The 57,671-nt window shown below is 37.0% G+C and carries 49 protein-coding genes and 3 pseudogenes (1 of these 52 running past the window's edge); 42 read left to right on the forward strand and 10 right to left on the reverse strand.

Annotated features, from left to right (window positions below):
- The 10 genes and pseudogenes from QUF86_RS26780 to QUF86_RS26825 all read left to right on the forward strand — a co-directional run.
- A partial coding sequence (locus QUF86_RS26780; RefSeq protein ID WP_289336309.1) for a hypothetical protein occupies positions 1-470 on the forward strand: 470 nt, incomplete at its 5' end.
- A gap of 1,830 nt (positions 471-2,300) precedes the next feature.
- Complete coding sequence (locus tag QUF86_RS26785; RefSeq protein ID WP_289336310.1) at positions 2,301-2,690, forward strand: hypothetical protein; 390 nt, start codon at positions 2,301-2,303, stop codon at positions 2,688-2,690.
- 579 nt (positions 2,691-3,269) lie between these two features.
- Positions 3,270-3,479, forward strand: a complete 210-nt coding sequence (locus QUF86_RS26790) for a hypothetical protein (RefSeq protein WP_289336311.1) — start codon at positions 3,270-3,272, stop codon at positions 3,477-3,479.
- 693 nt (positions 3,480-4,172) lie between these two features.
- Positions 4,173-4,325 carry a hypothetical protein gene (locus QUF86_RS26795; protein ID WP_289318838.1) on the forward strand — a complete coding sequence of 51 codons (153 nt, stop codon included), beginning with the start codon at positions 4,173-4,175 and terminating at the stop codon, positions 4,323-4,325.
- A 95-nt stretch (positions 4,326-4,420) separates the two neighbouring features.
- Positions 4,421-4,615: a hypothetical protein gene (locus tag QUF86_RS26800; RefSeq protein WP_289336312.1), complete on the forward strand. Its 195-nt coding sequence runs from the start codon at positions 4,421-4,423 to the stop codon at positions 4,613-4,615.
- Between the two features lie 107 nt (positions 4,616-4,722).
- A complete protein-coding gene (locus QUF86_RS26805; RefSeq protein ID WP_289318840.1) occupies positions 4,723-4,920 on the forward strand; it encodes a hypothetical protein in 198 nt (65 codons plus the stop codon).
- Between the two features lie 726 nt (positions 4,921-5,646).
- Positions 5,647-7,041 carry a sugar phosphate nucleotidyltransferase gene (locus QUF86_RS26810; RefSeq protein ID WP_289318841.1) on the forward strand — a complete coding sequence of 465 codons (1,395 nt, stop codon included), beginning with the start codon at positions 5,647-5,649 and terminating at the stop codon, positions 7,039-7,041.
- 1,708 nt (positions 7,042-8,749) lie between these two features.
- Positions 8,750-8,830 (forward strand): WecB/TagA/CpsF family glycosyltransferase, encoded by an 81-nt coding sequence (locus QUF86_RS26815; protein WP_421157290.1) that lies wholly within the window; start codon positions 8,750-8,752, stop codon positions 8,828-8,830.
- Positions 8,831-9,033: 203 nt separating this feature from the next.
- Positions 9,034-9,795: pseudogene (locus QUF86_RS26820) on the forward strand (GDP-mannose 4,6-dehydratase).
- A 72-nt stretch (positions 9,796-9,867) separates the two neighbouring features.
- A complete protein-coding gene (locus tag QUF86_RS26825) occupies positions 9,868-9,999 on the forward strand; it encodes a hypothetical protein (RefSeq protein ID WP_421157212.1) in 132 nt (43 codons plus the stop codon).
- Between the two features lie 235 nt (positions 10,000-10,234).
- Here the strand turns inward: QUF86_RS26825 and QUF86_RS26830 are convergent, their stop codons facing one another.
- Both QUF86_RS26830 and QUF86_RS26835 read right to left on the reverse strand, forming a co-directional pair.
- Positions 10,235-10,675: a hypothetical protein gene (locus QUF86_RS26830; RefSeq protein ID WP_289318843.1), complete on the reverse strand. Its 441-nt coding sequence runs from the start codon at positions 10,673-10,675 to the stop codon at positions 10,235-10,237.
- Positions 10,676-10,720: 45 nt separating this feature from the next.
- Positions 10,721-11,140, reverse strand: coding sequence for an alpha-helical endospore appendage domain-containing protein (locus QUF86_RS26835; protein WP_289318844.1), 420 nt, complete (start codon positions 11,138-11,140; stop codon positions 10,721-10,723).
- 1,805 nt (positions 11,141-12,945) lie between these two features.
- On the opposite strand from QUF86_RS26835, the gene QUF86_RS26840 reads away from it, so the two are divergent.
- From QUF86_RS26840 to QUF86_RS26875, 8 genes are all read left to right on the forward strand, one after another.
- The gene (locus tag QUF86_RS26840) at positions 12,946-14,187 is read left to right on the forward strand and encodes a glycosyltransferase family 2 protein (RefSeq protein WP_289336313.1); all 1,242 of its coding nucleotides are present in this window, start codon (positions 12,946-12,948) and stop codon (positions 14,185-14,187) included.
- 87 nt (positions 14,188-14,274) lie between these two features.
- Positions 14,275-14,790 (forward strand): hypothetical protein, encoded by a 516-nt coding sequence (locus QUF86_RS26845; protein WP_289336314.1) that lies wholly within the window; start codon positions 14,275-14,277, stop codon positions 14,788-14,790.
- A gap of 505 nt (positions 14,791-15,295) precedes the next feature.
- Positions 15,296-15,895 carry a class I SAM-dependent methyltransferase gene (locus QUF86_RS26850; RefSeq protein WP_289336315.1) on the forward strand — a complete coding sequence of 200 codons (600 nt, stop codon included), beginning with the start codon at positions 15,296-15,298 and terminating at the stop codon, positions 15,893-15,895.
- A 47-nt stretch (positions 15,896-15,942) separates the two neighbouring features.
- Positions 15,943-17,070 (forward strand): glycosyltransferase family 4 protein, encoded by a 1,128-nt coding sequence (locus QUF86_RS26855; protein ID WP_289318851.1) that lies wholly within the window; start codon positions 15,943-15,945, stop codon positions 17,068-17,070.
- A gap of 175 nt (positions 17,071-17,245) precedes the next feature.
- On the forward strand, positions 17,246-18,208 hold the full coding sequence (gene gmd, locus QUF86_RS26860; protein ID WP_289336316.1) for a GDP-mannose 4,6-dehydratase: 963 nt from the start codon (positions 17,246-17,248) through the stop codon (positions 18,206-18,208).
- Positions 18,209-19,126: a GDP-mannose 4,6-dehydratase gene (locus QUF86_RS26865; protein ID WP_289318853.1), complete on the forward strand. Its 918-nt coding sequence runs from the start codon at positions 18,209-18,211 to the stop codon at positions 19,124-19,126.
- A gap of 153 nt (positions 19,127-19,279) precedes the next feature.
- On the forward strand, positions 19,280-19,930 hold the full coding sequence (locus tag QUF86_RS26870; protein WP_289336317.1) for an FkbM family methyltransferase: 651 nt from the start codon (positions 19,280-19,282) through the stop codon (positions 19,928-19,930).
- A gap of 227 nt (positions 19,931-20,157) precedes the next feature.
- Positions 20,158-21,123, forward strand: coding sequence for a GDP-L-fucose synthase family protein (locus QUF86_RS26875; RefSeq protein WP_289318855.1), 966 nt, complete (start codon positions 20,158-20,160; stop codon positions 21,121-21,123).
- Positions 21,124-21,254: 131 nt separating this feature from the next.
- On the opposite strand, the gene QUF86_RS26880 is transcribed toward QUF86_RS26875, so the two are convergent.
- The 3 genes from QUF86_RS26880 to QUF86_RS28785 form a co-directional block, all read right to left on the reverse strand.
- The gene (locus QUF86_RS26880) at positions 21,255-21,581 is read right to left on the reverse strand and encodes an alpha-helical endospore appendage domain-containing protein (protein WP_289318856.1); all 327 of its coding nucleotides are present in this window, start codon (positions 21,579-21,581) and stop codon (positions 21,255-21,257) included.
- A gap of 548 nt (positions 21,582-22,129) precedes the next feature.
- Entirely contained in the window at positions 22,130-23,326 is a 1,197-nt protein-coding gene (locus QUF86_RS26885) for a TPR domain-containing glycosyltransferase (RefSeq protein ID WP_289318858.1), read from the reverse strand.
- Positions 23,327-23,587: 261 nt separating this feature from the next.
- A complete protein-coding gene (locus tag QUF86_RS28785) occupies positions 23,588-24,226 on the reverse strand; it encodes an alpha-helical endospore appendage domain-containing protein (RefSeq protein WP_353957711.1) in 639 nt (212 codons plus the stop codon).
- Positions 24,227-25,290: 1,064 nt separating this feature from the next.
- Here QUF86_RS28785 and QUF86_RS26895 point away from each other — a divergent pair.
- The 12 genes from QUF86_RS26895 (at position 25,291) to QUF86_RS26950 (ending at position 39,360) form a co-directional block, all read left to right on the forward strand.
- Positions 25,291-26,700 (forward strand): glycosyltransferase, encoded by a 1,410-nt coding sequence (locus QUF86_RS26895; protein ID WP_289336318.1) that lies wholly within the window; start codon positions 25,291-25,293, stop codon positions 26,698-26,700.
- 304 nt (positions 26,701-27,004) lie between these two features.
- A complete protein-coding gene (locus tag QUF86_RS26900) occupies positions 27,005-27,325 on the forward strand; it encodes an alpha-helical endospore appendage domain-containing protein (protein WP_289336319.1) in 321 nt (106 codons plus the stop codon).
- Positions 27,325-27,981 carry a hypothetical protein gene (locus QUF86_RS26905; RefSeq protein WP_289336320.1) on the forward strand — a complete coding sequence of 219 codons (657 nt, stop codon included), beginning with the start codon at positions 27,325-27,327 and terminating at the stop codon, positions 27,979-27,981. The genes QUF86_RS26900 and QUF86_RS26905 overlap by 1 nt, the downstream gene beginning before the upstream one ends.
- Positions 27,982-28,499: 518 nt before the next feature.
- Positions 28,500-28,583: an alpha-helical endospore appendage domain-containing protein gene (locus QUF86_RS29015; protein WP_483313968.1), complete on the forward strand. Its 84-nt coding sequence runs from the start codon at positions 28,500-28,502 to the stop codon at positions 28,581-28,583.
- Between the two features lie 1,001 nt (positions 28,584-29,584).
- Positions 29,585-29,932 carry a glycosyltransferase gene (locus tag QUF86_RS26915; protein WP_289336321.1) on the forward strand — a complete coding sequence of 116 codons (348 nt, stop codon included), beginning with the start codon at positions 29,585-29,587 and terminating at the stop codon, positions 29,930-29,932.
- A gap of 373 nt (positions 29,933-30,305) precedes the next feature.
- A complete protein-coding gene (locus QUF86_RS26920; RefSeq protein WP_289336322.1) occupies positions 30,306-31,127 on the forward strand; it encodes a class I SAM-dependent methyltransferase in 822 nt (273 codons plus the stop codon).
- A gap of 673 nt (positions 31,128-31,800) precedes the next feature.
- Positions 31,801-32,067, forward strand: coding sequence for a hypothetical protein (locus QUF86_RS26925; RefSeq protein WP_289336323.1), 267 nt, complete (start codon positions 31,801-31,803; stop codon positions 32,065-32,067).
- A gap of 208 nt (positions 32,068-32,275) precedes the next feature.
- Positions 32,276-33,178: a UTP--glucose-1-phosphate uridylyltransferase GalU gene (galU, locus tag QUF86_RS26930; RefSeq protein WP_289318862.1), complete on the forward strand. Its 903-nt coding sequence runs from the start codon at positions 32,276-32,278 to the stop codon at positions 33,176-33,178.
- A 1-nt stretch (position 33,179) separates the two neighbouring features.
- Positions 33,180-34,499 (forward strand): UDP-glucose dehydrogenase family protein, encoded by a 1,320-nt coding sequence (locus tag QUF86_RS26935; RefSeq protein WP_289336324.1) that lies wholly within the window; start codon positions 33,180-33,182, stop codon positions 34,497-34,499.
- 415 nt (positions 34,500-34,914) lie between these two features.
- Positions 34,915-36,357, forward strand: a complete 1,443-nt coding sequence (locus QUF86_RS26940; protein WP_289318864.1) for a glycosyltransferase — start codon at positions 34,915-34,917, stop codon at positions 36,355-36,357.
- Entirely contained in the window at positions 36,344-37,531 is a 1,188-nt protein-coding gene (locus tag QUF86_RS26945) for a hypothetical protein (RefSeq protein WP_289336325.1), read from the forward strand. The genes QUF86_RS26940 and QUF86_RS26945 overlap by 14 nt, the downstream gene beginning before the upstream one ends.
- A gap of 815 nt (positions 37,532-38,346) precedes the next feature.
- Complete coding sequence (locus tag QUF86_RS26950) at positions 38,347-39,360, forward strand: NAD-dependent epimerase (protein WP_289319010.1); 1,014 nt, start codon at positions 38,347-38,349, stop codon at positions 39,358-39,360.
- A 438-nt stretch (positions 39,361-39,798) separates the two neighbouring features.
- Here the strand turns inward: QUF86_RS26950 and QUF86_RS28790 are convergent, their stop codons facing one another.
- A complete protein-coding gene (locus QUF86_RS28790; protein ID WP_353957712.1) occupies positions 39,799-40,044 on the reverse strand; it encodes a helix-turn-helix domain-containing protein in 246 nt (81 codons plus the stop codon).
- Positions 40,045-40,137: 93 nt separating this feature from the next.
- On the opposite strand from QUF86_RS28790, the pseudogene QUF86_RS26955 reads away from it, so the two are divergent.
- Positions 40,138-40,368, forward strand: a pseudogene (locus QUF86_RS26955) (transposase); the annotation flags it as partial.
- Between the two features lie 235 nt (positions 40,369-40,603).
- Here QUF86_RS26955 and QUF86_RS26960 read toward each other — a convergent pair.
- Positions 40,604-40,849: a hypothetical protein gene (locus tag QUF86_RS26960; RefSeq protein WP_289336326.1), complete on the reverse strand. Its 246-nt coding sequence runs from the start codon at positions 40,847-40,849 to the stop codon at positions 40,604-40,606.
- Between the two features lie 1,302 nt (positions 40,850-42,151).
- Here QUF86_RS26960 and QUF86_RS26965 point away from each other — a divergent pair.
- The 5 genes and pseudogenes from QUF86_RS26965 to QUF86_RS26985 all read left to right on the forward strand — a co-directional run bounded on the left by QUF86_RS26965 (position 42,152) and on the right by QUF86_RS26985 (position 50,077).
- A complete protein-coding gene (locus tag QUF86_RS26965; RefSeq protein ID WP_289336327.1) occupies positions 42,152-43,138 on the forward strand; it encodes a phosphotransferase in 987 nt (328 codons plus the stop codon).
- Complete coding sequence (locus QUF86_RS26970) at positions 43,135-44,391, forward strand: glycosyltransferase (RefSeq protein WP_289336328.1); 1,257 nt, start codon at positions 43,135-43,137, stop codon at positions 44,389-44,391. Before QUF86_RS26965 ends, QUF86_RS26970 begins: the two co-directional genes overlap by 4 nt.
- Before the next feature lie 93 nt (positions 44,392-44,484).
- A pseudogene (locus QUF86_RS26975) lies at positions 44,485-44,999 on the forward strand (NUDIX hydrolase).
- A gap of 667 nt (positions 45,000-45,666) precedes the next feature.
- Positions 45,667-47,397, forward strand: coding sequence for a phospho-sugar mutase (locus tag QUF86_RS26980; RefSeq protein WP_289336329.1), 1,731 nt, complete (start codon positions 45,667-45,669; stop codon positions 47,395-47,397).
- A gap of 1,399 nt (positions 47,398-48,796) precedes the next feature.
- Complete coding sequence (locus tag QUF86_RS26985; protein ID WP_289336330.1) at positions 48,797-50,077, forward strand: M20 family metallopeptidase; 1,281 nt, start codon at positions 48,797-48,799, stop codon at positions 50,075-50,077.
- A gap of 376 nt (positions 50,078-50,453) precedes the next feature.
- Here QUF86_RS26985 and QUF86_RS26990 read toward each other — a convergent pair whose 3' ends face one another.
- Positions 50,454-51,365, reverse strand: coding sequence for a DMT family transporter (locus tag QUF86_RS26990; protein WP_289336331.1), 912 nt, complete (start codon positions 51,363-51,365; stop codon positions 50,454-50,456).
- A 252-nt stretch (positions 51,366-51,617) separates the two neighbouring features.
- Here QUF86_RS26990 and QUF86_RS26995 point away from each other — a divergent pair, with 252 nt between their 5' ends.
- On the forward strand, positions 51,618-52,109 hold the full coding sequence (locus tag QUF86_RS26995) for an Lrp/AsnC family transcriptional regulator (protein ID WP_289318871.1): 492 nt from the start codon (positions 51,618-51,620) through the stop codon (positions 52,107-52,109).
- 227 nt (positions 52,110-52,336) lie between these two features.
- The gene (locus tag QUF86_RS27000) at positions 52,337-52,906 is read left to right on the forward strand and encodes a recombinase family protein (protein WP_289336332.1); all 570 of its coding nucleotides are present in this window, start codon (positions 52,337-52,339) and stop codon (positions 52,904-52,906) included.
- 84 nt (positions 52,907-52,990) lie between these two features.
- On the opposite strand, the gene QUF86_RS27005 is transcribed toward QUF86_RS27000, so the two are convergent.
- Positions 52,991-53,158 (reverse strand): hypothetical protein, encoded by a 168-nt coding sequence (locus QUF86_RS27005; protein ID WP_289336333.1) that lies wholly within the window; start codon positions 53,156-53,158, stop codon positions 52,991-52,993.
- Between the two features lie 385 nt (positions 53,159-53,543).
- On the opposite strand from QUF86_RS27005, the gene QUF86_RS27010 reads away from it, so the two are divergent.
- Complete coding sequence (locus tag QUF86_RS27010) at positions 53,544-53,921, forward strand: hypothetical protein (protein WP_289336334.1); 378 nt, start codon at positions 53,544-53,546, stop codon at positions 53,919-53,921.
- Between the two features lie 175 nt (positions 53,922-54,096).
- Here QUF86_RS27010 and QUF86_RS27015 read toward each other — a convergent pair whose 3' ends face one another.
- Positions 54,097-55,332, reverse strand: a complete 1,236-nt coding sequence (locus tag QUF86_RS27015) for an IS110 family RNA-guided transposase (protein WP_289336335.1) — start codon at positions 55,330-55,332, stop codon at positions 54,097-54,099.
- Between the two features lie 336 nt (positions 55,333-55,668).
- On the opposite strand from QUF86_RS27015, the gene QUF86_RS27020 reads away from it, so the two are divergent.
- The 3 genes from QUF86_RS27020 to QUF86_RS27030 all read left to right on the forward strand — a co-directional run.
- On the forward strand, positions 55,669-56,370 hold the full coding sequence (locus QUF86_RS27020; protein ID WP_289336336.1) for a class I SAM-dependent methyltransferase: 702 nt from the start codon (positions 55,669-55,671) through the stop codon (positions 56,368-56,370).
- Positions 56,371-56,525: 155 nt separating this feature from the next.
- Positions 56,526-57,038: a hypothetical protein gene (locus QUF86_RS27025; RefSeq protein ID WP_289336337.1), complete on the forward strand. Its 513-nt coding sequence runs from the start codon at positions 56,526-56,528 to the stop codon at positions 57,036-57,038.
- Positions 57,039-57,310: 272 nt separating this feature from the next.
- Positions 57,311-57,671, forward strand: the 5' portion of a protein-coding gene (locus QUF86_RS27030) for a helix-turn-helix domain-containing protein (RefSeq protein WP_289318908.1). It continues 140 nt past the right edge of the window; only the first 361 of its 501 coding nucleotides appear in the window; it begins with the start codon at positions 57,311-57,313; its stop codon lies beyond the right edge, outside the window.

A 57,671-nucleotide genomic window follows, 5' to 3' on the forward strand; every position in this document is an offset into this window, starting at 1 on the left:
CTATTGTTAACTGTCAAACAACACTTTGTGATTGTGAAGTAACGAATATGGCAGGAAATGACTTTTCTATTAACCGAGGACAGGGCAATGCAGGAACAACTGTTACATTTAACGGAGTCGAACAAGATCCGCCTGGAGGAGTTAACTATAATGGTCTCTTCTGTTCGGACTGCACACCAACTAACAACTTCTTTACGTTTGAGTACGGTGGATCAATTGTTGTCCCTGCATTTACTTTCACGGCAACTACCTTTACCGTTCCTAGTTGTCCGGGTAGCACTGTGTCAATAACGGGTCAAGGAACTACCGACAACCCTGGTTTGTTTGGTGCTACTCCTGCGTACACCCTCAATGTGGACAATACAATGAATAACAAGAGCATTACTGTAATAATAACCGGAAACGGTAACACATTCATGTCGACAACAACACTTGGAAATGGTGAAATAGCTATCTCCGATTGCCCTTAAACTGGTTCTGGAACGAAAGTGATTTTCTAGAAATATAAAAGGTGCTCATGTTCATTTGTTTTCTTTTCAGACATACACCATTCGGGATTGTCATTGACAGTCTCGTTTTTTTGTTTGAAGAAAATTTAAAAAGAATTTGAGGAATGGTATACTGGGGCAAAAAAACTCCATAAAAATAGTTTACTAAGATACACTCAGTCTAAGGAGAAGGAACAGAATGAGTACGCGATACATGTGAGGTTGACATAACTAATCTTTTGGTAACTAAAAAAGTCCACGGGTGCGTTAGTTCTTTAAAGACTGTGCGATCAGCTCTTTTTCATATGCAACCAACAGGTGAGAAAGTTAAATAACTGACATATGAATCTTTTAGGTTTCACCGAACCTCTCTTAAATAAACATGTCCATTTCCAATCCCAATGATTTACATTCCTTAATCTTTTCGTTACGCGTAAACCCTGCTAAGACCGTGCATTGTTCATCTAAATAAAGTTTGTTAGGTTTAGACAGCAACTTTCATGTTTAAGGAATATATATATGGAGTCTCTTCTTAACAAATTAATCGCCTTTGTATCAGCCTAAAAAGTTAGTCAGAGGTTATTTGTGTTTATTAAATGCACATTCCTAATTGGTTGAATATTATATAGCAAACTTCCCCATCGCATAGGCTTCCAACTTCATAAACTGTCCCCAAGGGTACAGTTCCCTTCAGTACCCGCCGGATTTTTTTAGATTCTATGTTGGATATACAACCGTGTTTTAGGGAATGCTATTTACAAGTTATTTCCTTTTCCTCCAAAAATACAATTGATTGCCCTTGTATCACCCTGAATTTCCAAAGGTGGGTGCTGGGGCTCTTTTAGTTTTCATTACCCAAAAGTCATCAACGTAGCGTTTTTCTTACAATAATCATGGTGATGGTCATTATCGCATTTGTGGCTGTACACCCAATCAAAAAACACCCCCCTCAATTTTTGGGCTCTCTCGCCGGTATGCGGGTCAAAAGATGAACTTTTGACACACCAAGAGGGTTTTGGTGCTGAACCCATTAATGTCCCTTACGGTCTACTTACCGTTGACAGCCGCCATACGGGGCTTTCTTGTCTTTGTGAGAAGTCGTCGCCTCTTCGAGCTTGAAACGGAAGATTGAATTTGTGAGGTTTTTTTATTTGGCGAGTTAGTCTTTTAAAAAAGGGTGTTATATATATAGTATTCACACTAGACCGGGGATGCTTCATCAATCATAAAAAAGGGCTCTTTTAAACAAAAAATCCACTTATACCTAAGGACAAGTACACAATCTATCAAACTATTATTGAATAAAATATAGAAAACAATAGCTCGAAAAGCCTTTGTTCATTGTGTTTCTTTTAACAAAATTAGAAAGAGGGTGACTTATATCGATTTACCCAAATATTACCAATATTACACTGTTCATTTCTATTACTACTGAGCAAACTCTAATGGGACTCGCGCCTACGTAGCAAATAGCGGTATTGGTTTGGGTCGTTACACGGTATCAGTAACTCTTAAATTCCGGACTATAGGAAATAGATCGCTCGGAAGCACTAATGATATTCGGATTCTTTTCAAGTTCTTTAATCTGAAATTCAGTATATATATTTTTACTAATAGAAACCCTCCGTCCATACTCAATTACATCTATGGAAACATAAAAAAACCCGGATAAGGGACACTTTTTTTTGGTATCTGTTATCCGGGATATAGTTCAGTATGGTATCAAAGCACTTTCCATTTAACAAACTACCAATTACCCCAAAAGTTATTATCTCAGCGTTTCTTCTTACAACAATGATGGTGATGGTCCTTATGGCAGCACTTCTTCTTGCAACAATGATGGTGATGGTCCTTATGGCAGCACTTCTTCTTGCAACAATGATGGTGATGGTCCTTATGGCAGCACTTCTTCTTACAACAATGATGGTGATGGTCCTCATGGCAGCACTTCTTCTTACAACAATGATGGTGATGGTCCTCATTGCAACACTTCTTTTTACAACAATGATGGTGATGGTCCTCATGGCAGCACTTCTTTTTACAACAATGATGGTGATGGTCCTCATGGCAGCACTTCTTCTTACAACAATGATGGTGATGGTCGCCAACGCAGCATTTTCTTTTACAACAATCAGCTTGAGAAGACATAGAAATATTACTCCTTTCTATTCCATTTGCTATCAATATATGAAAAGCAAATAAAAAGGAAAGTATACTTGTCCATATTGATAAAAAAAGTTATTCATTATTAGTTAACATAATGTCAATTTAAAAGAAGTTATCATAATTTTATACATCCCTGATTTTTTAGGTAGCCTGAAAGACACTAAAGCTTTTCAACACGTTGTTCGTCTCTTCTTCTGTAATCCCAAAATAGCGTAAGATAACTGAAGGGTGCAAATGAAGCAGGAATCCTTGTAGCATGGCAATATCCATAGTGACCTTGTAAAACCAATAGCCAAGCGTTTTTCGTAAGGTATGGTTCCCGACATGTTCCACCCCAGCGAAGTCTGCCGCTTTATTTAACTGCCGGTAGGCCTGAGAAGGGGTAAATAGGGCCGCCTCCCTTGCGAGATGGGAATAAATAGGACTCAGACCTCCTGGACGAAATTCGCGATATACATATCGTGGATTTTTTGCGTTTTGCCTTCTTTAACCCGGAGAATCTTGTTTGTTTTCCCTTTGAGTTTCAGGATTAACTGCATATTCAACCGAAGAAGATCCCCGACGGAGCCCACCACCGCTATAAACGGCCCTTTCTTTTTGGAGAATATCCAAATAATGAAAACACATTGGTTCTTGCCCAACAAAATGCGCACTAAAGTCAAAGTAACTTCAAGGGAGGGTGATTTCAGAACCATTGAAAAACTAATATGGTGGACAAAAATTATGAGTGAAAAAAACCATAAACATAACTGTAAGGAAGATAAAAATTATGATGATTGTAAGTTTAAACAAGATGAATGTAAGCGTATTCCAACTCCAGTGTGAAAAGGCTGAAAAAAAAGGAAGTAGTAGCCGACTACTCCCTCATTTCTAAGTAAATTTATTAGGTTGTTACGTGCCATCGTTTTCACCTCCTAATCTTTATTGATTAGGATTCTGATTCATTTATATCTGTAATTTATGTAAAGTAATAAAAATATTGTTATTAAGAAAATAACGGCAGAGAGGGTATATCGTAATTGAATGAAGCAACGAGCAAGGATCGCTGGTGGAAGTGATATTGGTGACTAAGTTGCCTTGCTCTTAATATTATATTCTTCAAACCGCCTTATGTTACACATAAGACACAATGTGCGATATGAAAATTAGGGGGAATTAATGATGGAAAAGGAATTTAAAATTTTCACATTCGGCCATAGCGAGGGAGCAGAAATTATAGCATCAAATTCTTGAAAGAAGCAGTGATGTAATCTTCACTGAGTACAATGACTATTTAAACATTGATGATATGGGTATCTAGTGGCATCAGAATTACTGAGTAAAATGGCGATCAAATAACAAAGAAGCATTCAAACTTCAATTGTTTTTATCCCCATATCAAGGATTAGTGAAAGACACTAAAATTTTTAATATGTTGTTGGCATAGTCATAGACCTCTTAGAATCAATTCGCGATATACATGTCGCGGAATTGGCCGCCTCGTATTTGGCCGATGAAGACAGGGAGGTTTTCCTCATCATGATGCTCAATACCAAGAACCAAGTGGTCGGGCTTCATCGGGCATGTGGAAAGTCTGAATGCAAGAGTCGTCCATCCGGCGACCCGGCCCCAAACCGGGAAGACATAGACTTGACAAAGCGATTGGCCGAACGGGCGAATACTAGGCATTGAACTCTTTGACTATGTGATTGTCAGCCCTCTTTTAAACCATGTTAGTTTGAAGGGAGGGCAAAGGGGATTCTCCTTTGTCTGAAAGGAGAAATTGAATGAACAGGATTGAATGGATTAGTAACACAATAGTGATGAATTCGGCAGCGGGTTACTATGTAGGGAAAGATGTGACGGATGAAAAGGGAATGGGGCCCTATGATAGATTTAGTGGGTATATCCGGGAGGATGCAGAGCAGTCGCTGAAGGACTTTAACAAAATAAGAAAGGCTACATCATCAGATAAAGAGTGAATTGGTTCCTTTATTCTTTAGGAATTAAAATCACACTTAGTAACTTCCCAATATGGATATTTGATACAACAGAGCAACCTCGTTTTCCAACGTTCGGATTCCATTTTGTGAAAGATGAAGTTAACATAGATGCGGTTATTCCAACACCGATCCATCTTTTCAAAAATATATTTAAAACGATGATTCAAGCCCATGATTTACGACATATGAACGAAGAAACGATTGAACGCACAATTCAAATTCCGACTGGTCACATCAACGCCACTGATTTTAAACTTAATGAGGATGAAATCGTCTTTCTCTAAAAATCGGGCTATACCTCTACAAAGGAATTTTTGTCGAAGTGGGATTTGGAACAATATAAGGTCAAGCGAATAACAAAGAGGAAAGAATAGATAGAGAAAAAAACGCTATCGCTTCAAAACGGATGCATTTTAAAAAATCTTGGACGCTGTTCAAGGTTTTTTTGGTTTTTCTTGTATTATTGTAACGCTCCCGATAAGTATTTGTTTCCTAGAAGAAACAAATAGAAGGTTCAAGAGAAAAATATTCAGAGCAATAGAAGTAATCGAGAAAAGAGAATTAAACCAATTTATTACAATGAAAGAATTAGAAAACTTTGTATTAAAATTGCAAACTCTAGTCACTTAAAACGGATCTAGAGGAGGAATTAATAAAAGCTTAAATTATAGGTCTTCGTATGATTTAGAGCTTAAATTATGATGTGTTTTAAACGAAATTAATATACCAAGAGTACAAAAGTAGTCTGTCTACAGTAGACAAGGTGGCTTTTAGATTATGAGTAGCAACTTCATAAAAACAAATGGAAAACAAAAAAACCGGAGAAACTCACCTTCCCGTTCTGACCACATATTATACACTAGTCCCTTCTCAAAACGTATTCGAATATTTTGTACACAAGGCAGAGAAAATCTTCTTTCTTCCTTTCCAGAGCGTTTTTGAGAGGAAGTTAAGTATGTCGAAGAAAAGGTGAATCCAATTTAAACTGAAAATATATAGGAGTGATAAATTTGCGTCTTATTTTATTATCTGGTGGTTCAGGAAAGCGCCTCTGGCCTTTATCAAATAATTCCCGTTCAAAACAGTTTTTAAAGTTATTGCCGGCTGGGCAAGAACCGTATAAGCATATCTCTATGATTCAACGCGTTTGGCAACAACTCCATAAAGCTAATCTTGCTGAACGTACCATTGTATCTACAAGTAAATCTCAGGTTGATATGATAAATAGCCAGTTGGGTTCTGATATACCTTTAATTATTGAACCGAGCCGACGCGATACCTATCCAGCCATTGCATTAGCCTCTATATATTTATATTCTGTAGAGGGTATTGATCCCGATGAAGTGGTGGCAGTTGTGCCAGTTGACCCATATGCAGGAGAGGAGTTTTTCCACCATGTGAATGCTTTAGAAAATGTTGTGAATCATTCAAATGCTGATCTTGCATTAGTTGGGATTCAGCCAACATTTCCATCAGAAAAATATGGATATATAGTACCCGATAGTTCGCAAATGATAAACCATGACGAAGGTTATCAAAATGTTAGCTATTTTACAGAAAAACCAAATCAAGAAAATGCTAGGCGATTACTTACTGAAGGAGCATTGTGGAATGGTGGAGTATTTGCATTTAAACTTGGATTTTTACTAAATCATATAAAATCACAAGGGCTGCCACTAAGATATGACGAAATGATAAAACAGTTTACTCATTTACCCAAAAATAGTTTCGATTATGAAGTAGTTGAAAAAACAAAGAGTATTGTTGTTGTACCTTATAAAGGGGAATGGAAAGACCTTGGTACATGGAATACACTCACAGAAGAAATGGATACACCCCTAATTGGCAAAGGAAGTATTAGTTCGGATTGTCAGAATGTGCATGTTATTAATGAACTAGATATTCCTGTATCAGTATTAGGTTTATCTAATCTTGTAGTTGTGGTGAGCCCTGATGGTATTCTTGTGACAGATAAAGAGGCTAGTCCGCGAGTCAAGGAGATCGCAAATCAGTTTGAGGAGCGTCCTATGTATGAAGAACGTCGCTGGGGTTGGTATCGCGTATTGGATTATATTAAATTTAATGATGGAAATGAAGTGCTAACTAAACGAATTGGTGTAACGGCCAGCAAAAATCTCAGTTATCAGAAACATTTCCATCGTAGCGAGGTTTGGACCATTATTAGTGGAACAGGTTTGTTTGTACTTAATGATAAGATCATGGAAGTAAAGCCGGGTGACGTACTACAAATTCCAGTAGGAGCCAAACACGGTATTAAAGCCATAACAGATTTAGAAATTATCGAGGTACAGACCGGCACAGAACTCATTGAGGAAGACATCGTCCGTATTTTTATGACATGGGAAGAAGTCGAAGCCAATTGTACGCGTGTAGCAAGAGAATAATATTGTGTCAGAAAACACGCCTTCATCTATATATCCTCTATTATTTGGTGGGTTGGAGCCTTTAGGACTTCCTGAACTAATTCACCAACTCCAGTGACAGGAAAATTTCTTGTTTATTTTAAATTTTATTTGTACTGCTATTTTTGTGAAGCTTGGTTAGTAATGGGCCGGACAGCTATCGTACTGCATGCATTTCGCCTCGGTCCAGGTTACCATAAGTCAAACACGTACTGGTGTAGAATTTAGCTTAGTACGCGGGAGATTGCGTTCTAGTTCCCATTTATTGTATTCCGATTGATGTTCCAGATTCGTCTTGTTTTGACGTTCACCAAAAAGCGTAATTTGCGTAGTTCAGTTGAACTAAGATTTACTTAGGAATAGGAACCCAGATTTAAAATATAGTTGCGGCATTTTTCGATCTACTCAACTAAGGCGTGCCCCGAAAGGAGGAAACAAACGTGGTCGCGGGTATTATCCATTACTAAGATGCAGCTGTTTTGGACGATAAACAGGATTGTAGAAGAAATCAACCTTGAATTTCACATAAATAATCCGCTAGTCATAATATAAGTGAAAATGGAAGGATGCCGATTTAATAAAATGAAACCTACCGAGTTTGTAACCATTTTCCATTCTTGCTAGGGAGAAACTCATGTTTGCCTTTGTTCCTTAACTTAATTGAAAACCAAACTTATCCAGCTTCTCACATCAAGATCTATATACGTACAAACAACAATCGAGATCAAACAGCAGTATTGCTTATGCAGTCGATAGAAAAAGTAAAGGATAAGTATTCGGAGATCTACTTCGATTCGAGCGATGTTGAGGAACCCGTCCGTAGAATGGGCAAAAGCAAGAGGGACTCACTATTTTGTGGTTGATTACGATAACTTTATTGTGCCTGACACACTTGAAACGCATCTTGAGACCAGGTTGTCAGTTATTGGACCATTGCTACGATTGAGTGATAAAACCTAATTCCAACTATCACTACGTTACTGATGAAAATGGTTAATACAAACATTCAAACTTATATTTTGGGATATTAAACCCACGATTTAGGGACTGATTGAGGTGAAAATGATTCACTGCACCTACTTGGTTCGGAATGAAGTTTTGGATCAGGTCAGTTATTTGGACGGCATTGTTGATTGGTATGATTATGATAATATTTAGTGATATTTTGAGAAAATTAGATATAACACAGTATATCGACAATCGTCTTATTTATGGAAAAACTTACTTTTACTGATACGGAGGAATAATTTAAATCAATGAATATCACGATTTAACCTAATTTTTTCGGAGCGGGCAAATGAATGAAGTGCTCGAGGTTGAATTTCATATTAATACAACTAAAAATACATGTTGGTTCATTGGAAAATTCCTAATTGCTCACCCATTGTATTATTAACTACTTAACTACCCCCTCACCAAATCCATGTATAAGTACCCGAAAACACTTATTTTCTGCTGATTTTAAAATTTTAGGTAATAAATCTGCACCAGTTACTCTTATAAAGATTTTATCTTTTACGATGTGTTATTCCACTAAATGATGAAATGATAAAAATTCCTATTTAATGCGTAATTTTAATTCTCATATTTTACTTTTTCCTTAGGTTCACCCATGGGAATCTATGAATGGCCAATAACTTAAGGAACTTAATGTCTAGTATCCATTTCTGTAAGTGTAGCTTTAGATTTTTTGCTTGCACAAAAAAGAGTACCTGTATGGATGCAAAAATTTGGTCTTGAATGGCTTTATAGATTTTTGCAAGAACCGTAAAGAATGTTTAGTTGATATTTTATTAGAGATAGCAATTTTTGATTTAAGAAATTAGATAGATTTTAAATAAGCATAATAAATGATCGGTAGGAGATAGAAATGAAAAGAGCGTTAATTACTGGTATTACAGGACAAGATGGAGCATATTTAGCACAATAGAATTCCTAGGGAATGAAAATCGGGTAGATTTAATTGAAGGAGATATGACTGACTCTTCGTCTTTAATTAGAGCGCTAAAAATTTCTGAAGCAAATGAAGTTTATAATTTAGCGGCTCAAAGTTTTGTAGGAACATCATGGGATCAACCTATACTTACAGCTGAAGTAACAGGAGTTGGAGTAGTCAATTTATTGGAAGCGATAAGATTGAACAATCCTTCCGTTAAATTTAACCAAGCGTCAACGAGTGAAATGTTTGGTTTAATTCAAGATGAAAAGCAATCGGAATCAACACTATTTTTATCCTAGAAGTCCTTATGGAGTAGCGAAATTGTACGGTTATTGGATCACTATCGCGAAAGTTTTAATATACATGCTTTATGTGGCATCTTATTTAACCATGAATCACCTTTAAGAGGGATTGAATTTGTTACTCGAAAAGTTACAGATGCTGTAGCTAGAATTAAATTAGGATTACAAGAGGAGTTACAATTAGGAAATATAGATGCAAAGCGAAATTGGGGTTTTGCTGGTGACTACGTAGAAGCAATGTGGTTAATGCTTCAGCAGGAAAATGCAGACGATTATGTAATTGCCACTGGAGAAACTACAACAGTTAGAGATATGTGTAAAATCGCTTTTGAATATGTTGGTCTAAAATATGAAGAGTATGTTGTCATTGATCCAAAATTCTATAGACCTGCAGAAGTTGAGGTGCTACTGGGAAATCCTGCTAAGGCACAAGAGGAATTGAGCTGGAAGGCAACAACCTCTTTAAAGCAATTAGAAAAAAGAAATAGCAACTAAACGATAGTATGAAGGTGATGATTCGTGGCAGCCTATCAATCTTACCTATATTAGGAGGAATGGATTACTGACTTGGCTGTTTTTCAATTTTCAGAATCAGGTATGGAATTGATCGAATTGCAGAATAGCGTTACAGTTGTTGAAGTGAAAAGCAAAACAGAGGCTGACTTTACTGTCAGCTCCTCTTTCGAAATTAAGGGGTAAGTAAAAAAATAAATGCTTGAACTGTCCAAGCAATGAGACCCATGTAAAACACCATTACTAGGCTACCTTTGTTTCGTAAACGAGCGGACTGAGGTAGCCTAATTTCGTTTGTATTCTTTCTAAGTTATACTTTTTGATAATTATTTCTTCCTTTCATTACTTACCCTCATATATTTTCGTGACAACTACTTCAATGAAGCTGATTTCCTTTTGCTTTTTGCTAAATATGGTTGTTTCATCTTGATATGGATTGGAATTCGTCCATCATTTTTTTTTGACGATTATATAATTGAAAGAATTGATTGACTTCCTCTGAAATCCGCTTTCTTTTCCAAGCAGTACAAAAACATTTGTCTGATAAATCTTGTAGTTGCCTTACACATTGAGGAAAATGCTCGTCATTTAATGGTTTGTACTCCAGATATATAAAATAGATTTCCGCTTCTGTGAATATTTGGGAAAACATCTCAATTCTCTGATTAATGAACTTTTGCAGTTCATTAACATTCTTCATTAATCTGTATACAGTATCTGCAATGGTTTGGTCGTCACCTATTTTGAACTCAGCCTCTAACATAGTAAGAAAAGCCTTTAAATAGTTTGTAAGTGACGATTGATAGTAGTAAACCGATCTTAATGAATGCAATGCACTTTCCTCATTATACAGGCGATTCAATATAGATCACCTCTTTAGTTTATTTATAACTGCAATCTCGTGGCCTTAGCAGTCGCAATCGCAATCGCAGTCGCAATCGCAATTATCTTTATCTTTATTTTTGTCTTTATTTTTATTTTTGTCTTTATTTTTATCTTTATTTTTATGTTTTTTATGACGATCAAATTTATGAGAATCATCGAAGAAATCCAACACATTCTCTAATTTATTTAGTAAAAGCCACTCTTTCATTACAATGGTTTCAAGCAGCTGATTGACCCCTTTATTAAACTTAATGATTTCTTCATTTTTCGGGCAGGTAGGAAAGTCTAAACATTTCCCTACAAATGCTTGGATTTTCTCTGCTTCCGCGTTCATAATATGGGACAAAGCGATTTCCTCTAACGCAATCGATTCCAGTAAATCAATCGTCACTTCTTTTTTATTAGGGCGATGGGGCTCTTGTGGGATTGTAGGCATACTCATATTACAGGCTCCTCCTTTATTTATCTGTACCCTTTTAAACTATGACCCATTTTGTTGATTGGAACCTAATTGCCAAGCACTTTATCTACGAAAGAAGCCCATTTAATTCGAGTTGTTGTGATATAGGTTGAAAACGTAATTTTATTTATCATTCAGCAGTTTATTCCTAAGGAGTAAAAAATTCTTTTTAATTTGTTTATTAAAAAAGGGTTTTCTAAGGAACTCACCCAGAAAAAACCAAGAGAACATGAAAGTAGTTATATCCGCAAAAAAGCTGACTCTTGGTATCAAATTTCTCCAGATGACATTTTTTATCCTCTGATATGATGTGATTTTATTTTGCGCATTATTATCTATGAGGATTTTTTTATTCTTTTTCACGGTTTGGGAATAGATTTAACAACCTATCTGAGAAAGAGTTAGCTTGGTTCGGCTATGGAGATAATTAAATTCGAAACCAATTATTGGATGTTGCTTATATTTCGACAAGTAAAAAACATATGGATATCATTCAAAACAGTCAATTAGGAGCCCAAGTACCGCTAATCTTAGAACCGGAGGGAAGAGATACCTTTCCGGCAATTGTTTTAGCTGCAACATATTTGTAATTCAATTATTGGTAAATCTAAATGAAGTAATCACTGTAATGCCTGTTGACCGTTTGTGGAAGATCAGTTTTTTGATAAAGTCAAAGATTTAGAGGAGGTTATCGGGCAATCAGGTATGAATTGCTTAATGGGTGTAAATCCTTCCTATGCTTAAACGAAATATGGTTATATTATTTCGGCGCAGTATGATGAGATTATTCATCACATGAAAGGCTACCGAAAAAAAGCTTTAGTTAAGAAATAATCGAATAGACTGAACAGATTGCAGTTATTCCGTAGGAAGGACTTGGGGACCTGGAACACTTAAACCAAGGATATGCAAACGCCAGTCATCGGCAGGGGGGACGTGAGTGATGACTGTAGCAACATGCATTTGATCAATGAATTAGACAGCCCTATCATGGTATTAGGTGCTTCGAATATGGTCTTAGCAACATGCCACGATGGCATTTTGGTTTCAGATAAATGAAAAGCACCAAATCAAAGAGAATGGTAAAGGATGCAATCAAAGGCATGTATGAAGAACGCCACTTGGATGGTAAAGATCCACCGACAGAACGAAAGCACTTACAAAACGGCAATGTGTGGTGGCAGGGCAAAACACTTGCTACCGAAAACACCATAAACGAAGCGAAATATGGGTATCGGTGCGAGCGAAGGAGAATTTGTTCAGGATGATGAAGTATTTTATGTGAAAAAGGGTGATGAATTGAATATACCTGACGGTGGAAAACAATGAATCAAAGCAACCAAGGATCTTGAAAATATTGAAGTGCAGATAGGGAATAGGGAGTGAGCTTGAGGAAGTGGATATTGTCGTTTGTTTATTCATGGGAAGAGATGAAGGTATCGATTGATCATAAGAGAATGTTATAAATTCAAGATAGCTTCTTTGTTGAGAAATTAATATGAACATATATAAAGGAAACAGATAATGTAAGCAAAATATATTACTTGAATTAATGCCATAGATTGACCTTGAATTTTCAATACTTCTAAAGATTTTCAAAATTCTTTAATAAAAAGTTCGGTATTCTTTTAGTTTTCATAAAATAATTTACATGCGTATTCATATGATGTTAATTCAGGCAAAGGAAAGAAAACTTACCTACAGGATTTAATTGAACTAATCAATGTGTTGCATATTGATATTTGAAATGTTTAAAATTACCAATTTAAGATGAGAGGAGCATTCTAATGAATGATTTGGAAATGCCACTGGTAAGCATCATTACCCCTTCCTTCAATCAAGCAGCTTTTATTGAAGAAACAATCGAAAGTGTACGGATGCAGGATTATCCCTACATTGAACATATTGTTGTAGACGGTGGTTCGACAGACGGTACACAAGAGATTTTGAAAAAATACAGTGATTTAGGAGATCGGTTTCGATACGTCTCCGAACCGGATCGCGGTCAATCCGATGCCATCAATAAAGGCTTAAAAATGGCTAAAGGGGAGATTATTGGCTGGCTAAATTCGGATGATCCCTATTTGCCAAGAGCTGTCAGTAAGGCGGTGAATGCTCTTAAGGAACATCCGGAGTGGGCCATGGTGTACGGCAATGCCTATCAAATAGATAAAAACAGTAAAATAATGAACCCTTATCCTGTTCAACCATTTGACCGAAAAGCCTTGTTTCAGTTTTGTATCATCTGCCAACCTGCTGCATTCGTCCGAAAGAATATATTTGAAACTATAGGCGGAGTCGATGAAACTCTCGATTTTTGTATGGATTATGATTTATGGATGAGAATCTCAAAAAAATATTCTATAGGATATATACCCGATTACTTGGCCAATTCCCGAGTACACCCTGATTGCAAATCTGTCGTTCATATTGTGGATAAGGGTTTCCCGGAAATTATAAAGTCCAGCATAAAACACTATGGTACGGTTGCAAACGATTGGCTTTGTCATTATCTGGAGCATCATTCAAAAATAGGTGTATTTTGGTATCTGAATTTGTTTAAAAAATATGAAATTCTGGGTTCTTCTCCCGAAGTGTCAGATATGAACAGGTATTTGGATTTATGGGTACCACCGAATTTCCGTATTTCCATTCAAAGTGGGTTACAAAATCCACCGGCCATTTTGTTGATCAAAGGAAGGAATCATATATTGGATAATATGTCTGCCACCGTTTCAGTAAATAATGACAGTTTACAAAACTATACCATCCCGAAAAGAGAATTTGACATTGAAATCCCCCTTCATTCAAATGTTCCTAATACTGTTGTTGAAATCGTCAGCAATAAACATGTTGTTCCTTCCGAGCTAGGTATAAATTCCGATACACGCTCCCTAAGTTTTATTATTGAACAAGTGATCCCCTTATCAGCGGAAGAATACAAATTTTATAAAGAATTTCAAAAAGGCCCTTTATACGCTTCAGCATGGTTACAGAAAAATCGGAATCCAATCCCTCCTGCATTATAAGTTAGTCCGCGTTGCATAAATAATGAGAGAGAAGGGAAAGCATGCGAATTTTATATTTAGCAGTACATGACGTACTGGAATATTGAGTTGAAAATTTTTACTGAGTTAGGACACGAATGCTTTTCGCATGGAGCATATCACCGTCCGCATATAGGGAATGCATTCCGTCCTCCAATACCTGAAATGGCCTATGATCCGCATTTCGCAGATATGTTTAATTTTTACCAAAAAGATGATCTGCATCCTGAAATGATTGAAGATAAAGACGTAATCATTATCATGCATGACCCTTCACTAGTCATGAAAAATTGGGAAAAGATTAAGCACAAACGAGTTATTTGGCGATCAATCGGTCAATCTTATCCCGTGATTGAAAACATGCTTCTTCCGTATCGGCAGCAGGGGATGGAAATTGTCAGGTATTCTCCAAGGGAAAAGTTGATACCCGGGTATATGGGAGAAGATGCTATGATTCGGTTTTACAAAGATCCGGAGGAGTATGATAGTTGGGAAGGTAGTAAATGCCAAATTATTACAGCTAGTCAATCCATGCAAAAAAAATTGGATCGTTTCCAACTACAATTTATTCCATCTTGCTTGTAAAGGGTTTCCGGTCAAATTGTTTGGTCCGGGTAATGAGGGGGCACCCGAGAGTGGAGGAATGCTTTCATATGAACAGATGAAACAGGAGATGAGGGAAAATCGCGCATTTTTTTTTTCTATACAGGTACCCGGATAACGAGTTATACTCTTGGGTTTATTGAGGCATTTATGACAGGCATTCCAATCGTTTCCGTTTCTGAAATGTAAGGCAACTATCCACTTCTTCAACAACGTACCTTTGAAGTTCATGAAATAATTGAAAATGGAAAAGAAGGGTTTGTTTCCGATAGTGTTCTGGAATTACGGAAATCTTTATCTGAATTACTGAACAATCATGAATTTGCAAAAGAGATCAGTCAAAATGCGAGAAAAAAAGCAATTCAATTGTTTGGTAAAGAAAAGATAAAAGAACAGTGGAAAGAATACTTGAGCAAAGGATAAATGATTACTTTTCTATATGGATTAAAATGTGTTGAAGTTTACTAAATTAGTATGGAGGGATGTTATGAGCAATATAGGTAGTGATACTTTCTTTAAAATTTTTGGCAGCGGTGCCTTTAATGGTGAAGCACCTTATTACACCAGCTCTGATGTTGAGGCATTGATCGCCTTTTCACGAACCTTTTATCCTAAAACAGTAATTGAGATTGGCATTCAACAGGGGGCCACAGCGAAATGTATTTTAGACAATAGCCCATGGATTGAAAAATATGTAGGTATAGACGTAATACCTACTCATATTACTACATTAGCTATTCAACGAGGGGAAGTTCCTCAAATAGCTGGAGAACGTGTGAAGGACGATTCACGAGTGGAATTGATTGTGAAACCTAATGGTTCACGGGATGTGCAACCATCTGATCTCCCTGCAGCAGATTTAATATTTATCGATGGTGATCATTCAAAGGTGGGTGTATTATTAGATACTATTTTAGCTCGACAAGTAATTCGGCAAGGTGGAATTATTTGTTGGCACGACTACAGAAATCACCTTGTGCCCGACGTGACGGCAGTAATTGATAGCTTGAATATAAAAGAAGGGGATCATATTTGTTTGATCGAGAATACCATGTTATGTTTTCAGTTTTGCAGGGAAGGGCGATAATTCAGGCCTTTACTCTTTAGACTATCTTAACAAGGGAGATTGATAATATGGTTCAACCTTCAGGGATTTTGTGGGCAGGTCCCATTGGTGATATGGGGGGGTACGGCATTGTTTCAAGGAATTACTTAAGAGCATTGCAACAGGTTGGTCTCCCCTTACACGTGGCGAATATTGCACTCACTCATAAAGAAATTGGAGAAGAGGATATGAACTTCTTGTCTAATATTCAACGTTTAAACAGCGATCCGGGTGATGACCCTGTTCTTATGATTCATGGTACACCGGAGTCATTTGTCGGTATAGAAAAAGACGGTTTTAAAAAAACCATTGGAATTACCTTATTCGAAACGGACCGCATACCACTGCATTGGGCAAATTTTTGCAATGAAATGGATGAGATTTGGGTACCCACTCAATTTAATTATCGGACATTCACAGAATCCGGTGTCGATCCCTCAAAAGTACACGTCATTCATTATCCGATTGAGAGTGGCCAATATACGAAACCATTTGATCCATACCCTTTTCCTGCTGAAGTGAAGTCCTTTAAGTTTTTGTACACGTTAGCGTTTGATTACCGCAAAGGGCTGGATTTACTTATTCCGAGCTATTGTGAAGAATTTTCGGATACCGATGATGTTAGCCTGATTGTAAAGATATACGTCCCGGACTGGATTAGCCAGGAGAATGTTTCTGAATTGGTCTCTTCGTATATACCGAACAAGGAAAATAATCCCCATATCCATTTTATCATTGAAAATACCCCGAGAGAAGACCTTCTGTCCTTATATTCAAGCTGCACCTGCTATGTTTCTACTGAAAGGGCCTGCGGATGGGGGATGCCCCAGATGGAGATGATGGCGATGGGAAAACCAGTCATATCCATTAATTGGGGGGGGGTCACAGAGTTTATGAATGATCATAATGGTTTTCTAATAAAACCAGAGCCGGAATTAGAATTAGTGCATCCTGAGTTGCAACGGACAAGAATTATTCATTATTATGGGCATAAATGGGCAAAAGTAAAAGAACAAAGTGTAAGAATTGTAATGCGGGAAGCGTTTGAAAACCACAAAAAAAGAGAAGAAATTTCATTTCAGGCAAAACAAGACATAAAAGATCACTTCTCTCCACAGGTTATTGCAGAGCAAATGAAAGCAAGATTATTTTCCTAAGTTTGATTTCCCTATATGAAGGATGATGGCGAAGTTGCCTGAACCTTACATGTAAGGATTTTTTTTATATTAAAAAAAGAAATGATCTGTCCCTAGATAAAGAGAATATAAGACAGTGATGACAGCATAAACAATACAGAGGAATTTCTTTATCAAAGTAGACTGGGAGGACATCATGAAACGAACTTTAATTACAGGTATCACTGGTCAGGATGGTTCATATTTGGCTGAATTTCTCCTTGAAAAAGGGTATAAAGTTTATGGATTAGAAAGGAGAACTTCCACCCAGAATCATGAGAATATTAAACATATCGTAAACGAAATCGAATTAATTCCGGGGGATTTGTCAGACTTGCCTTCTTTGATACGGTCCGTCAAGCTTTCTTCACCTGATGAAGTATATAACCTTGGCGCTCAATCATTTGTAGCTGATTCATGGTCACAGCCTGTTTATACAGGGGATGTCACGGGCCTTGGGGTATTAAATATGTTGGAGGCCGTAAGGGGAGTGAAACCGGAAGCCAAGTTTTATCAAGCTTCAAGCTCCGAAATGTTTGGAAAGGTAGTAGAAATCCCGCAAAAAGAATCTACCCCGTTTTATCCGCGCAGCCCTTATGCTGTGGCTAAAGTATTCGGCCATGGGATTACGGTGAATTATCGTGAGAGCTATGATTTATTTGCTTGTTCGGGTATTCTTTTCAATCATGAATCGCCGCGACGAGGAATACAATTTGTTACACGTAAAGTAACTGACGCTGTAGCAAGAATCAAATGCGGACTCCAAACAGAAATTCGGCTTGGCAACCTTGATGCAAAACGGGACTGGGGCTTTGCAGGGGATTATGTAAAAGCCATGTGGCTCATGCTTCAGCAGGAAAAACCGGACGATTTTGTCGTTGCAACAGGAAAAACCCATACGGTGCGTCGTCTTGTCGAAATCGCCTTTGATTATGTCGGGCTGAAATGGGAAGATCATGTCATTCAAGACCCTGCATTTATGAGGCCTACAGAAGTGGATTTGCTGCTAGGCAACCCCGAAAAAGCACGAAAAACATTAGGCTGGGAGCCGGAAGTCACCTTTGAAGGCTTAATAGAAATGATGGTGGATTATGATCTGAAAAAGTATAGAGGATTGTAAATGAAGGCGCTTATTACCGGTGTCACTGGGTTTGTCGGGAAACATCTTGAAGCTTTTTTGCAGGATAAAGCCGATGTTTACGGGACCTCAAGGGTACCCAGGAGCAAGAAACATATTTATCAATTGAATTTATTGTCCGAGACTGAGACGCTTAAATTGATTGACAACATTAAACCTACACATATTTTTCATCTAGCAGGATTAAGCAATGTAAAAGAATCATGGGATGATAAAGTGGTTTTTATTGAAGGAAATGTGATCGGGACGATTCATTTACTGGAAGCAGTCAGAAAAGTGAATGACCAAATAAAGGTGATCACGGTAGGGTCTTCTGAAGAGTACGGAATCCTTCCAGAAGGAGTAGAGAAAGTACTGGAGGAAACACCATTGCAGCCAATAAATCCATATGGGATAAGTAAAAGTGCTATAAGCATGCTTGTGAAATTATATGATAAATCGTATGGATTGAACGTGACGCATGCCAGGCCTTTTAATCATATCGGGCCCGGACAGAGGTTAGGATTCGTAACAACCGATTTTGCCCATCAAATTGCCCTTATTAATAAAGGGCTAGTAAAAGATTGTAAAATAAATATCGGAAATTTACAAATCGAAAGGGATTTCACAGATGTAAGAGATATGGTTGAAGCATATTATGAAATTGGGCGTTTTGGCAGAGCAGGGGAAGTTTATAATGTATGCTCTGGAAGAGGGGTTTACATTCAGGATCTTTTACAGATTCTTTTATCTTTTTCAGCTAAAAAGATTGAACTGGTCGTTGATCAAAATAGAATGAGAGTAGCGGATATCCCAAGATTGGTAGGAGACCCCGGGAAATTGTTCGATGCAACAGGATGGAAACCAAAACGGAAGTTTGAGGATACATTAAGGGACATTTATAATGAGTGGTTAAATTAACGAAGGGAGTCATTTATTAAGGGTTTATTGTTATAGCCTATTAATGAAAGAGGATTAATCTCTGTATGTAGAAAAAGCACAAATTAAGAACGCTATAATATAATTGAATAATTTGGAAATGGTTAATAAAGGGAATTTGAGAAAGGGTGTCCTATGGACTATTATAGTCAGATTGGTCAGGATAAATATATTAATGAAAGAATATTTAGAGGAATGGAAAATGGCTTTTTTGTGGATATTGGAGCACATGATGGAATAACATTCAGCAATAGTTATTTTTTTGAAAAGCATAAAAACTGGAAGGGAATCTGTGTTGAACCACTGCCGGAAGTGTTTGAATTATTAAGGAAAAATAGGCAGAGCATTTGTGTAGAAGGTGCAGTATCGACTGAAGATGGATATCAGGAATTTTTACACGTTCATGGGAGAACAGGAACAGAAATGCTTAGCGGTCTTGTTAATAAATATAATGCCCAGGATAAAGGAAGAATCAATCAAGAAATTCAAGAATTTGGAGGGAATTCAAAAATAATTAAAGTAAAAACGTTTACACTGCAATCCATTTTAGATCGTCATAATATTACAGAAATTGATTTGTGTAGTATTGACACTGAAGGGGCTGAAATGGCGGTTATTCAGTCGATTGATTTTAATAAAGTGAAGATTGAATGCATTGTAACAGAAAATAATTATGGAGAAAAAAATGTGGAAGAGTACTTAAAATTGCAAGGTTTCAGATTAGTGGAAAAGCTAGATTTTGATGATATTTATCTTCATTATAATAGTAAATTTTCAATCGTTTAACTAAGAAAACTAAAAAACTGAGAAAAAGGTTAATAAAAAATTCAGGTAATCAAGTAAAAGTTATTTAATATGTTCATAAGGAAGGTACCACTGCGCTTGAGAAAAATCTTTATTTATCTAAGCCTGGGGGAACGGTTTAATGGGCAGATGCATTGCACCCGTCAGCTAATTTTGATAAGAACTTACAAAACGCCTTCCTGTTAGTTATGCGTATATGGAGGAATGTTATGGAACAGTTGAAGGATAAGAAAGTAATGGTGACCGGGGGTGCAGGCTTTCTCGGTTCCCACGTAGTAGAGAGATTGAGGCATATGGCGTGCAGCCAAATTATTGTGCCGCGTAGCAGACAGCATGATTTGCGCAACCCGCAGACGGCCATGTCACTGATGGAGGAGACAAAACCGGATATTGTCATCCATTTGGCAGCTTCAGTCGGTGGCATCGAGGCGAATCGAAAAAATCCAGGATCGTTTTTCTATGATAATTTATCAATGGGTATTCATCTGATGGAAGCGGCAAGACTAGCAAATGTAGATAAATTCGTGGCTTGTGGGTCCATCTGCTCCTATCCAAAGTTTGCGTCCGTTCCGTTTAAGGAAGATGAATTATGGGATGGATATCCTGAGGAAACGAATGCTCCCTATGGGTTAGCAAAGAAAATGCTGCTGGTACAGAGTCAGGCATACAGACAGCAGTATAATTTTAACTCGATTTTTCTACTTCCCGTAAACTTATATGGACCCCGGGATAACTTCGATTTGGAGACTTCTCATGTGATTCCGGCTCTAATACGGAAATGTTTAGAGGCGGAAGAACAGGGAAAGGATCATATTCCTGTATGGGGGAGCGGGAAGGCAACGAGAGAGTTTCTCTTTGTAGAAGATGCCGCAGAAGCAATTCTGCTGGCAACAGCACGTTATAATGGCGCAGAACCTGTAAACATCGGTACAGGGACAGAAATTTCAATTAAAGACTTGACCGAGTTAATTGCAAAACAAACAGGTTTTACAGGTCGAATACTCTGGGAGCCTACTAAGCCTGACGGCCAACCGCGGAGAAGACTCGATATACAAAGAGCCAAGGAAAGTTTTGGTTTTGAAGCAAAAGTAAGTCTGGAAAAAGGATTGAAAAAAACAATAGATTGGTTTATAAATCAGGATCCAACTAAAAATAACAGAGTGAAAAAACCCTGAACTATAGCCCGAATAATAGAAACACAAAAAGGTTTCTTTAGTCGGGTTTTATGTATAAAGCTTAACTTTTATAAAAATTATTCATTGTAAGGGAGACTAAGTTTCTCCTTACAATGAATAAAGGAGATTATTTAAGGAAGTGGAGTAATCGCGATCAAATCAAGGACATTTTCAAACTTAAATTGAAGTAGCATTTCCTTTTTGATGACGTCACGAAGGGTTCTCTGAACACTCGCATCTACAGTTAGTAGGTCAGCTACCGAAACTACTGCAGGGGAGAACGTTGTTGTTGTGCCTTCCAGAGTGCCGAGAACAAATTGTAGCTTCTCTGCTTCAGCATTGATGATGTGCGCTAATGCGAGCTCTTCAAGGGCAATTGAAGCTAGAAGCAAAGGAACTGTCTGCCCCGTAGTAATCGAAATCGTTGGTGTAATATTAGGAATATTGGCTTGAGACATTAATTTCACCTCTTTTCTTTAGTTACAATTGTAGTATATAGAGCCGGGCTTGGTCCTGACATACCTATTTTATAAGTAAGCGATTTTTTTCGGTTTCTTTAAAACACAAACCCCCCCAGGAACCTGGAGGGAAACATGACAAAATAAAGCCTTATACTTAATACATGTAATCAACCAATAGCGCCAGGTGTAGTAAGTACATCTAATAAATCGAGAATGTCTTCAAATTTGAATTGAAGCAGCATTTCCTTCTTGCACGATAAGAAGGGTTTCCTAGCTCTTTGGTTCGCATCAAGAAGGTTTGATAATGACAACACTGCAGGGGAAATCTAGGTTCCAGGTAAAGTTCCTAGAACACGTGGAAGACATTTTGCAGAAGTATTCATGATGTGAGCAAGAGCTCAAGGGCAATGGAAATCAGTATAAAGGGATAGTGTGGGCAGTTATATTCGAAATGGTCGGTGTGAAATTTGGAATAAAGGCTTGAGACATAATAATACCTCTCTTTCATGACCCCGATATTCCACTATAATTATATTTTGTATTTGTTAAAGTTTACTGGTAGTTAAAAAAATCTTGGTAACTAACGTTGCATTATCACAATTTTCAGGGAGTTTCCCAAAGATATCCTCATTCTTTATCATCAACTCACGCAGAGCCTTTACAGGCGAATCAAATGTATCTGACAGACTTATAGCTAGTGCATAACTTCTTGCAGCATCCTCGATTTCCCCTAATTTTTCGAGACAGCATCCTTTATAGTACATAGCCTGAAAGCTTCCTACTCCCTGTAAGGTAAGATGCTGTAAATTATCCTCTCCCAGGTCAAGGCAGTGGTCAAACACCTCCAAAGCTTCTTTGAACATATCTCTAACGTATAGAATCAGGCCCTTATAAAAATGCAAATCGACGTAATCCGGATAGAGGGTTATTGCTCTGTCGATGCCCTGCCATGCCCCGTCAATACTGCCTGAGTTGATCAAAATGGAATACTTTAACCGGTACAGCAGGGATGGAGGTGTTTTTAATTCTTTTAGGAATCCCATGATTGAACGATTGACATAGTCAAATGCCTTGTCAAATTTTTTTGCCCGGTAGTATTCACTTGCAATGTGGTATTCCATCCATGGGCTGTACTCTTTTTGTTTGAGTTCTTTTTTGAGCATGCTGAGATTTCGTTCGAATTTCTTTTTTGATTCATTCATAGAATCCAGGTATCCATAATGGTATAACTTAATGGGAACCGTCTTCATGGCAGGGACTTCATCGAAATCCGCGAAGACTTCGTTCACGTTGAGCATTTCATGGATATTGTTATGGAATTTGAACCCCTTATTGTTTTTGAAAAGGCGGGCATGCGCAATGTCGAATGTTTTTGTCGGATCCGGTTTATCACCATAATAATTAATCAAATGAATGGACATAAAATAATCATCCGAGTAGAGGATATCCCGCAGCTTATATACATCACTGGCTTCTACCTCTTCATCCGCATCCAGCCATAAAATCCAGTCTCCGGTTGCACGCTCAATGCCATAGTTTCGGGCGTCTGAAAAGCTCCCGTTCCAGGGGAAACTTAACACCTGAGCGCCGAATGACTTACAGATTTCAATAGTTCGGTCTGAAGACCCCGTATCTACGATAATCATTTCATCCACAACACCCTTTACACTGCTTAGGCAGCGTTCAATAAATTCCTCTTCATCTTTCACAATCATACATAGCGATAAACGGCGAAAATCCATTTTTTTTTCCTCCTTCTAATAATCAATGGGTCAATATCTATCCTATGAGTCCAATCGGGCAAAAGTTACTTTTTGGAACCTTGGGGGACCGCCTTCCATATAATATGTGGGGAAAAAAAGAAGAACGAACTAAACTTTTTCTAAAGAAACAGGATGGGCCGAGGAGCTGCCTAGCGCACAAAAACCCCTCCAGGAAAATGGAGAGGTTTAGGGCAAAAACTGCTATATTTATTCAATCTCTTGAAATATAATCGAGAATTACTAAGGAATTGGACATTCGAATTCGATAGTGACATCTGTGAAAACCGTTACTCCTGCAATTGTAACGGAAGCTCGTATTGTTACAAAATTTGGACCTGGTGCTCCAGTAGGCGTAACCAAAACGCTAAAGATACCACCAGGACCTGTAACGGTAGTTGGAGGGAGACCTATTAGGCTTGCACCTGGAGAAGAGGCAATTACTTCAAGATTTACTTGGGCACCTACTATTGGTAGGCCAAGGGCGCCAAATAACGCACCTGAAATAAGAGTAGGTACGCCACACTCTGCACCAGTAACAGGAGGAATTGATATACCTCCTGGTGTTGTGATACCAGTTAGTAAATCCAGTGTGTTTTCAAATTTGAATTCCAACAGCATTTCTTTCTTGATTACGTCACGAAGAGTTGTTTGAACACTTGCGTCAACAGCAAGAAGATCGGATATCGAAACCACTGCAGGAGAAAGCGGAGTTCCACCAGGTAATGTTCCTAAAACGAGTTGAAGCTTCTCTGCTTCAGCATTCACAATGTGAGCAAGAGCTAATTCTTCAAGGGCAATGGAGCTTAAAAGTAACGGAATTGTTTGTTCTACAGTAACTGAAATAAGCGGAGTGATATTAGGGATATTGGCTTGAGACATTTTATCATCTCTCTTTCTTTTGAGTTATTATAGTGTATTGGACAACCCCTTTAAAAGACACGGCTAGTTCTATATTTTTCTATCTTTTTATTCTTATATGGAATGTCAATAAACAATACCCTGGTGTTTAAAGTTTCTTCATTACAATCCTCCAAAGATTGTATTCATGATTTACGCAGATCGTCAATATAAAAGAACGAACATTAGTTCGAATTTTGCAGCTTGTGCATAAGAAGTGTAACCGCCTGGATTTGCCCAATTTTTCGAGGCAGCAACCTTAGTACAAAGCATGGAAGATGCCTACTCCTATATGGAAAGAAGCTGCAAATTTTCTTTGATATATTAGATAAAACCTTTGGAGAAATGCAAATCTTCATAATATGGATTGAGGGAACCTTTCAATACCGAGCCATGCTCCGTAAATCCTTTTAGAACTGATCAATATTGAATACTCTAATTGGTACAGCAAAGAAGTTCGGCTGTCTTTAATTGTTTTGCTTAGATTACGTTCAAATCCAAATTTCCGTAATGATATACCTAAAAAGGAGTAGTCTTGATGATTTGGCTGTGTCCTTTGTAGTGAAGACTTCATTTACATTGAGAATTTCATGGATCTTTTAATGAATTTCATTTCTTGATGTATTTCGGAATACGGGATATCGAACGTTGTACCCGAGGCTGAGCTGTCACCATAATATTACATGAAAAGACAATAGAGGGTCATCGAAATGGATATCACGCAGGTTGTCATATCGGAAGTTCGTTTGTATCCAGCCATAAAATCCAGTCCCCTGTTGCGCTCCAAACCGAAGTTGCGGTCATCTGCAGATACAATATTCATTTCATCCACAAATTAGGGAGTCCCCATTATATTCCCCGTTTACAACCATGAATAGCGACAAGAAACTTCAAACATTTATGATTTCTTTTCCTCTTTGTAATTGGTCATTTTCTATCCTATAATCCCAGCTCGATAAAAAAGTGATTTTTTGGGAACTTATTAACGGGGTTCAATATAATAAGTGGGAAAAAGAAGTAACATCGTCAACTCTTGAAGGAGGCTGTTGAAGATAGATACATTTAAAATAAATTGGGTAGGCTCACACTTTGCCGGTCATAGCCTTGCGATTGTAAATCAAAAAATTTGCAAGAATCTTCAGCAAGATCACCATATTGATCTTAGAAAAGAGGTACCGAAGACAGAAACGCCGCTTGATCGTCATCTTAAAGAAGAGGGTGAAAAAAGGTTATTTTCTCCTTATAATAATCCAGACTTAACAATTTCCCATCAGTGGCCGCCCAATTGGTCGATGCCAAAGAGCGGGCGATGGGTCTGTATGCAGCCATGGGAATTTGGTGCCATTCCGAGAGAATGGTATATTCCTATGAAATATTGGGTGGATGAAATCTGGGTTTACAGTTCATACAATAAGGAAAGCTACATTCGCTCAGGAATTCCTGAAAACAAAATTCATGTGATTCCACTCGGTGTAGACGAAAACGTATTTCAACCAAATGTCGAAGCTCTTACTCTGGAACCTTCCTCTTTTCGGTTTCTTTTCGTCGGAGGGACGATTGGACGAAAGGGAATTGACGTACTGCTTCAGGCATATCTTAAAGAGTTTTCGGTGAATGATGATGTTTGTTTATTCATTAAAGACACGGGAACTCAATCTTTTTACAAAGGAATAACGCTAGAGAAGATGATTCTTGAAGCAATGTCTAATCCGAAAAATCCGCGCATCGTATATATGGATAAAAACTTTTCCGAAATAGAGATGGCCGGATTGTATAAAGCCTGTGATTGCTTGGTCCATCCGTACAGAGGAGAGGGATTCGGTTTGCCCATGGCCGAGGCGATGGCCTGCGGCACTCCAGTAATCGTACCGGATAAAGGGTCGTGCCGGGATTTTTGCAGCGAGGATACAGCCTTCTTTCTTCCGTCAAAGGAAGTTATTTTACCGGAGAAAAAGGTAGGAAGTCTCGATACGGTTGATTATCCATGGTGGCTGTCGATCGATCAGCGCGATTTACAGCAGTCAATGCGGTTTGCCTACGAGAATCAGACCTTGGTCAAGGAGAAAGGGCTGAAAGCAAGTGAGCAGATTTTATCCACCTTTACCTGGGAAAATAGCGCCAGGCAAGTTTCTGACAGGATCAAACAGTTAGTTCAGAGGGAGTCAGGTCCGAAACGAGCCGATGAGGATATTATTCAAACGGAACTCGGCCTTGCGAATGAGTTGTATGCGAAAGACCTTGTTGAAGGTTCGTTAGGGACATATTTGAACATATTGTCCACCTATCCTTCATCACTTATGGCTCGATACAATACAGCAATCATTTACATTGGGCAGGAAAATTTCCTCACGGCGACCAGGCATCTCACCTTCATCGCGAGTAATATGGAGCAGCAAAGTAAGGACTTTCAGGAGAATATCTGGCAGATAATCAGGTATTGCTATTCCAAAATGTAACACTCCTTTTAGAAGATAGAACTTATAGAAGTTAAATAGGGATTCGAGCGAAGCTTCTGGCAAAGATTGCTTCGTCTTTTTTTGTCATCAGAGACAGTTGCTCCGACGAATAAAAAAAGGTACTCGCAAAAAATATCAACTTTTATAAGGACAAGCACTCAGTCATTTAAATGAACAAAGAATAAGATATAGAGAATTATAGGTAATTAAAGGTAATTAAAGTCTTCATCAACAAGGTACGACACGAAGATCTTACTAATAACACCTAAGTTCAAAATAATAAAGATAGAGAGGGGATTTTAATATGTCTTTTCCTAATATTCCCAATATCACACCCTTAATTTCCGTTACAATAGGACAAACCATTCCTTTACTGCTAAGCTCGATTGCATTAGAGGAACTGGCACTTGCTCACATCCTCAATGCCGAAGCTGAGAAGAGTCAATTTGTATTAGGTACATTAGACACAGCTGTCACGCTTTCACCTGGAACTGTTTCATTGGCTGATCTTCTTGCAGTCAATGCTAGTGTCCAAAGAACGCTTCGTGACGTAATCAAGAAGGAAATGCTGTTGGAGTTCAAATTTGAAAATGTGTTGGATCTTATCCCATTGCAGAGCCAGTAGTGCCACCAGTACTAATATCAACACAAACGGTTACTGGACCGGCTAGTACAACAATCACGGTACCGGCTGGAGCAATATCTGCGAGGATCACCGCGGTAGGTGCGGCAGGTGGAGCTGGTAATCCTGGAAATATTCAAGGTGGTCGTGGGGCTTCTATACAAGGTGACTTTGCTGTCACACCTGGGGAAGCACTGACGTTATTAGCTGGAGGCGTTGGTGGAAGTAACCCACTCATATTTGCTGGTGGTGGCGGCGGAGGTTCTTTTGCATGGAGAGGGGCCGGATTTGCTGCTCTCACTGATCCATCTCTGCTAGTTGCTGCAGGTGGTGGCGGTGGTGCTGCTGGTATTTCAGGTCTTTCTCTAGGATTTGTTGGAGTTGATGCTAATGCTACTTCACAAAGCGGAACTACTGGTAATCCAGCCGGCGGTGCAGGTATCTTCACAGATGGTGGAGCTGGAAATGATGTCCTGCTTAATTTAGGTGGTGACGGCGGCCAGGCTATTAACGCTGGCCGTGCTGGCGGTCCTGGTGGCACCTTTGGTGATACCGGCGGTTTTGGCGGCGGCTCACGAAATAACGGAACGAACCAAGTCAACATTGCCGGTGTCGGCACAGGCAACGGAACGGTAACCATTAGCTTTTTCGGAATCTAAAATAGTCACCCTGTTTAATCGTTAACGGAGTAATCCAGGATTATCAACAGTTAACCCAAACTTTTCGTAAGAGGTCACTTATCAAAGCAAGCATGAAGGTTTTGCCCCCCTTAAAGTGAATACTTATAGGGGGGTTCTACTTTGTTTTTATTAATTAGAGAAGCCTTCCAACGGTCAAAAGGGTACAACTTTTTCTAGGTAATTCTTCAAAAGATAGTTACACAACAAGGAAAGTAGACATCTGGGATTCGTTTTCTTCATGGGTGCGACATAATATAAATCCTTTAAATAACAAGGACGCTTTATCAGCGAATAAGCATGTACTAGGATAAACACTCAGTCGTGTGAATGGCTGTGGAGTAAAATATAGAGAATAGAAGGAAGTTCATCGTAACAAAATAAACTGATATAAACACTTATGTACAAACAAAATAAAACTGGAAAAAAGGAGAGATTTGCATTGTCATATCCATTTATACCTAATTTCGCACCGACTATTTCCATTATAAACCATACCGTTGCTTCTAAGTTCCATTGCTGTTGAGGAACTAGCACTTGCTCACATCCTCAATGCCGAAGCTGAGAAGAGACAATTCGTTTAGACACAGATATCACGCTTTCACTTGCATCGATTTCATTGTCTGATTTGATTGTAATCGACAACTCTAAAGGACACGATCAAGAAGGAAATGCTGCTCGAGTTCAAATTTGAGAATGTGTTGGACCTCATTCCATTAACAGAGCCACTCCTCTTATCAACATAGACATTTACGGGTTGTTGGAACAATGGAACATTGAACTCATATTAATACTAAAGGAAAGTGTTAACAGGGAGGTACTGGTCAAATTAAATGAAAATAGGTATAAACTTGCTAAGTTTGGTTCCCGGAAAGATTGGCGGTATGGAACAATACGTTAGAAATCTAATCTCTTACTCTTTACATGCAAGTGATAATGACGAACTTTTTCTTTTTTTAAACTCACAAAATATCGATACATTCACCGAAAATCATAGAAAATTGCATAAGATTCCTATCCATGAAATGATCGATCGAAATAGGCAATTAAGCCTTTGGATTCATAGTTTGAAACTGGATGTTTGGTTTTGTCCCTTGTTAATTTCGGAACCTGCCCTTATTAACGTTCCATGTGTCGTAACTATTTCAGACATTCAACATGAATTCTTTCCTGAATTTTTTGATTCTAACATCTTAGCATGGAGAGATAAATTTTATGAACACTCTATAAACACTTGTAAAGCTGTCCTGACAATATCGGAGTATTCAAAAAAACCATTATTGATAAATATAAAATTCCGGAAGATAAAGTGTATGCCATCCATTTAGACTCGTCACAAGAATTTTATGAATATCACAATGAGGACATGAATCAGAGGGTGATTGATAAATATCAATTACCGAATGAATTCGGATTTTTTCCAGCTAATACTTGGCATAACAAAAATCATTTTAAAAGCAATGGTTATCCTAAAGAAAAAGTTCATTGTGAAAATCAATATGGTTTTTACTGGTTCCGCACATGAATCTATAAAATCGTTCATAAATTAGAACGATTTATCGGAGCAAATTAAAATTCCTAGGTTATGTCCCTCAAGAAGAAATGCCCTATATATTATAGAAACGCAAGCTTCTTGACATTCCCTTCTCTTTTTGAAGGTTTTGGAATTCCGTTAGTCGAAGCTATGAGAACCAAAATGCCAATCGTTTGTTCAAATGTTGGAAGCATACTAGAAGTGGTAGGGGATTGTGCTTTGTTATTTGATCCACTTAACCCTGAAGATATCGCTTTAAAAATAACAGAAGTACTTAAAGAACCAACTAGAATAGAGCTAATAAATAAAGGAATAAATCATGCTCAAAAGTTTACATGGGACAGATGCTCCAAAACCACATTAGAGGTGTTGAAAAGAGTTGCGGGAGAGGGATCTTAACATCAGATGCAGGGCATGCCTCTCTAGCATTGCTGGATTAGAGCACATCGTTATTAAACTGAGACCAGCTCAAAACTGACCGAATTTAATCATCATGCAAAATTTTTTTCCTTATTAAATAAAATCATATTGGACATGCTTCTGAAATAAATTATATATAAAGGGTCTCTGGGATGAAGGGTCGACTTAAGGGTAATCCATTCATCGATTGACCCCACTGATCGGATCAACAAAAGAAGTCCTGATGAGCGTCATATAAATTGTTCGCCGGATGGATATTTTCGTTTTTTTAATTATTGTGTTAAACGGAAAATGCTCTCTTTGCTTATCTCCACCGCAAATTGAGGCGATCAATAAGGAGGAATTATCAATAATGAGTCAACCTCAATATTTCATTTATCTTGATTACCCAGTACGCCCAAAACCCCGATTTGGGTGGAACAAACCTCCGCATTCCAAATTATATGAGATTATTAATCGAAATCGGTTGGTATATGAGGGATATCTTGAAAAATTCTTACAGTATAAAAACGATTTTGTTCGTATCGGCAAGGATGAAGATAAAGCGTTTCCTGAGCGACCCTTTTGGATAAACGGATGGCTGCCTGGCTTGGATTCAGTGGCTATCTATGGGTTCTTATGCGAGAATAACCCTGTCCGATATTACGAAATCGGTTCCGGGAATTCCACAAAGTTTGCCAAACAAGCGATTAAGGATCATAACCTGCAAACGAAGATTCTCTCTATTGATCCCAATCCGAGAGCCGAAATTGATTGTATTTGTGATCTAGTTGTGAGGCAACCTCTTGAAGATGTCGATCTGCATTTGTTTGATGATTTGGAAGCGGGAGATGTCCTTTTTATCGATAATAGCCATCGCTCTTTTATGAATTCAGATGTAACGGTTGTGTTCCTGGAAATCTTGCCTAGATTAAAACCTGGCGTTTTTGTCGAGTTTCATGATATCTATCTTCCTTATGATTACCCACAAGAATGGGCCACTCGGTATTACAATGAACAATATTTGCTTGCCTCTGCTTTATTATCGGAAGGGACTAAATACGAGATCGTATTCCCAAGTATGTTCATTGCGCAAGATTCGGAATTAAGTAAGATTATGAATCCTCTATGGGAAGATCCAAAAATGCAGGGCGTCGAAAAGCATGGGGGTTCTTTCTGGATAAGAACAAAATAATGGAAACTATTAAATAGTTGTGTATATGGGGGAATGGTAAGGGAGCAACAAGAGTTGCTAAAGTAGACTAATTCGTTAGCTTGTGAAACGATCTGCTACTATCCAAAGTTTGTAATCAGTCAAAAAAGGAATGTGCAATTTAAAGTCCCTATTTTTTACATAAAATTTTTCTTTTAAGGGTGTAGAGTATTCATTTTCTCTCACCCTTTTTTGTTTGTTTTCTGCAAGTTTTATTAACTGCTAAAAAACACATTTACTTAGATATTACTTATTGCGCTGCTTGCCATGCCACAGTTGATCTAAGAATGAGGATAGATGAAAAATAAGGTTGTTCTAGTTCAAGACAATCTTTAGTTAGATCAAGAGCAAAAGCTGCCGAGGCAGCTTTTATTATTGCACACCTAACTGGCAGGTGTTTTATTTCCTATTTTATTCCTCTATAGATTTTTAATCCCCCTTGTTAAATTAAACTCCCCGTTAGCGAATAAAAATGAAATGTCCAGGTTAGAGTTGGAACTAAATCTAGAGGAATCAGGAGACATTTTATTTGATTACTGGTTGTGTAATAGTGATCGAAACCGCAATATTCTCTTGGAATAATCTAAATTCCTACCAATTGTAGGACATTGACCATACAGAAGTGTTCTGATCTTACAATTGGCTTCAACCCGATTTGGAAATGCTGCCAGTTGGGATTCTGAAAAGTGCAATGCACCAATTAATGGCACTCTTTATCGAAGACGAGAAATATTTTACCGAGCAACTGGAAGAGATGAATCCTATTCTTTTAATCAAAGAAATTGTTGCCCTAACCCCTTACGATTGGAGTGTAACAAAGAAGGAAAATAGGAAGTCGTTACTACTACCCAAACCGCCGCAAAAATATTCATTCAAAGCTCATGCAGATGTTTATCCAAAACATATATCGACTTCTACATGAAAACCTAACTCCATTAATTAAAGTGTTATGGATCTTTTTATTTGGCACGAAACCAACAGAGGATCGAGGCTCGGCCAGCTTGGGATTCTTTTATGTTTAGGCGACTAGACCCTGTTAAATAAAAATGAGATTAATAGGGCTACTAACTAGACCGGAAGTTGTCCTTTTGCATATAAAGGATTAATGAATGACAAAAGGGAGGCAGCTTATGAAAATCCGAAAGGCCATTATTCCGGCCGCAGGCCTCGGGACTCGATTTTTGCCTGCAACAAAAGCTCAGGCCAAGGAAATGCTGCCGATTGTTGATAAACCAACGATTCAATATATTGTAGAAGAAGCAGTAGCTTCGGGTATCGAGGAAATTATTATCATAATCGGTAGAGGAAAAAGATCAATAGAGGATCATTTTGATAAATCCTATGAGTTGGAAGATGCACTTTTACGAAAAAATCAGCTCGATATTTTAGAGGAAGTTCAGAAAATATCTAGTTTGGCAAATATCTATTATGTCCGTCAAAAGGAACCGAAGGGGCTAGGACATGCAATTCTCTGCGCGAAAAGCTTCATTGGAAATGAACCTTTTGCTGTTTTGTTAGGAGATGACATCGTTATGTCTGAAACACCTTGTCTGAAACAAATCATCAATGTTTTTGAGTATTGCAACAGTTCCGTCGTAGCTGTTCAGAACGTACCAGAAAAGGATGTCAGTAAATATGGCATTATTAAGCCAAAAGGGACAATGATAGAGCCTAACCTTTTCCATATCGATTCTTTGGTGGAAAAACCGAAAAGGGAAGAGGCTCCTTCAAGATATGCGATCATGGGGCGTTATGTTTTAAGACCTGAGATTTTTGAAACTCTATCAAAGCTTCCAGTTGGACATGGTAATGAATTACAACTTACTGATGCTATAAATGAGCTAAATAAGCAGCAGGCCGTATTGGCATATAACTTTGAAGGAAACCGATATGATATTGGTGATAAAGTTGGATTTATTAAGGCAACAATAGACTTTGCTTTGCGCAGGGATGATATAAAAGACGAGGTACTTTCCTATTTAAAGGATGTAAATCAAAAAGAAAACCAGATTAAAACGAGAGAGATTGAATAATATGAAAATAGCCGTTTTGGGTACAGGTTATGTCGGACTGTCCACTGGTGTTTGTTTGTCAGAAATAGGGCATAGTGTCATTTGTATCGATACAGATGAACAGAAAATTAAAAGTCTACGTCAAGGGATTTCTCCAATATATGAACCGGGTCTGGAGAATTTGCTTGCTCAAAATGCTGCAGCGGGTAGACTGCTATTTACCACATCTCATCGAGAAGCGCTAAATGGTGCCGAGATTATCATCATTGCTGTAGGAACACCGCAAATGGAGGATGGGGGAGCAGATTTATCGTATATTGTGCAAGCCGCGAAGGATATTGCTGCGAACCTTGTTCAGAGTGCAGTAGTCGTTTTAAAGAGTACAGTGCCAGTTGGTACGAATGATTTTATTAAAAAAATCATGGATGAACTTTGTAACGAAAAGGTCACCATTAATATGGTTTCAAATCCTGAATTTTTAAGACAAGGGTCAGCCATTATGGATACGATGCAAGCAGATCGAATCATCATCGGTTCTGGAAATAAAGAGGCGGCTAAGATAGTACAAGATATGTATCGTCCGTTAAGTGTACCATTTATACTAACAAGTATTAGAAGTGCGGAAATGATTAAGTATGCTTCTAATGCTTTTTTGGCGACTAAGATTAGCTTTATAAATGAAGTTGCCAATTTATGCGAGGTAGTAGGTGCAGATGTTAAAGATGTAGCAAAGGGAATGGGAAAAGATAAAAGGATTGGAGAAGCGTTTTTACAGCCCGGTATTGGTTATGGAGGATCTTGTTTTCCAAAGGATGTTAAAGCTTTGCTTCATACTGCAAACTTAAATGGAGTACATTTTTCCTTGTTAAAAGAAACAGTAGCGATTAATGATTTTCAGCAGGAACTCCTTGTAACGAAAGTGATAAATCGCTTGGGGGATTTAAAAGGGAAAAAGGTTGCAATGCTTGGTCTTGCTTTCAAGCCAGAGACAGATGATATGAGGGAAGCACCATCAATCAAAATTGCGCATTCATTAACCAAACTGGGAGCAGAAGTGGTAGCTTATGATCCGGTTGCAATAGATAATGCCAAGAACATATTAAGGGATACAATTAGTTTTGCCAGTTCAGTCCACGAAGCTACAGTGAATGCGGATGCTGTATTTATTGTCACGGAATGGAAGGAGTTTAGACATTTAGATCTTGAGACATTGATGAACACGATGAAACAACCGATTGTTTTTGATGGAAGAAATTGTCTTGAGGAAGATCGAATCAGAGTTTGCAAGAAAATTGAATATTATCCAATAGGAAGACCAGCAATTGTTATTGGAATGACATAAATGGTTAGCATTTACTAACATCTGCATTAATTTGAACATGATTCTTTAAAGCCATATTATAAAAGCTCACGCATAAAAAGGGTGAGTGGTTATATAGGCGGGCAAACCTGCAATGCAGCACCTTTGATAATTCTTGGGTGCTTTTTTATATCTCTTAAATAGCCAATAATATTGTGTCATATCACTTACTTCAATCCTCTTTGTATTATGTAAACACATACTCACGACCAATTAGCTTTACTGTATGTTATGAGCCCCAGCTATAGCTTATGAACGTCCACAACTTCCATTCACTTTTAAACGATTCCAATTAAATTCGATTCCATTTAGTCCATGCGTACCTATAGAGTCATACATAATATACTTGAAAAGGACCAGAAAATTTGCTTACTATGCTTGAAAGGAGAGCGTTTACTTGCACACAGTTATGCATTTGAATTTAAGGGTTGACCCGACCCAATATATCTCACAGATTCGAGAAGTTCCTGATTATGATTATATTCATTTGGTACGACAACCTAAGTATATGATAGATCTTTCCCTTTTGAATGAGAAGGTTCATTATCTCAATGAAATTTTCTCACCCAAAGAATATGTGGAAAGAAATAATATCTCCCTCTTACATGCTCATCATGGTCAATTAGGGATGTTATTACTTCCGTTTAAAGAGGAAACGAACCTTCCGTTGGTAACAAGTATTCGAGGCAGGGATGCAACCCTGGCTAATCAGCCCATTGGCTATCTAGACAACATGAAAATGCTATTTGATCGAGGGGAGCGTTTTTTTCCAGTTTGTCAGTATTTAGCTGATAAGTTAATTGCTTGGGGTTGTCCTCCAGAAAAAATTAGAGTGTTATATGGGGGGGTTGACCTTAACCAATTCAAATACCGAACTCCAGATAAAGGTGGCTCTCAAAACATTTTATCCATGGGTAGGTTGGTGGAAAAAAAAGGACATCACATCTTAATGCAAGCTTTTCAAAAGATTAGAGGTAAATTTCCAAATGCAACCCTGACGATTATCGGAAGAGGGGAGCTTGAAGAACATCTCAATTCTTTGGCAAATCAACTTAATTTAGGAGATTCCTTTCGTTTATTAAATCATCTCCCTAAAGATCAAGTAGGAGATCAAATGACCAATGCAGATATATTCTGCGCCGCAAGCTTAGAAGCTGCCGATGGAGATGTAGAAGGAATACCTAATACATTAAAAGAAGCTATGGCGGTTGGCGTACCAGTGATTTCAACCAATCATGCCGGAATCCCTGAATTAATAACAAATCACAAAGAGGGAGTTTTAGTACAAGAAAACAATGTAGATGAACTGGCAGAGGCGCTGGAATTTATGTTAACAAATAGAGAGTTGTGGGAAACATTTACAGTAGCAGCTCGTAAAAAAATCGAACAAAACTTTGACCTCGTCCAACAGCTTCAACAACAAGCTGAATTTTATGATGAACTTGTAGCCCCTTATAAAAAAGGTAAACAAAATTCAGAAACACCTCGCAAAAATGATAAAAATGATAAAAAAACCCATAAGAAGACTAAACAACGAGTTATATATGATCGCGAATCAATAAAACCTAGAAAAAAAGCCGAAAAAGCCCTTGTTTATATTCAACAGCTTCAACAGCAGACAAAAGATAAAGTCAAAGATGAACTTGTAGCATCCAATAAAAAAGACAAAAAAGATAAAATTCATCAGAAGGCTGAAGTTGTTGATGAAACAATAGCATCTCGTAAAAAGGAAAAAAAGGTTCAAAAAGCCGAAAAAATCAAAAAAGCGCTTAATAAAATTCAACAGCTTCAACAGAAGTCTATAGATGAGCAGTTAGGAGGAGATCATGGAGGATTTTAAAACCATTACTGTAACCAAAGGTGAAAAATCTTTGGAAATTGACAATCCCACTACCTATGCGCTGATTGGAATGGGTGCTCAAGGTGCAGTATTTAAACTATCAGAAGATAAATGTGTGAAAATCTATTCAGACCCGGTACAAGCGAAAATGGAGGAAGAAGCACTTAAAGCGGGACAACATTTACCCTTTATGCCTGTGGTATATGATACAGGATCAAACTATATAGTCATGGAATATTTTAATGCTCCAACTTTAAAAGAATACCTGAGAAATTGTACGTATATCCCTGATTCTATAGTAAAGAAACTTCTCTATATATTAAAGGAATTAAAACAAGCAAAATTCACCATGATAGATGCCCCTCTACGCCATATTTTCGTCGTTGGTAATGAGGAACTTAAGGTGATTGACCATGTAAATTCCTTCAAAAGAATGCACCCTGTACCATTAAAATTATTAAGAGATTTAAAAATAATCCTATTAAAGGACTCGTTCTTAGCCCAAGTGAAAAAGCTCGAACCGGACACCTTCAATGAGTGGGACAATTATTTCAATCAAAATAGTTTGGACTTTAGAAACATTACCGTCCTCTCTGGAGGTTCAGGTAATGGAGTAAAAGTGGATAGCGCTATTACACAAACACTAATTGGAAAAGGGCATCAAGGTGCTGTTTATCGAGTCTCTGAAGACAAATGCGTAAAACTTTACGGGAAAACTGAACATGCAAATCAGGAACAAAAGGTTCTTTTATCAAGTCAAGACTTGACTTTTATCCCGAAAGTCTTTGAAACAGGACCCAATTATATTTTAATGGAATATCTATTAGGACCAGATTTAAATACGTTTCTTAAAAAACAATCTGAACTTTCTGAGGACATAACCAGACGATTACTCTATATATTGAAAACAATGGAAAAATCGGGTTTCAAACAAATTGATGCCCCACTACGGCATATTATCATAACCAGGAATGGTTTTAAATTAGTCGATCATGTGTACTCGTTTTCACGTGAACAACAAAGACCTCTCGAGTTATTTAAAGACCTGAGAGAAAGAAATTTTTTAGATTCTTTTCTAGAACAAGTGAGTGAGATAGATCCTGATACGCATGCTGAATGGACAAAAACACCAATTCCATTAGATGAAAATGATAATACGCTTGTAGAGTCATAGTTATGTAACTTGAACCTTACGAAAAAATGTAAAAGCGAGTATTATGCCATTTTGTTGAAGTTTTAGTTTCCACAAAAAGGAGCATATTTAAACCTATGGTGACTTCGCATTCAACGGTTTTCAAGATCGCTTTAGCTTAAACTTCATTCGTAACTATACCTCGAGGACACCATTTAATCTTTCTTATTCACGGCATTATTGTTTGTGCTGGCCGCGTAATTATTAGCTTTACCTTGGTTCAACGCATCAAATGAATCTCCATCGTGTCAAAAATTGAATGAAAAGGCAACGCTTGAACTTTTTATAAAGAGAAAATTAATAACCCTGGTGAAAAGCAAGGTGAAACTTGTTCCGCTACGTTCATCATTTCCTCATTCAGTCGGGAAAAGTATATGGTCCTCATTGTATTGTCACTGCTCATGTAGTGACAGAGGACTATTGATTTACTCGAATTTTCCTCCCTTATTTAAAAGAGCATTGGCAAAACTGTAGTTACCTTTCAAAAGCAGAAAAGACTGTCCATCTTCTGAAAATGTATTTTTTTTTGTGCTAGTTGACAGCGGCGGGTATACGAGTGAAAAAATCATGAGGCTTAAATCAAAAAAGGATATCATGTCATTGGTGGATTACGAATGAATCGTAAGTCTCTCCCCAATGAAGATTTCTGAGTTCGCCTCGTCTTATATCCGTCATAATGAACTTTACTCTGTTGCTGTAAAGGATCGAAAGTATCAATGTATGATTACGAATGCTTACTCAGTGTTCCAGAAAAATCTCAAAATCCTATAGTTATAGAAAGGATTGGAATTAATACTATGAACATTTTAGTGACGGGAGCTGCAGGTTTCATTGGTTTCCACCTAACAAAACGTTTGTTGGCTCAAGATTATCATGTAATAGGTGTAGATAATATTAATGATTATTATGATGTTCTTTTGAAGAGAGATCGTCTCAAGGTATTAGAAGAAAACCCTAATTTCGAATTCCATAAAATGGATTTGTCAAATAAAGAAAAATTAAATCGAATATTTAAAGACAGGACGATTCATATAGTCATCAACTTAGCAGCTCAGGCTGGAGTCCGTTATAGCATAGACAACCCGGATTCTTATGTTAATTCAAACCTAGTAGGGTTTGTGAATATCTTAGAGGCCTGTCGACAATATAATGTAGAGCACTTGATTTATGCATCCTCTAGTTCTGTTTATGGAGCAAATACTAATATCCCTTACTCAACTAAAGACTCAGTGGATCATCCAGTAAGTTTATATGCTGCCACAAAAAAGTCTAATGAATTAATGGCTCATACTTATAGTCATTTATTTAATATTCCAACCACAGGACTCCGATTCTTTACGGTGTATGGTCCTTGGGGGAGACCTGATATGGCTTATTACTCTTTTACTCGAAATATTATTGAAGAGAATACAATAAAGGTTTTTAATAATGGCGATATGAGAAGAGATTTTACTTATATTGATGATATTGTTGAGGGAATAATCCGATTACTCGATAATCCACCGATATATAACGAAAAATGGGATAGAGCTAATCCTGATCCAAGTTCAAGCTATGCCCCATACAAAATTTATAACATTGGTAATAATAATCCTATAAAATTAATGGATTTTATTAATACATTAGAGAAACTAATTGGCAAAAAGGCAAAAATAGAATTCTTACCAATGCAACCAGGAGATGTTAAGGAGACTTATGCAGATATTTCCGATTTGCAGGCTGATGTGGGGTTCTATCCTTCAACAACAATAGAAAAAGGTTTAACTCAGTTTGTAAATTGGTACAATAAGTACTATATAAAAAGGAAGTAGTGAAGATTACTAAGTTGGATACAAGTGAATAAAAAATATTGATGTACTCTCTACTTCATTCAGTAAGGATAAACCCGCACTAAATTATAAAGTTCTCACCTCAACTTTGTTTATGATAACAAAAGTTGAGGTGAACTATGGCTCAAGATGATGTTCTTTGTGAAGGAAGAAAGACATTTAAACCAGAAGTTTAATTTTAAAACAATATTTTGGTTCGTTTCATTTCTTTCTCCAGATGGAAAGGTCCTTAGTCAATAACTTCCCTTGTTAAAGTTAGTTATAAATTGTTTTATACGATAAGCGACCAGTAAGGCCTCAGGTTACCATGTAAGATCCAACTTTTCTTGAACCCGTTCGGCTAGGTCTAAAGGATATTTACCAATGGGTTTATAAGCTTATCTTACGGCGTTCAACATACTCTCTTGAGCCTCCTGGTTGTTATTCATCGTTTATATTATGGTTGCGTTTTAACTTACGCGCAATACAGGAATGATGGCGATTAAGAACGGCACCAATTTCTCTTGTAGAATGCCCAAGTTTTTGGAACACTTCTAGTTGTCGGCGCTCAAGTAGTAAGCTCAGACTCGTTTCCTTATAAAAAAGTTGTGTGGTACCTACTATTTTACACGAAGCGAGTAGGGCTTTTTGTTTTTTCTGGGTTTCGCATTTAAGATTACAATTCATCTAATCTAAAAAAATCCGGCCACAGTTAAACTCAGTTATGTGAATGAATTTCATAATTCGAATCGCTTGTCTCCCTAGGAGTTCAACGCATAAAAAAGAGGCACCGCCCCAGGTCGTGGATCAGAAGCATGGAAAAAGCTTTACAATCAAAGAATGGCCGTTGAACGAGTCAATGCCTATATAAAAGAATTCTTTCAACTAAAAAATGTCCGATATCGTACGGGAAAAAAGGCCAAGGTTCATTTTGATATTGTGACTCTTGTTTATGATGCCTCAAAATTGGCAGTAGACAGTATCAACCAACAAATGAACAAAATGACTTAAGCTGCTTAATCATTTAAAAAAATGAATAACTAAAATCTGGTCACTCAACGAAGAAAAAAACCTATTATAAAATTGACTCATGTTAGTTGGATTAAACACTATTGGTCAAGTAGCTTTTTAGGATTTTATGCGTGTTAACGGCAGTTCTCTTATAATTTCTCCTAAAGCATTTTTCCCGGTCACAGATGCGAGGACATCGTCTTTTCGTAGCTCAATTTGAATTAAAACGGTTTAATTAATATACTTCTAATTCAGAAGTGTAACCATATTGTTCCTCTACTTCACCCTTATACCGTCCTACTATGTTTTTTAGACCATCTACACCGTAGACTTCTATTATTACTTCGGTACTCTTTCTTTCATTATTATTTAGAATGTTTACTACGACAGTATAAAAAAGCTTGTCCAACGTAAATGATGGGTCTAAGGAACTGTCACCATTCATGTTTTCAACAGGACCTGTTGAGTAAAGTACTGACATATCTTAATCCCCTTTTTTTAGCAAAAATTTGACTTTCATCATTTATTTATATGGAATAATTGTAATTAACGTTATGGATATATAGTGGAATTTGATATAAATAGTGGGATTTTGTGAGATTTATATAGATTAATAGGTAAGAAAGATTAAATCTAAATGGTTTTCTTACTACTGTTTGTCCTCTAAAAGTTTTATTACTTGAGCTGGAACACCATAAGCCAAGCTGAAGTCTGGTATATTTTTTACTACTACAGAACCCATCCCGATTATTACAATCTTAGAGTGGTATATTTTCCGGAAAGACTACCAGGCTTCCAATTAGCGTAGGAAAATCTACTTTTTTTATATCGAAATAGAGTTTTGCCCAATCTTTACAAAAAATTCTTATATAAATCTTAATAATAGGTCTACATAAAGACAATAGTCCAAACAAAAAAGAGGACTAGTTCATTTATTATTAAAAAGGTTTACATAAAGACAATAGTCCAAACAAAAAAAAGGACTAGTTCATTTATTATTAAGAAGGTTTACATTACCCTATAGAAAATACAATTTTCACATTGTTAAATGATTACTACACTAAACAAAAAAGTAGAGGAGCAATGGCGTCAGGCCTTGAGGAAATATTAATCGTCGTTTCACGATCAAAAATTTGATTGCGGATATTTTAATCGGTCACTCGAACCCAATATTCATACCCAATATACTAGACAGCCTTATGCTAGCGGCTTAGTGATGCAATCCTCTTAGGGAAAAACTTTGTTGGAAATCAACCGTTTGCTGTATTGTTGCCTGATGAAGTTATTTTTGAAAAAGAGACGGCTGGATTAGGTTACTTAGTAAGAGTTTAAGAAAAATTAAAAAAAGTGTACTCGGCCTATATGAAGTTGAAAATCAGTTGTTGTCAAACAACGGTGTTTCTGAATTGGAAATATAGATAGTGGTATAGGTGAAGTTATTAATATTGTTGAAAAACCATCAAACGATTCACCGCCAAATTTAGCTGTCATTGACACCATTGACTTTTTCTTATTTAGAAATGATAAATCCTGGAGTTGGTGATGAAATTTAAATAACGGATGCCATTAATGAAATGCTGAAATTAGAAAATGTCTATGGGAAAACGATGGATGGAGACAGATTCGATATTAGTAGATTTGAAGAGTACATGGGCAAATCAATTTAATCAAAAATTTAATGAGGAAAACCCAAAATCAAATAAAAAGAGATGGGTATATGGGTGAATTACATGCAAACAAAAAAACATAAAAATATGTAAGTTAATAAAAAGGAGAAAGTAATTTGAACCCTAAAAATATGAAAACTCCATTGAAAATTCTTAAGGAGTATAATTTGTCAGAAAAGGATGTTGTTTTTATTAAGGAACCTAAAGAAAATAAGGTTTGGGTGATACACGATACGAAAAATAAACGACGTCTTGTATTAAAAGCCGTAAAAAAGGACAATTCTTCTTTTCCAATTCTGCTTCATCATCAATTATTTAAAATTGGATTTTCTGTACCCAAAGTATTTGAGACGACAAAGGGCCAAGTATATGTCCAAACAAAGAAAAAATTTTATTATGTTTCTGAATATATCAATAATCTGGAGCCAATAAATGAACAGCAGCGCATCGAAGGATTGGCAGAGTTTCATTCACATGCTAAATTTGAAGAGCTTATTAGCTTTAATGAAAAAAATTTTTTTCCAAACAAGGAAAATTTAAAAAGTTATTCAGATAAACTTGATGAAATAAAAAAGTGGACGTCTTCCGTTAGTTCACCTACCTTAAAAGACATAATCAATGAGATAACTAAAATAGGACTAAGTGTCTATCACCTTATGCAAACTTGTGATATCGAAGGATATCTTCAACAAACCTCTAAACGAAATAGCATTTGCCATGGGGATTTCAACATGAACAATGCTTTCACAACAGAAAACAAGGAATTTCTTATTATTGATTTTGATCATGCATACTTCGGTTCACCGTTAGATGATTTTCGTTTTCTCATGATGTCAATTACACGTAATTCTAAAAATGATCCTCTATCCAAATTAAATCCTCTGTTTGAAAATTACTTTAAAGTTTGTTCTGAAGACCTACCATACAAAGACATTTATAAAGCTGATTCTATGTTTCCTCATGAATTTCACAAGCAAGTAAAACAAATTGTAGAACAAGAAAAAATAAAAAAATCAAGTAATTATCAAGAACTATTAGTTCAATTAGCAGAACGCGAGAAAAGCAAATATGAATTTCTTATTAAAGGGAGTGAGGTGGGATGAAAACCATTGCTTTTTTTGTGAGTGAAAACATCAAAACACATCAACGTTTTATATATAATCAAATCGTAAAAATTAGTCAATATCGCTCAATCGTAATCGGCCCATTCGACAATACCAACCGTACAGAATTCCCCTTTGAAAACTACTATAATTTAAACAAAATTAAAGATCTAAAAAAGTTCTTCGAAGAACAAGATATCATAGCCATTCATGCTCATCACGGATCACACGGACAAGAGATTTTGCCTATATGTGAAAAATATAATATCCCTTTGATTGTTAGCATTAGAGGGCGTGATGGTTCTGACAGACCAGAAATTTTCGAAAAAAATGCTAAGCGATATTCAGCATTAAATAAACATGGTGCACACTATTACCCTGTATGCCAATATCTTGCAGAAGGATTAAGAAGTTTAGGAATTCCGGCTAAAAATATGCATGTGTTATATGGTGGTATCGAATTAGATCTTTTCCCCTATTCTAACCGCACTCTTCCCATAGAAGGCGAAATAAGAGTTTTATCTGTAGGTAGACTTGTAGACAAAAAAGGATTTATTACTCTTATAAAAGCATTTAAACGGATTAATACACAATATCCAAATGCTAGACTGCATATTATCGGAGCAGGTGAAGATGAGAAAAAAATTAAATCCGCCATTGCAGAATATAACCTTAAAGATGTTGTGATTCTTAGAGGAGTTATGGATTCAAAACAAGTTTCGGACGAATTAAAAAAAGCTCATATCTTTTGTCTTGCAAGTCAGACAGCTAAAACTGGTGATATCGAAGGCATTCCTAATGCCTTAAAAGAAGCAATGGCTAGCGGTTTACCTGTCGTTTCCACTCAACACGCGGGAATCCCTGAATTGATTGAACACCAGAGAACAGGATACCTAGCTCCAGAAAAAAATGATATTGAGTTAGCGAAAGGCATACAATTCTTTTTAGAACATCCAGAGATTTGGAACGACTATACGGAAAGAGCACGGCAAGTCATTGAAGAAAAATTTGATGTCAATATACAAATTATTGAGCAACAAAGATTATATTCTCTCGTTAATACAACGAAAACGGGAACTAAAACAAAAACTAAAACTAAAACGGGAACTAAAACAAAAACTAAAACTAAAACGAAAACGGAAACTAAAATGAAAACGGAAACTAAAACGGAAACTAAAATGAAAACGGAAACTAAAACGGAAACTAAAACGAAAACGGAAACTAAAACTAAAAAAAAGAAAAAGAAAAAATAAATCAAGTAAGGAAAATTTAAAAACAAAATTTATCATAACGAAAAAACAAGCTGGATACCCAATAGTTATCATTTAAGTAGGATGGGGAGTGACATGGGCTATATTGAAGATTTACGCAAGCTTGTGGGAAAAAGGCCAGTCATTTTAACTGGGGCAAAAGTATTAGTATTTAATCCACTTGGGCAGATTTTATTACAATTTCGAACAGATACAAAAGTATGGGGATTACCAGGGGGACTTATGGAGTAGGAGAATCATTAGAGGAAACAGCATTGCGTGAAGTAAAAGAAGAAACAGGTTTAACGATTGGTCGATTACAATTTCTAAAAGTTTTATCAGGCGTAAACTATTTTATTCACTTACCAAATGGAGATCAATTCTATTCTGTTAACGCTTTTTATACAACAAATGAAATTATAGAAGGAACTTTGAAACCTGATGGTAAAGAAGGAAGTGCTGTACACTTCTTTCCAATCAATCAGCTGCCAAAAGATATGGATCCCGATATCAAAAAAGAAATTTGTAATTATTCAGGTTTGGCAATTGAATTTTTTCGAGGATCGCTTCAGCTCTCTAGAAAAAATCTAAGGGCCTTAGCAGTTAAATAATCAGGTGTATGCTAGAAAACTAAAGGATCAAATGATGGCTATCCTTGACTTTGATTCATCTTTAGAAACCGTTATGGTAAGCAAGAATGAGCCACTGTAAGTTATAATCCATGAAATCATGGGAAAGATCATCTGCATCTTTTATTTTGCTTTGACGGCATCAACCATAACGCCTTAAACGATATGCTTCCGTTAGTCGATACTTTTTTCGATAGACTCTCGATATGCTTGAAGATACCCTGAAGAGGCTTCCTGAGAACATTCAGCCCCCCTTACTAAAAAGAGTCCTAGGATGACAATGGATGATAATGGTGTCGTTTTTTTGAGGGTACACAATCATAGTGTATTCCAGCCGCATTGTCACTCTTCTTGCCAAAGGGGTAATGGATGAAGGACAAATGACGCTTTTTCCAAAGTATTGGTTGGGGAATATGAATGGATCATAACCAATAACTTTGGAAGAGACGCCATTTGGCGACTCTACAGCCCCGTTGCAGGATGGAGAACTACTCAAAGAGCTAAAGTTGATTTCGGATTGGATACTTTAGGAATGCTGGTTTTTAGATCCCATGCTCAATTGATCGCCTACAATATGTACTAAGTGTTAAAGGGAAAAGACGTGCCAAACAAAGCAAAAAACATACAGGCTGGAAGGGAGCTGTTTTTAATGGACTGGAAGTCTTTATATACTATTTGGACAAGTTACCCAAATTTAGATAATGAAATGCGCTTAATGCTTGAAGAAATGAATAATGATGAAATAGCACTTGAAGACGCCTTTTATAAAAATTTGGAATTCGGGACGGGTGGTATGCGAGGGGAAATTGGTCCAGGTACGAATAGGATGAACATATATACCGTGCGAAAAGCGACTGTAGGACTTGCTGAGTATATTCAATCGTTTGGAAACGAGGCAAAATCCAGAGGAGTCGTAATTGCTTACGATTCAAGACATAAGTCTCCAGAATTTGCATTGGAGGCAGCCAAGACTTTGGCAACAAAGGGAATTAAAGCTTATGTATTTGATGAATTACGGCCTACCCCACAGCTCTCTTTTTCCGTACGTAAACTGAATGCATTTGCCGGTATCGTCATTACAGCAAGCCATAATCCGCCTGAATATAATGGGTATAAAGTGTACGGATCAGACGGGGCACAGCTACCTCCTGAAGCGGCGGATCAAGTCATTGATTACGTGAACGCGATTGAAAATGAGCTTTCCATTGTAGTGGAGGAAGAAGAAATCCTAAAGGACAGAGGGCTCATTCAAATCATTGGGGAAGAACTGGATACTGCTTATAATGAGCAGTTGCTCACTATTCCGGAAGATCCAAAGTTAGCAGATGAACTCGATGTAAAGCTCGTGTTTACACCGCTTCATGGTACAGCCAATAAATCAGTAAAACGTGCTTTGCATGATCTAGGATATCGAAATGTCCATATTGTTAAAGAACAGGAAATGCCCGATGCTAACTTTCCTACTGTTAAATCGCCTAATCCAGAGGAACATGCTGCTTTTGAATTGGCCATCGCGCTTGGAAACCGAGTCGACGCTGATTTATTGATTGCCACCGATCCGGATGCGGATAGGCTCGGAATTAGCGTGAAAAATAATGCTGGAGATTATGTCGTATTAACAGGCAACCAAACAGGCGCTCTCTTTTTGGATTATTTAATTTCACAAAAACAAAAGAAAGGGACCCTTCCAGAAAATGGAGTCGTATTAAAGACCATCGTGACTTCAGAAATAGGACGGGCGATTTCTGAGCAAAATGGTTTAAAAACGGTAGATGTTTTAACTGGATTTAAATTCATTGCTGAAAAAATCAATGAATACCACACAAGTGGAGAACATTCTTTCCTGTTTGGCTATGAAGAAAGCTATGGATATCTAATCAAAGATTTTGCTCGAGATAAGGATGCCATACAGGCGACTATTCTGGCAGTGGAAGTCTGTGCCTATTACAAAAAGCAAGGCAAAACGATGTACGAAGGTTTACTGGATGTTTTTGATAAATATGGCTATTACTTGGAAGGATTGCGATCGTTGACTTTAAAAGGAATTGAAGGTTCCAGACAAATTCAAGCGATTCTCAATGAATTCCGTGAAAATCCACCAGATCAAATCTCTGGTCATAAAGTAGTGGTTCAAGAGGATTATCTCAGCAGGAAAAAATACACGTTTGGGACAAATAGGGAAGAGGCCATAAAGCTCCCAAAATCGAACGTATTAAAATACTTTCTTGAAGATGGAACATGGGTATGTTTACGACCTTCCGGAACTGAACCTAAAATTAAATTTTATTTCGGTGTTCAAGGAAACTCGATGAACGAAGCCAAGGGGAAATTATCCACCGTTATGGAAGACTTTATGAGAAGAATCAATAATTTGCTTTAAAGAAGAAAGACTCTCATTCAGAGGATCTTCGTAAAATAACTAGGGTCAGCATTCATTATGTAAAGAGGACCCTTTTTGTCTTTCGATAGATTGGTACTGCCTTCTAAACCTAGCACCCAGCCTCTCCCTTCTTAGAAACAAGATCCCGTAAGTCGTCTTATGCCTTTCTGGGCTGAAATAAGGGTTGAGTATGAGGGGACGGGTGCTGATATGTATTACTATTCGGCACTGATTGGAGTATTGAGCATATAATATACTATTCCAATCCTCAAAATCCCCCCTATGATAGTAGCCTTGCTGATACCGTATGACGTTACGTAGTACAGTTGTACAGGCCCTAGGATGGGCCTTATGAAAGGTGCTAAATAGGGAGTTTTTTTAATAGGTCTTTATCGGCACCCCTTTAGAGGTCATCCCCAATAAGAAAAGCCCTATAAGAAAAGAGCCTTAAAAGAGTGAAGTCTCAAAAAGGAAAACTAGAACATGGAACAGCATACATATTATCGTACAATCAAATTAAAGAAAATATATCCTTGTTCAACGACGGGGGCAAAATAGTTGTAAAGTACACCTATAAAATTTATTTCTCCTGAATAATCCCAAAACATGCGTTTTTAAATTTGGGGTGAGTAAAGTTAGTGAATTTAATTTGTGAATCTGAAAAAATGGATGATTATTTACTAGAAATAAATGAAGCTAATTATCCGCACTTACGCCCAATGATTCTAAGCTGCAACCCTTTTTCGAATTTGAATGAAAGTAGAATCTTTTATAAAAAGTTGCATCGTTCTACCCCTTTAGATAAAACATCTTCTAAAGGGTTTTTATAGTGAAAAAAGAATATCTGAAGTTAAAAAATGGTTTAAGGAACTGTTAAGTGACAATAAGTTGTTCCGTTAAAAGGCCAGATTATGGATTAAGAAAGAGGGTTAGATGATTTACTTTAATTGCAAAGTTATACCGGTAAAGGGCGTGTACGGTGAAAACTGTTGAGTGAATAGGGTCTAGACATACGGATACATTGCGAACTGACGCAAGTAACTTTAGACGCTTATCCCTCCTATTCTGTTAGATTGCTTTTTTAGCTTTCTTTCAGCATAGGGGATAAGACTGTCTTCCAGCCGTTTCAATGCTTCACTTCAGCAAGTCAAAAACCCTAAAACCAGTCAAGCATAATCAGCTAAATAGTTGAAAGAATTGCTGTTAAGATAACGAAGGTTAGGCATTACCACTACATATCTTTGGCTCATTAAGTTTAACTATAGCATTGAACGAGACTTTAAATAACATGTATCAAATGTTTCCCCACTTTTAACCTCAGAAATATGATCTAGGAACAGCACATAGAATAGTATAGAAATACTGCGGCTAATGCTGGACATGGAGGGGATGTATTTATATGAGTACCAGAATAATCCGGCAGCTGATAAGGTCAAGGCAACAGGAATTAGTCGAACTTGCTGCTTCATTTATTCGAATTCCATCTGAAAATCCATCGCCCGAGTTTAAGAAGCGGTCAGCAGAAATGGGACGCCATATTAGCCGATACCTAGCAGCAAAAGGGTTCTTGATTACCGAACACCGCCGTAGCGAAAATGCGCTGGTTACCGTGGTCTGTGATGCTCCCTTAACCAGGGTACCTGGTCCACGGCTCCTATTTTGTGGACATACAGATGTCGTACCTGCAGGCGATTGTTCACATTGGACCTTCGATCCTTTCTCAGGAGAAGTCAAAGCAGGTATGCTTTTGGGTAGGGGAGCCTCCGATATGAAAGGAGGCTTGGCATCACTGATTTTTGTGGCTGGACTACTTCAGGAGTTCGCCCCCACTCTTAATTTGAAAGGTAGCCTAGGAGTTATTGCCTCTCCGGATGAAGAGACTGGCGGCATTGAGGTGGCCTCGCTCCTGGATCAAGGATTGATTAAGGGTGATGCTTGTCTGATTGGTGAACCAACGGACCGCTACCATCCGAATGCCGGTGAAAAGGGCAAGGCATGGATGCAGGTGATCATACCAGGTCAGACAGATCATGGCAGCCTACAACCGCTTTATGGAATCTCCGCCGTACGAAGAGGGGCTGCCGCGGTCGAAGCACTAACCAAGCTATGGGAGCTCAAGGCAACGCCTCCGGCAGAGCCTTGTCAACTTTTGTACAATACTGAGTGGCTCCTATCTCAGCGTCTAGGAAATCCCTTACTGTCACAGTTACTTTATCGTCCCTCTTACAATCCAGGTGTAATCCAGGGCGGAACAAATGTGAACGTCGTCGCAGACAAGTGTATCATTAAAGTGGATACCCGGGTTCCATTCGGTATGAAGCCCGAGTTTGTACTTGATGTCGCTAGGAATCTTGTTAGTGCTGTAGCGCCAGGTGCGGTTGTAGAGCCAATGGTACCCTGTACTAACCCGAACTGGACCTTAGAGAATCGTCCAATTGTGAGGGCCATAGAACTAGGAATCCAGCGTGTCCTTGGAATGGAGGAACCCGTCTTCAGCGTACTTTTGCTTGGTTCAAGTGATGCCAGTCACTTCCGGCGCCATGGCATTGATACCGTCCTTTACGGTCCTGGGCTGGAACACACTATCCATGGGTACGATGAGCAGGTTTCAGTGGAGAACTTAGTAGAATCTGCCGAGATATATGCTGAGACGGCAGTCAAGTATCTTAGGTCATTTTAAATCTATTTTCACTAAACTTTATGCAGGTTAATGATGCAGGGTATACTGCACGCGCTACTGCTAATGTTCTCTTTCAAGGTGTATATGGTGGTGGTTTTTGGTGGAATATTTATATACTCCTTGGTATTAATTCTTTAGTTCAATGCTAAACTAAATATATTTATAGCGTGTTTTGATCAAACTTTGTTTCAAATTTACATGAAGACTAAAAGCTAAAAAAAGAGCCTGGAGCAGAAAAACCGCTTCAGGCTTTTTTCTTTTTTGGAAAAGTGGGGATTCCTTTTTTCCCTGAATGAACTAGGATTTTTTAAAATAATTCTTTGCCTTCTTTTTTAGTCAGGTTCACTTTTTGTTTAGCCATGATCTTGATTAAAAATCATGCTTGCAATTGCGATTGACTAGAATTCTTGAAAATCACCTTCGCTTTAAAATGTGAGAACATATAACAACCTATAATCACAATACAACTACCAATTCCTTGTACCCACGTCATTTTTTCACCTAATAAGAGAAAAGCTAAAATTGCAGTGAAAATAGGATTAAAATTCAAGAAAATACCTGATGTAGTTGTACCTAACTTTTGTACACCAATGTTCCAAAGTACCATACATGCTACAGTTGAGATAACACCTGTATATAAAATAGATTGTATGAAAGAAGTATTTATATTTGACACTGCAAAATTAGAAAAATTAAACGGGAGAATAACTAAAAGTCCAAATATACCAGAATATAATGTTGACATCATGGGCGTTGTTGTTAACATTGCCCATTTGCTACAAACGGAATATATCCCCCAAACACATACAGCAGCCATCATATATAAATCACCTGTATTAAAACGCAATGAAAGGAATAGATCAATATTTCCTTTTGAAAGTACAAGTATTACACCAAAAAGCGAAAAAAACATAGAAAACATTTGTAGAATATTAATTCTTTCTTTTAAAAAGAAAAATGAAAAAATTGCAATTGAAATCATGTTTAATGTTGATATTAACCCAACATTAGTGGCGGAAGTTTTCTCTAATGCTACAAATTGTAATAGATTAAATAGAACCACACCTGTAATCCCCATCAAAAATAATGGAAGGATTGCACTTCGAGGGGGAAATATCTTTCTTTCTTTCCACCATACAATTGGCAAAAGACAACTAATAGCAATGATCCACCTTAAACTCGTCAACGTCATCGGAGAAGCATGTTCGACAAGCGACTTTCCAACGACAAAGTTTCCACCCCATAACAAACTTGTTAAAAGTAATAACGAAAAATAATAATATTGCATTTCATTTTGCTCCTTTACATCTTTCACTGTTTAAGTGAAAAAGATCGAAGCCATTGTGCACAATGACATTTCAATTTTCATAATTATTTATTAATAATTTTAACATTTTAGATCGTTACTTAATATATTATTTTGTATAATAGAAGAAACTTAAAATAATATTAAGAAATATTGCCGATAAACAGAATTAAATTTTGTTTTGCTGTTGGAGTGATACTATTTTTGGAACAATTGTAAAAGGGGTGACTATAAGTGGAATCTATCGTAAGCAAGGTTCTAGATAATGTTGATATTCAAATTTTAGATTTACTACAAAAGCAATCACAGTTAAGCAATACTGAGCTTGCCAAGCGTGTCAAATTATCTCCACCAGCTATACATTCAAGGATAAAACGTTTGGAAAATGAAGGGTTTATTAATGCACAAGTAGCAATTTTAAACCAGGAGAAGCTAGGTTTTGATTTATTATGTTTCATTTTTATTAGTACGAATATACATCAAGCTGAAAAACTGGAAGTTTTGGAAAAGGCATTAGCTTCTATGTCAGAAGTATTAGAGTGTCATTGTTTAACAGGTGAGTATGATTATCTTCTAAAAGTGGCTAACAAAGATCGGAAGGAATTGGAAATATTTATTAGAAAGTTAAATAAACTAGGCATTACAAAAATTCAAACTAGCTTAGCTCTCAGAGAAATTAAATATTCAACTGTTTTACCTATATGGGAAGAAAAGTCCGGTTCGTAAAAGTACACTTTTACGAACTTTTTTTGTATCTCCCCCTTATCTTCCATAACAGATTACTCAAATTTTACCAGAGTGTTAGAGACTTTCTAAAAGTTATAAGTTCTAGAGACTTGAAAAACACTTCAATTCCCCCGCAAAAATAACCCTTCAAAATGTCCAGAAGTTAGTCTAGAATAAAATTACAGAAGTTAATAAACTTTTAGACAATTGAAAAGAGGTTATACATAATGGCTATTATAGGATACGGACGTGTAAGCACCATTGATCAATCATTAGATTTACAGGAAGAGAAGTTAAAAGAATATGGCTGTGAGAAGATATTCATGGAGAAACAAAGTGGTGCTAAAAGTGATCGTGAGGAACTGATTAAGGCGTTGGACTATTTAAGGGAAGGTGACAAGCTGGTTGTTTACAAAATAGACAGACTAGCTAGGAGTACATTTGATTTACAAAAGATTGCTAAGGATTTAGAAGAACGTGGAATAGCTTTAATATTCATCAAAGAACAGATTGATTTTAGTACACCATCAGGAAAGCTAATGTTCACTATGCTGGGGGCTATTGCTGAGTTTGAACGTGATTTAATTAAAGATAGAACCACTGAGGGACGTAAAAGGGCTAAGGCACAGGGTAAACATATGGGACGTAAAGGGAAGGACGAGAAGGACGTTAAGAAGGCGTTAAAGCTGTATGATGAAAGAGAATCAAACGGTTTAAGCGTTAATGATATAGCTAAAATGACTGGCGTTCCACGTTCCACTATTTACGCTAAAGTGAAAGAGATGATTAGCAAATAGCTAATCGTCTTTTTCTTAATGAACTAAAGGGGCAGGTTAGTTCAATTAGCTGAAATTATAAAAGGGATGAAATAGAAGATTAGGTTATTGATTATCTAAAACATCAATTAATTCGATTAGACGTTCATTTAATAGTTCCCACTCTTGATTATCGGTTAAACCTTCTCTGATTGCATTTGAGACTATGATTGCTGAAAATAGAAGGCAGAGTCCTAATATAACAATGGCAAAGGGTAGTGACAATTTTTTCAAATAAATCTCCTCCAGTCAATTTGATAATTTACCATACTTTAACATATTTTACAATAGATGATTAAATTCTTTAGACTCATTTTGGTGAGTTAGATAAAAAGGGAGAAATTATTACTGGTGGGTTACTTCGTTGGATACAAGAAGGAACTTATGTAGAAATGGAGAGCTCACTGGTATCAAGGAATAAAATGTTGAAAGTTGCAAGGTCAATGAAATAATTTATAGAACTAACAGGTGCGTTAGCTGAAGATCGGAGCTGTTTTTAAGGCAGCTTTTTCTTATGGAACTATCGGGGCAGGTTAGTTCAATACAAGGGAACTTTTACCTTTTTAGTTCGTATTAAAAGGAGCAGGAAATAAAGTTGTCCTTTGGAGTAGGTGTATAAATGAAAAAAATGTTAATGATCTCAACGATGGCTGCATTAGTATTAGCTGCGTGTGGTGAAGGAAAAGCACCATCTTGGAAAGGTACGTGGAAAAATACGGATGGAGAAAAGAGTGTTTGTCGAGACTCCTTTACCTTTAAAGGGGAAAACAATTTTGAAATTCAAAATTCAAGAGTCCAGGGCGGAGAACAATCTTCTGGAACATATAAGCACATAGAGAATAATGATTACGAATTTGATTATGATGGTAGTTCTGACAATTTTACTATTATAGTCGAAAAAAATACGATGAAAGTTCAATTATCAGGCAAAGATACCATTTGCGAATATAATAAAGTCGATAAAATTAGAACTAAATACGAAAATCCATGGGAGTAATGATTGGAAAGCTTTATTAAACCTTTTTCTTATGGAACTAAACCAGCTAATAGTTAGTCAACATTTTTCAATGAAAACTTAAAATATTTCATGCTATACTAAATTTGTGCATGCTAAATAACCTTCCAACGAAATATATTTGGAAAGTTTTGTGCTATTTAGTTATACTTTTAAACTAGGTTAGATCTTGGAAAGTCGAGTTATTTTGTAATAGTGCATAAATCCATTGTAGAAGCTTATTGGCACATGCTATTACAGCTACTTTAAAGGGCTTTCCTTCTTCACGTTTCTTATCATAGAACTCTCGTAATCTCTTGTTCCGAGGGATGATTTCATCTGTCGTTTTCTTCTTGCGACAATCACGAATGGCACAACGAACTGCCATATATAAGGCATGTCGTAGTCTGCCAGAACCTCTTTTGGTAATCCGATTTACTGTGCCTTTAAATTTACCTGATTCAAAGATACTTGGATCAATTCCGGCAAATGCCACTAGTTTTTTAGGGTGATTAAACCGATCAATCTCTCCAATTTCAGAAATAATCGTTGCAGCGATTTTTTTCCCGATTCCAGGGATGGATTGGATAATCTTATATTCTTCAATTTCTTTTGCCAAAGCATTTATCTCGTCTTCAAACTTGGATAAGTGCTTTTGGTATTCTAGAAGCATTTTTATATACATTTCAAGGCTTAAAATGTGACTCTGATATAAAGTTCTCTGAAAAGGGTTTCGAGCAGAGGCAGCTGTAAGTTTCTCTGCCTGTGTATTCGCCCACTTTTTAGAACGACTTGGACAAAGTTCATTAATCCTATTTGCTACAGTTTCTTCATCGACTGCTGATATGTCTTCAGAAGTAGGGAATTCTAATAGAGTAAGCAAAGAAACAACCGAATACAAATCTCCAAAAACCCCTTTATATTCAGGAAATACTTGATCAAGAACAGCCTGAAACTGTAGTTTTGTTTGTACATAGATACCTGTTATATTTGCGTGTTGTCTTGAAAGATTACGAAGATTTAAGAGTTGTATCCCTCGTTTTTTATAAGGCTCTAAATCCTCTTTATAGTACAGCTCGCAGAGGTGACGTGCATCGATTATATCTGTCTTTACTTTGCGTAAACTAGAGCTCTTCGCACGATAAGAAATGAGTGGGTTAACGATAATTAATAAGTAACCTCTCTCCTCAAAATACTGTACAACAGGCGTATGATAATGCCCCGTAGATTCCAATACAATCGGAGGTTTGATCCCCGTTCTATTTTCTATTTCTCTCAGAAAGTGAAAGAGTGTTTCTAGTCCTTCAATGGTATGCGTAACTTTAAAACTGCCTTGATAAGGCTTCTTCTTCTCCAAGAATGCTTGAACTTGACTTTCACCTTTCGCTACATCCAGACCAACTACTGGATTCATTTATTATCTCCTCCTAAAGAATATTGCCGGTACCCCTAAATCCTTCTAGTAGTATCATAGCTTCGCTTGTTATACGAGATCATAGTCCCAACCAGCCTAATCATGTTTCTACAAGTAGGGGGTGAACGGTTTAGCTGACGGGGTCCAAGCCCCAAGGGCAGGTACGTTCTACCCCGGCTACCGTTATCATATATCGATATAAAAATTGGTCAACCAGAAATAACTGGCTGATCTTATAATACGAACGGGGCAGGTTAGTTCCATAAAATCCTCTCTAATTATACCCATTTTTTGGTATAATTAGAGAGGGGAAATTAAAAGAAAGAGGTTGTCAAAATGACGAAAGAAGCTATTTTAAATTACGATGATTTATTAAATATGTTAGATAATTTTTTAAGAGAACCTAGAGAATTTTGGGAAGATTTTTATTCTAATCGTGATAAGGAAATACCTTTCTTTAAAATAAAAGGTCCCGATGAGAACTTAGTTGAGTATTTTGAGAATGGTCTAAAACCTGCTCGTGTATTAGAAATTGGTTGTGGGCCAGGTAGAAATGCTATTTATATGGCTCAAAAAGGTTGTAAAGTGGATGCTCTAGATATTTCACAGAATGCTATTGATTGGGCAATAGCAAGATCAAAAGAAGATGAAGTAGATATAAACTTTCATTGCCAATCATTATTCAGTTTTTTCTTTGAACCTAATTCATATGACTTTGTTTACGATTGTGGTTTACTTCATCATTTAGCACCTCATAGACGGTTAACATATTTAGAAGTAATTAAAAAAGCACTTAAACCAAATGGCTATTTTGGTTTAGTGTGTTTCAATACAGATGGTGCATTAGATACTTCTGATTGGGAAGTTTATAGAGCTGGTAGTTTAAAAAGAGGTATAGGTTATACAGAAAAGAGACTTAAAGAAGTATTCGCAAATGATTTTGAAATCATTAGTTTTAGGGGAATGAAAAAAATTACTCAACCAAGTGAATTTTTCGGAGAAGAATTTTTGTGGACAAGCTTAATGCAAATGAAATAGTTATTGAACTAACGGGTGCGTTAGCTGAAGATCGAGCTGTCTTAAAGACAGCTTTTTCTTATGGAACTATCGGGGCAGGTTAGTTGAATAAGAAAAAGGAATAATGAAAAGTAAAATAAGAAGTTGAGTAACATCACTAGAGGGGAGAAAGTAATATGGTTGATATAGATGACCGAACGGTGTTTGAAAATAACCGCATAGATTTTTGGGTTTGTGATTGTATAACAGAACCGGAGTATATGTATAGTGTTGACGGTGAATATGAAACAACTTTAATTGAATTCTGGAAAAACTACAATCGTTTTCCACTTAAGGTTATCCATAACTTTGTAAGGGAAATGGATGATTTAGATAACGATGATAAAGTGTATAGATACCAAATTGACGAGGTTCATTCGATAGATGAACTAAAACATATACTAGACGATGTTGGGTGGAAATTAACCTTGGAAGACTTTTTTATTACTAATTCGTCAAAGGAAATAAGATTTAAGAAAATTGATAGAGAAACATTAAAGGGTAAAATTCAGGCACAGTGCCCTCTATTCGAATTAGGTCCAGGCGATACTCTAACAGAAGTGATTATACACGGACATTCTTTTTTAGTTGGTACAAATGACTCTAATTTATCCACGAAAGAACAAGTCAAAAAAATTGTACTATCCTGAAAGCTATTCATAACTTTCGTTGTTGAACCAACGGGTGCGTTAGCTGAAGATCAGAGCTGTCTTTAAGGCAGCTTTTTCTTATGGAACTATCGGGGCGGTTAGTTCACCAAGCTTTAATTAAGAAATATTCCCATTTCAAACTTATTTAGAGCAAGGTTATTTCTTGCTTTTTTCTTTGTGTTTTAAAGTTTTTTTATTCAAAAGGGATATTTTTTTATTGAAAAATAATACTTTTAGTGTAAAATTACACTAAAAAGGAGTATTTAGTATATATGGAAAAAGAAGAATTCATCAATTTAATATCAGGAAAAATGAAACTTGTCCGAACAGAACAAGGTTTTTCTCAAGATAAGATGTCTGAAATTCTAGGAATTTCAAAAAAAACACTAGTTCAAATTGAAAAAAGAAGAACAGAAGCCAATTGGACCACCGTTGTTGCATTTTGTGCTTTGTTTAATCATAGCCAATTGTTGATATCGTCAATTGGTGACAATCCAGTTGATTTTGTTCAGTTAATTGCTAGCAAAAATGGTGGTACGCCTAAAGAAAAAACACTGGGTGGTAAGATATGGTGGAAAGAAATCGAGTATAGAGGGGATTTTCGTTTGCAACAAAATTTGATTAGTAACCATT

Origin of the sequence: Peribacillus sp. NJ11, assembly GCF_030348405.1 — a bacterium.
Lineage (GTDB): Bacteria > Bacillota > Bacilli > Bacillales > DSM-1321 > Peribacillus.

What these genes read in the sequence shown, in the direction of transcription:
- QUF86_RS26785 (WP_289336310.1), top strand. Translation starts at nt 2,301, where the DNA reads ATGGCAGCACTTCTTCTTGCAACAATGATGGTGATGGTCCTTATGGCA.
- QUF86_RS26790 (WP_289336311.1), top strand. Translation starts at nt 3,270, where the DNA reads ATGAAAACACATTGGTTCTTGCCCAACAAAATGCGCACTAAAGTCAAA.
- QUF86_RS26795 (WP_289318838.1), top strand. Translation starts at nt 4,173, where the DNA reads ATGATGCTCAATACCAAGAACCAAGTGGTCGGGCTTCATCGGGCATGT.
- QUF86_RS26800 (WP_289336312.1), top strand. Translation starts at nt 4,421, where the DNA reads ATGAACAGGATTGAATGGATTAGTAACACAATAGTGATGAATTCGGCA.
- QUF86_RS26835 (WP_289318844.1), bottom strand. Translation starts at nt 11,140, where the DNA reads ATGAGTATGCCTACAATCCCACAAGAGCCCCATCGCCCTAATAAAAAA.
- QUF86_RS26840 (WP_289336313.1), top strand. Translation starts at nt 12,946, where the DNA reads ATGAATGATTTGGAAATGCCACTGGTAAGCATCATTACCCCTTCCTTC.
- QUF86_RS26850 (WP_289336315.1), top strand. Translation starts at nt 15,296, where the DNA reads ATGAGCAATATAGGTAGTGATACTTTCTTTAAAATTTTTGGCAGCGGT.
- QUF86_RS26855 (WP_289318851.1), top strand. Translation starts at nt 15,943, where the DNA reads ATGGTTCAACCTTCAGGGATTTTGTGGGCAGGTCCCATTGGTGATATG.
- gmd (WP_289336316.1), top strand. Translation starts at nt 17,246, where the DNA reads ATGAAACGAACTTTAATTACAGGTATCACTGGTCAGGATGGTTCATAT.
- QUF86_RS26865 (WP_289318853.1), top strand. Translation starts at nt 18,209, where the DNA reads ATGAAGGCGCTTATTACCGGTGTCACTGGGTTTGTCGGGAAACATCTT.
- QUF86_RS26870 (WP_289336317.1), top strand. Translation starts at nt 19,280, where the DNA reads ATGGACTATTATAGTCAGATTGGTCAGGATAAATATATTAATGAAAGA.
- QUF86_RS26875 (WP_289318855.1), top strand. Translation starts at nt 20,158, where the DNA reads ATGGAACAGTTGAAGGATAAGAAAGTAATGGTGACCGGGGGTGCAGGC.
- QUF86_RS26880 (WP_289318856.1), bottom strand. Translation starts at nt 21,581, where the DNA reads ATGTCTCAAGCCAATATTCCTAATATTACACCAACGATTTCGATTACT.
- QUF86_RS26885 (WP_289318858.1), bottom strand. Translation starts at nt 23,326, where the DNA reads ATGGATTTTCGCCGTTTATCGCTATGTATGATTGTGAAAGATGAAGAG.
- QUF86_RS28785 (WP_353957711.1), bottom strand. Translation starts at nt 24,226, where the DNA reads ATGTCTCAAGCCAATATCCCTAATATCACTCCGCTTATTTCAGTTACT.
- QUF86_RS26900 (WP_289336319.1), top strand. Translation starts at nt 27,005, where the DNA reads ATGTCTTTTCCTAATATTCCCAATATCACACCCTTAATTTCCGTTACA.
- QUF86_RS26915 (WP_289336321.1), top strand. Translation starts at nt 29,585, where the DNA reads ATGTCCCTCAAGAAGAAATGCCCTATATATTATAGAAACGCAAGCTTC.
- QUF86_RS26920 (WP_289336322.1), top strand. Translation starts at nt 30,306, where the DNA reads ATGAGTCAACCTCAATATTTCATTTATCTTGATTACCCAGTACGCCCA.
- galU (WP_289318862.1), top strand. Translation starts at nt 32,276, where the DNA reads ATGAAAATCCGAAAGGCCATTATTCCGGCCGCAGGCCTCGGGACTCGA.
- QUF86_RS26935 (WP_289336324.1), top strand. Translation starts at nt 33,180, where the DNA reads ATGAAAATAGCCGTTTTGGGTACAGGTTATGTCGGACTGTCCACTGGT.
- QUF86_RS26945 (WP_289336325.1), top strand. Translation starts at nt 36,344, where the DNA reads ATGGAGGATTTTAAAACCATTACTGTAACCAAAGGTGAAAAATCTTTG.
- QUF86_RS26950 (WP_289319010.1), top strand. Translation starts at nt 38,347, where the DNA reads ATGAACATTTTAGTGACGGGAGCTGCAGGTTTCATTGGTTTCCACCTA.
- QUF86_RS28790 (WP_353957712.1), bottom strand. Translation starts at nt 40,044, where the DNA reads ATGAATTGTAATCTTAAATGCGAAACCCAGAAAAAACAAAAAGCCCTA.
- QUF86_RS26960 (WP_289336326.1), bottom strand. Translation starts at nt 40,849, where the DNA reads ATGTCAGTACTTTACTCAACAGGTCCTGTTGAAAACATGAATGGTGAC.
- QUF86_RS26970 (WP_289336328.1), top strand. Translation starts at nt 43,135, where the DNA reads ATGAAAACCATTGCTTTTTTTGTGAGTGAAAACATCAAAACACATCAA.
- QUF86_RS26980 (WP_289336329.1), top strand. Translation starts at nt 45,667, where the DNA reads ATGGACTGGAAGTCTTTATATACTATTTGGACAAGTTACCCAAATTTA.
- QUF86_RS26985 (WP_289336330.1), top strand. Translation starts at nt 48,797, where the DNA reads ATGAGTACCAGAATAATCCGGCAGCTGATAAGGTCAAGGCAACAGGAA.
- QUF86_RS26990 (WP_289336331.1), bottom strand. Translation starts at nt 51,365, where the DNA reads ATGCAATATTATTATTTTTCGTTATTACTTTTAACAAGTTTGTTATGG.
- QUF86_RS27000 (WP_289336332.1), top strand. Translation starts at nt 52,337, where the DNA reads ATGGCTATTATAGGATACGGACGTGTAAGCACCATTGATCAATCATTA.
- QUF86_RS27010 (WP_289336334.1), top strand. Translation starts at nt 53,544, where the DNA reads ATGAAAAAAATGTTAATGATCTCAACGATGGCTGCATTAGTATTAGCT.
- QUF86_RS27015 (WP_289336335.1), bottom strand. Translation starts at nt 55,332, where the DNA reads ATGAATCCAGTAGTTGGTCTGGATGTAGCGAAAGGTGAAAGTCAAGTT.
- QUF86_RS27020 (WP_289336336.1), top strand. Translation starts at nt 55,669, where the DNA reads ATGACGAAAGAAGCTATTTTAAATTACGATGATTTATTAAATATGTTA.
- QUF86_RS27025 (WP_289336337.1), top strand. Translation starts at nt 56,526, where the DNA reads ATGGTTGATATAGATGACCGAACGGTGTTTGAAAATAACCGCATAGAT.